Annotated in this window: 59 protein-coding genes (1 of these 59 only partly in view); 34 read left to right on the forward strand and 25 right to left on the reverse strand. The window is 64.2% G+C overall.

What is annotated here, in order from left to right; all coding sequences use genetic code 11:
• Positions 1–129: 129 nt before the first annotated feature.
• On the forward strand, positions 130–414 hold the full coding sequence (locus tag AB0J29_RS17060; protein WP_364786285.1) for a hypothetical protein: 285 nt from the start codon (positions 130–132) through the stop codon (positions 412–414).
• A gap of 66 nt (positions 415–480) precedes the next feature.
• Here the strand turns inward: AB0J29_RS17060 and AB0J29_RS17065 are convergent, their stop codons facing one another.
• Positions 481–1,554: a M48 family metallopeptidase gene (locus AB0J29_RS17065; RefSeq protein WP_364786288.1), complete on the reverse strand. Its 1,074-nt coding sequence runs from the start codon at positions 1,552–1,554 to the stop codon at positions 481–483.
• 106 nt (positions 1,555–1,660) lie between these two features.
• Here AB0J29_RS17065 and AB0J29_RS17070 point away from each other — a divergent pair, with 106 nt between their 5' ends.
• The 8 genes from AB0J29_RS17070 to AB0J29_RS17105 all read left to right on the forward strand — a co-directional run bounded on the left by AB0J29_RS17070 (position 1,661) and on the right by AB0J29_RS17105 (position 10,615).
• Positions 1,661–1,750 carry an Ms4533A family Cys-rich leader peptide gene (locus tag AB0J29_RS17070; RefSeq protein WP_324188356.1) on the forward strand — a complete coding sequence of 30 codons (90 nt, stop codon included), beginning with the start codon at positions 1,661–1,663 and terminating at the stop codon, positions 1,748–1,750.
• Between the two features lie 177 nt (positions 1,751–1,927).
• On the forward strand, positions 1,928–2,986 hold the full coding sequence (locus tag AB0J29_RS17075) for a sulfate ABC transporter substrate-binding protein (RefSeq protein ID WP_364786291.1): 1,059 nt from the start codon (positions 1,928–1,930) through the stop codon (positions 2,984–2,986).
• A 207-nt stretch (positions 2,987–3,193) separates the two neighbouring features.
• Positions 3,194–3,994: a sulfate ABC transporter permease subunit CysT gene (gene cysT / locus AB0J29_RS17080; RefSeq protein WP_364786593.1), complete on the forward strand. Its 801-nt coding sequence runs from the start codon at positions 3,194–3,196 to the stop codon at positions 3,992–3,994.
• The gene (gene cysW / locus AB0J29_RS17085) at positions 3,991–4,797 is read left to right on the forward strand and encodes a sulfate ABC transporter permease subunit CysW (protein WP_364786294.1); all 807 of its coding nucleotides are present in this window, start codon (positions 3,991–3,993) and stop codon (positions 4,795–4,797) included. Before cysT ends, cysW begins: the two co-directional genes overlap by 4 nt.
• Positions 4,794–5,789, forward strand: coding sequence for a sulfate ABC transporter ATP-binding protein (locus AB0J29_RS17090; protein WP_364501530.1), 996 nt, complete (start codon positions 4,794–4,796; stop codon positions 5,787–5,789). Before cysW ends, AB0J29_RS17090 begins: the two co-directional genes overlap by 4 nt.
• Before the next feature lie 934 nt (positions 5,790–6,723).
• Positions 6,724–7,860, forward strand: coding sequence for an Hsp70 family protein (locus tag AB0J29_RS17095; protein WP_364786297.1), 1,137 nt, complete (start codon positions 6,724–6,726; stop codon positions 7,858–7,860).
• 129 nt (positions 7,861–7,989) lie between these two features.
• On the forward strand, positions 7,990–8,994 hold the full coding sequence (locus AB0J29_RS17100) for a diiron oxygenase (protein WP_364786596.1): 1,005 nt from the start codon (positions 7,990–7,992) through the stop codon (positions 8,992–8,994).
• 1 nt (position 8,995) lies between these two features.
• Entirely contained in the window at positions 8,996–10,615 is a 1,620-nt protein-coding gene (locus tag AB0J29_RS17105; RefSeq protein ID WP_364786300.1) for an FAD-dependent oxidoreductase, read from the forward strand.
• A gap of 151 nt (positions 10,616–10,766) precedes the next feature.
• Here AB0J29_RS17105 and AB0J29_RS17110 read toward each other — a convergent pair whose 3' ends face one another.
• Positions 10,767–11,528 (reverse strand): glucose 1-dehydrogenase, encoded by a 762-nt coding sequence (locus AB0J29_RS17110; protein ID WP_364786303.1) that lies wholly within the window; start codon positions 11,526–11,528, stop codon positions 10,767–10,769.
• A 600-nt stretch (positions 11,529–12,128) separates the two neighbouring features.
• Between AB0J29_RS17110 and AB0J29_RS17115 the strand changes: the two genes are divergently transcribed.
• Both AB0J29_RS17115 and AB0J29_RS17120 read left to right on the forward strand, forming a co-directional pair.
• Entirely contained in the window at positions 12,129–14,675 is a 2,547-nt protein-coding gene (locus AB0J29_RS17115) for an Hsp70 family protein (protein WP_364786306.1), read from the forward strand.
• Between the two features lie 168 nt (positions 14,676–14,843).
• Positions 14,844–15,638 carry an HAD family hydrolase gene (locus AB0J29_RS17120; RefSeq protein ID WP_364786309.1) on the forward strand — a complete coding sequence of 265 codons (795 nt, stop codon included), beginning with the start codon at positions 14,844–14,846 and terminating at the stop codon, positions 15,636–15,638.
• A 112-nt stretch (positions 15,639–15,750) separates the two neighbouring features.
• On the opposite strand, the gene AB0J29_RS17125 is transcribed toward AB0J29_RS17120, so the two are convergent.
• Positions 15,751–16,149 carry a VOC family protein gene (locus AB0J29_RS17125; protein ID WP_364786312.1) on the reverse strand — a complete coding sequence of 133 codons (399 nt, stop codon included), beginning with the start codon at positions 16,147–16,149 and terminating at the stop codon, positions 15,751–15,753.
• 98 nt (positions 16,150–16,247) lie between these two features.
• On the opposite strand from AB0J29_RS17125, the gene AB0J29_RS17130 reads away from it, so the two are divergent.
• Positions 16,248–17,189 (forward strand): YafY family protein, encoded by a 942-nt coding sequence (locus AB0J29_RS17130; RefSeq protein ID WP_364786315.1) that lies wholly within the window; start codon positions 16,248–16,250, stop codon positions 17,187–17,189.
• Positions 17,190–17,437: 248 nt separating this feature from the next.
• Here AB0J29_RS17130 and AB0J29_RS17135 read toward each other — a convergent pair whose 3' ends face one another.
• Positions 17,438–18,130 carry an SGNH/GDSL hydrolase family protein gene (locus AB0J29_RS17135; protein WP_364786318.1) on the reverse strand — a complete coding sequence of 231 codons (693 nt, stop codon included), beginning with the start codon at positions 18,128–18,130 and terminating at the stop codon, positions 17,438–17,440.
• An 8-nt stretch (positions 18,131–18,138) separates the two neighbouring features.
• Positions 18,139–19,560 (reverse strand): MFS transporter, encoded by a 1,422-nt coding sequence (locus AB0J29_RS17140; protein ID WP_364786321.1) that lies wholly within the window; start codon positions 19,558–19,560, stop codon positions 18,139–18,141.
• Positions 19,561–19,666: 106 nt separating this feature from the next.
• Between AB0J29_RS17140 and AB0J29_RS17145 the strand changes: the two genes are divergently transcribed.
• Positions 19,667–20,290, forward strand: coding sequence for a TetR/AcrR family transcriptional regulator (locus AB0J29_RS17145; protein WP_364786324.1), 624 nt, complete (start codon positions 19,667–19,669; stop codon positions 20,288–20,290).
• 495 nt (positions 20,291–20,785) lie between these two features.
• Positions 20,786–21,196, forward strand: coding sequence for a hypothetical protein (locus AB0J29_RS17150; RefSeq protein ID WP_364786327.1), 411 nt, complete (start codon positions 20,786–20,788; stop codon positions 21,194–21,196).
• A gap of 359 nt (positions 21,197–21,555) precedes the next feature.
• Here the strand turns inward: AB0J29_RS17150 and AB0J29_RS17155 are convergent, their stop codons facing one another.
• Both AB0J29_RS17155 and AB0J29_RS17160 read right to left on the reverse strand, forming a co-directional pair.
• Complete coding sequence (locus tag AB0J29_RS17155) at positions 21,556–22,026, reverse strand: DIP1984 family protein (RefSeq protein ID WP_364786330.1); 471 nt, start codon at positions 22,024–22,026, stop codon at positions 21,556–21,558.
• Between the two features lie 402 nt (positions 22,027–22,428).
• Complete coding sequence (locus AB0J29_RS17160) at positions 22,429–23,415, reverse strand: YafY family protein (RefSeq protein WP_364786333.1); 987 nt, start codon at positions 23,413–23,415, stop codon at positions 22,429–22,431.
• A gap of 64 nt (positions 23,416–23,479) precedes the next feature.
• On the opposite strand from AB0J29_RS17160, the gene AB0J29_RS17165 reads away from it, so the two are divergent.
• Both AB0J29_RS17165 and AB0J29_RS17170 read left to right on the forward strand, forming a co-directional pair.
• Positions 23,480–24,622 (forward strand): epoxide hydrolase family protein, encoded by a 1,143-nt coding sequence (locus tag AB0J29_RS17165; RefSeq protein WP_364786336.1) that lies wholly within the window; start codon positions 23,480–23,482, stop codon positions 24,620–24,622.
• A 94-nt stretch (positions 24,623–24,716) separates the two neighbouring features.
• Positions 24,717–24,875, forward strand: coding sequence for a hypothetical protein (locus AB0J29_RS17170; RefSeq protein ID WP_364786339.1), 159 nt, complete (start codon positions 24,717–24,719; stop codon positions 24,873–24,875).
• 56 nt (positions 24,876–24,931) lie between these two features.
• Here AB0J29_RS17170 and AB0J29_RS17175 read toward each other — a convergent pair whose 3' ends face one another.
• Together AB0J29_RS17175 and AB0J29_RS17180 are read right to left on the reverse strand one after the other, a co-directional pair.
• Entirely contained in the window at positions 24,932–25,147 is a 216-nt protein-coding gene (locus tag AB0J29_RS17175) for an NAD(P)-binding protein (RefSeq protein ID WP_364786342.1), read from the reverse strand.
• Positions 25,128–25,544, reverse strand: a complete 417-nt coding sequence (locus AB0J29_RS17180; RefSeq protein ID WP_364786345.1) for a nuclear transport factor 2 family protein — start codon at positions 25,542–25,544, stop codon at positions 25,128–25,130. The genes AB0J29_RS17175 and AB0J29_RS17180 overlap by 20 nt, the downstream gene beginning before the upstream one ends.
• Positions 25,545–25,667: 123 nt before the next feature.
• On the opposite strand from AB0J29_RS17180, the gene AB0J29_RS17185 reads away from it, so the two are divergent.
• Positions 25,668–26,267 (forward strand): PadR family transcriptional regulator, encoded by a 600-nt coding sequence (locus AB0J29_RS17185; protein WP_364786348.1) that lies wholly within the window; start codon positions 25,668–25,670, stop codon positions 26,265–26,267.
• Positions 26,268–26,304: 37 nt separating this feature from the next.
• Positions 26,305–27,021 (forward strand): protein phosphatase 2C domain-containing protein, encoded by a 717-nt coding sequence (locus AB0J29_RS17190; protein WP_364786351.1) that lies wholly within the window; start codon positions 26,305–26,307, stop codon positions 27,019–27,021.
• Between the two features lie 95 nt (positions 27,022–27,116).
• Here the strand turns inward: AB0J29_RS17190 and AB0J29_RS17195 are convergent, their stop codons facing one another.
• The 5 genes from AB0J29_RS17195 to AB0J29_RS17215 all read right to left on the reverse strand — a co-directional run bounded on the left by AB0J29_RS17195 (position 27,117) and on the right by AB0J29_RS17215 (position 32,905).
• Complete coding sequence (locus tag AB0J29_RS17195; RefSeq protein WP_364786599.1) at positions 27,117–27,911, reverse strand: sirohydrochlorin chelatase; 795 nt, start codon at positions 27,909–27,911, stop codon at positions 27,117–27,119.
• Between the two features lie 106 nt (positions 27,912–28,017).
• Entirely contained in the window at positions 28,018–29,307 is a 1,290-nt protein-coding gene (locus tag AB0J29_RS17200) for a GTP-binding protein (RefSeq protein ID WP_364786354.1), read from the reverse strand.
• 1 nt (position 29,308) lies between these two features.
• Positions 29,309–30,238, reverse strand: coding sequence for a sulfate adenylyltransferase subunit CysD (gene cysD / locus AB0J29_RS17205; protein ID WP_364786357.1), 930 nt, complete (start codon positions 30,236–30,238; stop codon positions 29,309–29,311).
• A gap of 106 nt (positions 30,239–30,344) precedes the next feature.
• Complete coding sequence (locus tag AB0J29_RS17210) at positions 30,345–31,079, reverse strand: phosphoadenylyl-sulfate reductase (RefSeq protein WP_364786361.1); 735 nt, start codon at positions 31,077–31,079, stop codon at positions 30,345–30,347.
• Between the two features lie 14 nt (positions 31,080–31,093).
• Positions 31,094–32,905, reverse strand: coding sequence for a nitrite/sulfite reductase (locus AB0J29_RS17215; RefSeq protein ID WP_364786364.1), 1,812 nt, complete (start codon positions 32,903–32,905; stop codon positions 31,094–31,096).
• Positions 32,906–33,341: 436 nt separating this feature from the next.
• On the opposite strand from AB0J29_RS17215, the gene AB0J29_RS17220 reads away from it, so the two are divergent.
• Positions 33,342–33,731, forward strand: a complete 390-nt coding sequence (locus tag AB0J29_RS17220; protein ID WP_364786367.1) for an SgcJ/EcaC family oxidoreductase — start codon at positions 33,342–33,344, stop codon at positions 33,729–33,731.
• 65 nt (positions 33,732–33,796) lie between these two features.
• Positions 33,797–34,981 carry a radical SAM family heme chaperone HemW gene (gene hemW, locus AB0J29_RS17225; protein WP_364786602.1) on the forward strand — a complete coding sequence of 395 codons (1,185 nt, stop codon included), beginning with the start codon at positions 33,797–33,799 and terminating at the stop codon, positions 34,979–34,981.
• A gap of 122 nt (positions 34,982–35,103) precedes the next feature.
• On the opposite strand, the gene AB0J29_RS17230 is transcribed toward hemW, so the two are convergent.
• On the reverse strand, positions 35,104–35,718 hold the full coding sequence (locus AB0J29_RS17230) for a DUF3558 domain-containing protein (protein WP_364786370.1): 615 nt from the start codon (positions 35,716–35,718) through the stop codon (positions 35,104–35,106).
• Positions 35,719–35,923: 205 nt separating this feature from the next.
• On the opposite strand from AB0J29_RS17230, the gene AB0J29_RS17235 reads away from it, so the two are divergent.
• From AB0J29_RS17235 to AB0J29_RS17255, 5 genes are all read left to right on the forward strand, one after another.
• Positions 35,924–36,679, forward strand: a complete 756-nt coding sequence (locus tag AB0J29_RS17235) for a hypothetical protein (RefSeq protein ID WP_364786372.1) — start codon at positions 35,924–35,926, stop codon at positions 36,677–36,679.
• A gap of 20 nt (positions 36,680–36,699) precedes the next feature.
• Positions 36,700–37,950: a hypothetical protein gene (locus AB0J29_RS17240; protein WP_364786374.1), complete on the forward strand. Its 1,251-nt coding sequence runs from the start codon at positions 36,700–36,702 to the stop codon at positions 37,948–37,950.
• Positions 37,947–38,408 carry a hypothetical protein gene (locus tag AB0J29_RS17245; RefSeq protein WP_364786377.1) on the forward strand — a complete coding sequence of 154 codons (462 nt, stop codon included), beginning with the start codon at positions 37,947–37,949 and terminating at the stop codon, positions 38,406–38,408. The genes AB0J29_RS17240 and AB0J29_RS17245 overlap by 4 nt, the downstream gene beginning before the upstream one ends.
• 161 nt (positions 38,409–38,569) lie before the next feature.
• Positions 38,570–38,785, forward strand: a complete 216-nt coding sequence (locus tag AB0J29_RS17250) for a hypothetical protein (RefSeq protein WP_364786380.1) — start codon at positions 38,570–38,572, stop codon at positions 38,783–38,785.
• Between the two features lie 242 nt (positions 38,786–39,027).
• Positions 39,028–39,831 (forward strand): alpha/beta hydrolase, encoded by an 804-nt coding sequence (locus AB0J29_RS17255; RefSeq protein WP_364786383.1) that lies wholly within the window; start codon positions 39,028–39,030, stop codon positions 39,829–39,831.
• A 411-nt stretch (positions 39,832–40,242) separates the two neighbouring features.
• On the opposite strand, the gene AB0J29_RS17260 is transcribed toward AB0J29_RS17255, so the two are convergent.
• The 9 genes from AB0J29_RS17260 to AB0J29_RS17300 form a co-directional block, all read right to left on the reverse strand.
• Positions 40,243–40,632, reverse strand: a complete 390-nt coding sequence (locus AB0J29_RS17260) for a hypothetical protein (protein ID WP_364786605.1) — start codon at positions 40,630–40,632, stop codon at positions 40,243–40,245.
• 178 nt (positions 40,633–40,810) lie between these two features.
• On the reverse strand, positions 40,811–41,947 hold the full coding sequence (locus tag AB0J29_RS17265) for a hypothetical protein (protein WP_364786386.1): 1,137 nt from the start codon (positions 41,945–41,947) through the stop codon (positions 40,811–40,813).
• A complete protein-coding gene (locus AB0J29_RS17270; protein WP_364786389.1) occupies positions 41,944–42,414 on the reverse strand; it encodes a hypothetical protein in 471 nt (156 codons plus the stop codon). Before AB0J29_RS17270 ends, AB0J29_RS17265 begins: the two co-directional genes overlap by 4 nt.
• Before the next feature lie 40 nt (positions 42,415–42,454).
• A complete protein-coding gene (locus AB0J29_RS17275; RefSeq protein WP_364786392.1) occupies positions 42,455–43,036 on the reverse strand; it encodes a DUF3558 domain-containing protein in 582 nt (193 codons plus the stop codon).
• 517 nt (positions 43,037–43,553) lie between these two features.
• Positions 43,554–43,967, reverse strand: a complete 414-nt coding sequence (locus AB0J29_RS17280; protein WP_364786395.1) for a hypothetical protein — start codon at positions 43,965–43,967, stop codon at positions 43,554–43,556.
• A 131-nt stretch (positions 43,968–44,098) separates the two neighbouring features.
• On the reverse strand, positions 44,099–44,992 hold the full coding sequence (locus tag AB0J29_RS17285) for a hypothetical protein (RefSeq protein ID WP_364786398.1): 894 nt from the start codon (positions 44,990–44,992) through the stop codon (positions 44,099–44,101).
• A 13-nt stretch (positions 44,993–45,005) separates the two neighbouring features.
• Positions 45,006–45,308 carry a hypothetical protein gene (locus AB0J29_RS17290; RefSeq protein ID WP_364786401.1) on the reverse strand — a complete coding sequence of 101 codons (303 nt, stop codon included), beginning with the start codon at positions 45,306–45,308 and terminating at the stop codon, positions 45,006–45,008.
• Positions 45,309–46,603: 1,295 nt separating this feature from the next.
• Positions 46,604–46,816, reverse strand: a complete 213-nt coding sequence (locus AB0J29_RS17295) for a DUF397 domain-containing protein (RefSeq protein WP_364786404.1) — start codon at positions 46,814–46,816, stop codon at positions 46,604–46,606.
• Positions 46,813–47,697, reverse strand: coding sequence for a helix-turn-helix transcriptional regulator (locus AB0J29_RS17300; protein ID WP_364786407.1), 885 nt, complete (start codon positions 47,695–47,697; stop codon positions 46,813–46,815). The genes AB0J29_RS17295 and AB0J29_RS17300 overlap by 4 nt, the downstream gene beginning before the upstream one ends.
• Positions 47,698–47,934: 237 nt before the next feature.
• On the opposite strand from AB0J29_RS17300, the gene AB0J29_RS17305 reads away from it, so the two are divergent.
• The 5 genes from AB0J29_RS17305 to AB0J29_RS17325 all read left to right on the forward strand — a co-directional run bounded on the left by AB0J29_RS17305 (position 47,935) and on the right by AB0J29_RS17325 (position 52,015).
• Positions 47,935–48,393 carry a DNA-directed RNA polymerase subunit beta gene (locus AB0J29_RS17305; protein WP_364786410.1) on the forward strand — a complete coding sequence of 153 codons (459 nt, stop codon included), beginning with the start codon at positions 47,935–47,937 and terminating at the stop codon, positions 48,391–48,393.
• Positions 48,390–48,812 carry a hypothetical protein gene (locus AB0J29_RS17310; RefSeq protein WP_364786413.1) on the forward strand — a complete coding sequence of 141 codons (423 nt, stop codon included), beginning with the start codon at positions 48,390–48,392 and terminating at the stop codon, positions 48,810–48,812. Before AB0J29_RS17305 ends, AB0J29_RS17310 begins: the two co-directional genes overlap by 4 nt.
• A 180-nt stretch (positions 48,813–48,992) precedes the next feature.
• Entirely contained in the window at positions 48,993–50,024 is a 1,032-nt protein-coding gene (gene hrcA, locus AB0J29_RS17315; RefSeq protein ID WP_364786416.1) for a heat-inducible transcriptional repressor HrcA, read from the forward strand.
• Positions 50,025–50,116: 92 nt separating this feature from the next.
• A complete protein-coding gene (dnaJ, locus tag AB0J29_RS17320) occupies positions 50,117–51,271 on the forward strand; it encodes a molecular chaperone DnaJ (RefSeq protein ID WP_364786419.1) in 1,155 nt (384 codons plus the stop codon).
• Positions 51,272–51,274: 3 nt separating this feature from the next.
• Positions 51,275–52,015: a 16S rRNA (uracil(1498)-N(3))-methyltransferase gene (locus AB0J29_RS17325; RefSeq protein WP_364786422.1), complete on the forward strand. Its 741-nt coding sequence runs from the start codon at positions 51,275–51,277 to the stop codon at positions 52,013–52,015.
• A gap of 115 nt (positions 52,016–52,130) precedes the next feature.
• Here the strand turns inward: AB0J29_RS17325 and AB0J29_RS17330 are convergent, their stop codons facing one another.
• A complete protein-coding gene (locus AB0J29_RS17330) occupies positions 52,131–53,372 on the reverse strand; it encodes an MFS transporter (RefSeq protein ID WP_364786425.1) in 1,242 nt (413 codons plus the stop codon).
• Between the two features lie 88 nt (positions 53,373–53,460).
• Here AB0J29_RS17330 and AB0J29_RS17335 point away from each other — a divergent pair, with 88 nt between their 5' ends.
• From AB0J29_RS17335 to AB0J29_RS17350, 4 genes are all read left to right on the forward strand, one after another.
• Positions 53,461–54,375 carry a LysR family transcriptional regulator gene (locus tag AB0J29_RS17335; RefSeq protein WP_364786428.1) on the forward strand — a complete coding sequence of 305 codons (915 nt, stop codon included), beginning with the start codon at positions 53,461–53,463 and terminating at the stop codon, positions 54,373–54,375.
• A gap of 214 nt (positions 54,376–54,589) precedes the next feature.
• Positions 54,590–55,690: a PhoH family protein gene (locus AB0J29_RS17340; RefSeq protein ID WP_364786431.1), complete on the forward strand. Its 1,101-nt coding sequence runs from the start codon at positions 54,590–54,592 to the stop codon at positions 55,688–55,690.
• A gap of 76 nt (positions 55,691–55,766) precedes the next feature.
• Complete coding sequence (gene ybeY, locus AB0J29_RS17345; protein ID WP_364501613.1) at positions 55,767–56,321, forward strand: rRNA maturation RNase YbeY; 555 nt, start codon at positions 55,767–55,769, stop codon at positions 56,319–56,321.
• A gap of 11 nt (positions 56,322–56,332) precedes the next feature.
• A protein-coding gene (locus AB0J29_RS17350) for a hemolysin family protein (protein WP_364786608.1) crosses the window boundary here: on the forward strand, positions 56,333–56,916 show its 5' end (the start). It continues 751 nt past the right edge of the window; the window shows 584 of its 1,335 coding nt (coding positions 1–584); its start codon is at positions 56,333–56,335; its stop codon lies off the right edge, out of view.

Genomic DNA, 56,916 nt, shown 5'->3' on the forward strand with positions numbered 1-56,916 from the left:
CTCGCGTCCGAGTCGTCGAAGCGCATGCGACGTAGTCGCGAGTCTCGACGACTCGGACGCGAGACTGAAGGGGGCCGCGAACACGCAGCGCCGAAGGCGCTGCAAATTAGACACAGCTAGGCTGGTGCCGTGCAGCAGATTGCAGGGTGGTGGGACGGCTTCGAGCTGTGGGTCGCGGGATTGCCGTTTATCCCGCAGTTCATCGTGGTGTTGGTCGGCATGGTTCCGGTCAGCTTCGCCATCGCCTACCTGCTGGACCGGCTGCTGCGGATCTCGCTGCAACTGCTCGGCCGTAATCGCATGTCCGCGACGACACTCACCGTCGAAGATGTCGTGGCCGCCGAGCCGACTCTGCCCGAGCCGATCGCGCCGCCGGTCGCGGTGCGCGAGACCGCGCAGAGCGGGGCGCGTTGATGCCGCGCTCCCGCGTTCAGCTCGCCTTGATCGCTCTGCTCGTGCTCGTGGTCATCGCCTGGCTCATTACTCGTTAGCGTCGCCGCGGTCCGCGCCGGTGCGCCAGTCGTTGAGCCGCTTGCCGATTTTGGAGACGGTTTCGCCGACCTCATGGCCGACCGTGCTCACCGCGGATCCGACATCGTGCCCAAGGTTGCGTACGGTGCGGATCAGCGGATCGTCCGACTGGTCGAAGTTCTGCCGATAGGTGCGCGCGGCCTCCTTGATCTCATCGCTGATCTTGGCGTTCTTATCGTGTGCGCGGCGCGGATAGTCCCCGCCGAGGATGCGGTTGTATTCGCCGGACTGGATCCAGCGGCGCAGCTCCGCGGCCCGCAGCACCGAGAACGGATGGCTCTGCAGTTCCAGATTGAGCAGCTTCAGCACACCGTCGCGCAGATCGCCGGAGCGCTCGTAGTCATCGGCCTGCTGCAGGAACGCGCCGTGGTTCATCTCCTTGATCCAGGTGCCGCCCGCGGTCTTCATATGCACCCGCACCGACGCCTCGACATCCTGACCGCACAGCAGTCCGGCCCGATCGCCGGACAACTCGGATTTGCGACTCCACTCCATCAGCGCGGCAACGATCGCGCGCAATGCCCAGCCACCCACCGGCACCCAGCCCAGATTGGCCGAAATGCGCAGCAGATGCATGAGCATGGTGCGGTACACCGCATGCCCGGACAGCGCGTGCCCGAGTTCGTGACCGACGATGAAGCGCAGCTCCTCGGTGTCCATCAAATCGATCAGCCCGGTCGTGAGCACGATGAACGGCTGGTCCATACCGATGGTGAAGGCGTTCACATGTGGGCTCTGCAGCACGAACATCTCCGGCGTAGTGCGTGCGTCCAGGATCTCCACGCAGTCCTGACGCAACTGGTGTAGTGACCGGAACTGACGCTCGTCCACGCGAACCGCGGTCGCGAGATAGAGAAGCCGGTGCTGGCGTTCCTGCAGTAGTCCCGACAGGGTGCGCAAAACGGTGTCGAAACCGGCGAGCGAGCGCAATGTCACCAGCGCGGTGCGATCGGCAGGATGCTCCCACGCGCGGGTGCTGATTTCGGGAAACCGGGTACGAACGCGATCCGGGCTGGTAGTCATGGGATGAAACCCCCCTCTTCCTGGAATTTTGTCGGTTTTTGCGGCTTGTAATCGGATAGCTGACGTTGATTCGAGCTGATGTCATTTCCTCTGCTACAGTCTGCCCGTGTCCTCGAATGCCGTCCCGCAGGTCCGCCATGAATTGGCGTTGATCGCTGTCGGCAATCTCGCGGTCGCGGACATCCTCTGTCGCTGATCGGCGCCGGGCGCTGCTGCGCACCCATCTTTCTCTAGTTCTCTAGACTGGCGCGCAAACTTTTTCGCAGCAGTGTCCGTATCCCCGACCTTCGGTCGACTAGTCGCGCCGCATTTCTACCGGCGCGACAACTGGTCCACGTCGTCGCGGCGGAGCACATAGGGAAAGGTTCCACCCATGTCACCCAGGTCCTTGCTCCTCGGATCGTCCCGATCGCACCGTCGCCCGGTGGTCGCCGCCCTGACGGCCGTCGCCGCCGTCATGCTCACCGCGTGCGGTGGTGGCGCGAGCGACACCGTGGGTGGAGGTGGGGCCGACGGCAGCGGCGGCACCCTCAACCTGTACGCCTACGCCGTCCCGAAGCCCGGCTTCGACAAGGTCGTGCCCGAGTTCAACAAGACCGATAAGGGCAAGGGCGTCACGATCAACGGCTCCTACGGTGCGTCGGGCGATCAGTCCCGCAAGGTCAAGGACGGTGCCGAGGCCGATATCGTCAACTTCTCGGTCGAGCCCGATATCACCCGCCTGGTCGACGCCGGTCTGGTCGACCTGAGCTGGAATGCCGACGCCACCAAGGGAATTCCGTTCGGCTCGGTCGTCACGATCGTGGTGCGCAAGGGCAATCCGAAGGGCATCAAGGACTGGGACGATCTGCTCGCGCCGGGCGTCCAGGTTGTCACCCCGAACCCGTTCAGCTCGGGCTCGGCCAAGTGGAATCTGCTCGCGCCGTACGCGGCCAAGAGCGACGGCGGCAAGAACCCGCAGGCGGGTCTGGACTATCTGAGCCAGCTCATCTCTTCCGAGCATGTGCAGGTGCAGCCGAAGTCGGGCCGCGAAGCCACCGAGACCTTCCTACAGGGCACCGGCGACGTGCTGCTGAGCTACGAGAACGAGGCGATCTTCTCCGAGCGCAACGGTGACCCGATCGAGCACATTGTGCCGCCGACCACCTTCAAGATCGAGAACCCGGTCGCGGTGCTGAAGAACAGCAAGCATCTCGACACAGCGATCGCCTTCCGCGACTTCCTGTTCACCACCGATGGCCAAAGGGCATGGGCCTCGGCAGGATTCCGCCCGGTGGATCCGAAGGTGGCCGCCGACTACGCCAAGGACTTCCCGACTCCGCAGAAGCTGTGGACCATCGCCGATCTCGGTGGCTGGAAGACCGTCGACAAGGATCTGTTCACCCCGAACACCGGCTCCGTCGCGGTCATCTACGACAAGGCCACCAGGTGATTCGGTGACCGACACACCCCGCGGTGTGTGCGTTGGGCTCGGCGGAGGCAGCTTGCGTAACCACGGAGAGCACCGCGCACGCCGCAAATCGAAACAGGAAACTCGACGATTGTGACTGACAGCAGTAGCGCCGGGATCGGGCATGCGCCCGCTCCCGGCGGCTCCGAAGACACCACCCCCAAGGCTGCCGGACGGAACTGGTCGTGGCTGCGGGTAACCGGTTCGGTTGGTCCGCTCGGCATTGCCACCACGGTGCTCTGGCTCAGCATTATCGTGCTGCTACCACTGGCCGCGCTCACCGTCACCTCATTCGATGACGGCTGGTCCGGATTCTGGGATGCCGTCACCGCACCCGCGGCCATCGACTCGCTGCGCATCACGGTGTTCGTCTCCGTGGTGGTGGCGATCATCAATGTGGTGATGGGCACGCTGATCGCCTGGGTGCTGGTCCGCGACGAGTTCCCGGGCAAGAGCATCGTCAATGCGCTGATCGATCTGCCGTTCGCGCTGCCGACCATCGTCGCGAGCATTGTGCTGCTGTCGCTCTACGGTCCGCAGAGTCCGATCGATATCCACCTCAATGCCACCCGGCCCGGCCTCGTGGTGGCGCTGGCATTCGTCACGCTGCCGTTCGTGGTCCGCTCCGTGCAGCCGGTGCTCATCGAGGCCGATCGTGAGGTCGAGCAGGCCGCGATGTCGCTCGGCGCGGATAACTGGACCACCTTCCGCCGCATCGTTTTGCCGACCCTGGCGCCCGCCATCATCAGCGGTGGCGGCCTCGCCTTCGCCCGCGCCATCGGCGAATACGGTTCGGTGGTGCTGATCGGTGGCGCCATTCCGCGCAAGACCGAAATGGCTTCGCAGTACATCCAGAAGCAGATCGAGATCGACCGGCCGGTAAACGCGGCGGCGGTTTCGGTTGCACTGTTGGTCATCTCGTTCGCGACCCTGCTGGTGCTGCGGCTGTGGGCGGAGCGCACGGCGCGCAAAGAGCAGGAGGCGCGATGAATCTGTCCTGGCCGACCCGTATTTCGTTGCGCGTTGTCGCGCTCGGCTACCTGTTCGTCCTGCTGGTGCTGCCGCTGATCATCATCCTGTGGCGCACCTTCGAGAAGGGGATCGGCGCGTTCATCGACTCGATCTCCACGCCCGCGGCGATCTCGGCGTTCCAACTGTCGATCCTCATCGTGGCGATCGTGGTCCCGGTGAATGTCATCTTCGGTATCGTCACCGCGATCGCCCTGGTACGCGGCAAGTTCCCGGGCCGAACGCTGGTGCAGGGCATCGTGGATCTGCCCTTCGCCGTCTCGCCGGTCGTCGTCGGTGTCGCGCTGATCCTGCTGTGGGGTGCCGACGGTTGGTTCGGCGGGCTCGAAGACATCGGTTTCAAGGTGATCTTCAATCTGCCGGGCATGGTGATCGCGACGATCTTCGTGACGCTGCCCTTCGTGGTGCGCGAGGTCGAGCCGGTGCTGCACGAGATCGGCGACGATCAGGAGCAGGCCGCGGCCACCCTGGGCGCATCTCGTTGGCAGACGTTCTGGCGGATCACCCTGCCGGCGATTCGTTGGGGTCTGACCTACGGTGTCGTGCTGACCGTCGCGCGTGCGCTCGGCGAATTCGGCGCGGTGATCATGGTGTCCTCGGCGCTGCCGGGTAAATCGCTGACGCTGACTCTGCTCGTACACGGTCGATACATCAACGACCACAACACCTTCGGCGCATACTCCGCCGCGACCCTGCTGATGGGCCTGGCCCTCGTAGTCCTTCTGTTGATGACCCTCCTCGAACGTAAGCGGGGCACCAAGTGATCACCGTGACCAATGCGAAGAAGAACTATGGTTCCTTCGCCGCCCTGGACGATGTCAGCATCGAGATCCCGTCGGGGGAGCTGACCGCCCTGCTCGGCCCGTCGGGTTCGGGCAAATCGACGCTGCTGCGCTCGATCGCCGGCCTGGAGTCACTGGATTCCGGCGTCGTCACCATCGTGGGCAACGATGTCACCCACATACCGCCGCAGAAACGCGATATCGGCTTCGTATTCCAGCATTACGCCGCGTTCAAACATATGACCGTGCGCGATAACGTGGCCTTCGGACTCAAGATCCGCAAGCGCCCCAAGGGCGAAATCGCCAAGCGCGTCGATGAATTGCTCGGCATCGTCGGCCTCGACGGCTTCCAGCACCGCTACCCGGCCCAGCTCTCCGGTGGTCAACGTCAGCGTATGGCACTGGCTCGCGCGCTGGCGGTCGACCCGCAGGTGCTGCTGCTCGACGAGCCGTTCGGCGCGCTCGACGCCAAGGTGCGCGCCGATCTGCGCACCTGGCTGCGCAGGTTGCACGAGGAGGTTCATGTCACCACCGTGCTGGTCACCCACGACCAGGAAGAGGCACTCGATGTCGCCGACCGAATCGCGGTGATGAACAAGGGCCGTATCGAACAGATCGGCAGCCCGGAGGATGTCTACGACCGGCCCGCCAACGAGTTCGTCATGTCCTTCCTCGGCGCGGTGGCCCGCCTCAACGGACATCTGGTGCGTCCGCATGATATTCGCGTCGGCCGCGATGCCAGCATGGCGCTGGCCAAGAACGAGGGCACCGCGGAATCGGCGGGCGTCACCCGCGCCACCGTGGAACGCGTTGTACACCTCGGCTTCGAGGTACGCGTCGAGTTGCGCAATGCCGCCACCGGTGATTTGTTCGCCGCCCAGGTGACCCGCGGTGATGCCGAGGCACTGCAGCTCAGCGACGGGGAAACCGTCTACGCCCGCGCCACCCGAATTCCGGAACTGCCTGCGGGATAAGGGCTCTGTTCGATTCGCGGCCCGTGGCGCATGTCGCGAATTCGACTCCGCGGTACGGCCGCGGATTGCGTCTGCACGAAATCCGCAGCCATTCATGGTGTGTCGAAACCGAACTCCGGTTTCCATGTCTCCCATTGTGCTGAATGCGAAACACACGCTGGTGGTTCCGATGAGTTATGGGAACGTAATTCGATGTGAGCATTCGCAGTGGTCGTCGAACTCGGCCCGGATGAACCGATCCGGCTGCTCGGAGAGCTGATCGATCATCATGTCAATTCGAAGTCGGACATTTTTCGCGCTGGCCGCTGTCGGCGCCGCGGTGATAATCCGGTCCGGTCCGGCAAGCGCCGCACCACAACACCGGAAGTCCGCGCACCGGATGGTTCGGCTGGCAGCTCACCGATCTGCGCTACACGACCGAGCGATTCCTGGACACGCTGCTGGTCCACGCGCCGGGCGACGCCACTGTGGCCGGCCGCGCAGCGCTCGGTTTTCCGATGGCGTACGCGCGATGGCAGGAGCAGGCTGCGCAGATGGTGGTGCGGGTGCTCGGGCCATGGCAGGGGCCGGTGCGGCGCGCGGCGAGTGCTCAATCGGTGCTGGGGAGTGCTAGTCAGTTGCCAAAGGCCGCAATGGTTTTGATTTCCCGCACCGGAATCGCTCGCGAATGCCCGTGCGAGAAATCGGAAGCTCGGGTAGCAGCCAGCTGGCAAACGGCAACAGGTCATTGGTGAATTCCGGCGCGCCGTAAGAAGATAGGGCCGCGACGTCGGCGCGTCAGGTCCCGTGCCAGGTGAGCGGGGATCCGGTGCGGCCAGTGTCGGTGGCGGCGGCATGCGGACAACCGTATGTCCGGTGGTTGGCAGGAAGGTCGCGGAGTGGTTGCCTGAATAAGGTTCGAAGCAAATCGGCTCGGCGATCAGAGGATTGTGCGATGGCGGTTGGTCTCGGTTTGAGCATCGGCACGGTGAACACGGTTTCGGCTCTGGCGGAGGAGCATTCGGCCAAGGCTCCATCCGGTCGCCGCTCCGCCGCCCAACGTTCGCCCGCCATCACCCGCCGCACCACCCTCAGCTTCGACAGCACCGGAATGGCCAGGGTCGGCATGATTCCGCGGCACGGGCGCGCCGTCACCGAATTCGCGGACCTGAGTCAACGCAAGACCGAGCAGGCCAGGATCGGGCACCGCCCGCTGACTGCGGCCGATCTCGTCGCGGTCGTCGCGGAATGTCTGATCACCGAGGCGCGTCGTGAGCGTGGAGACGTCGGTGCGCGAGTCATACTGACGCATCCGGCGGGCTATACCGAGGGCCAGGTGGGGGAAATGCGTGCGGCGCTGGACGCGATCGGCCTGAGTCATGTCGCGCTGGTCGCCGAACCTGTCGCGGCGGCCACCTGGCTCGAGGCCGAACGCGGGCCGCTGATGCCCGGCCTGGCCCTGGTCTATGACCTAGGTGGGGCAAACCTCGATATCACCCTGGTGCGAGTCGGCGCGGGCTGTCCGCGCAATCCGATTGTCGGTATACCGGTTCGTTCGACGGAATTCGGCGGGCGTGCCTTCGGCGCGCTGGTCGCCGCACAGGCCGGAAACGGGACCAGCGCCGGTGCGGTCGCCGGTAGCGTCGCCGACGAATTGCGCACCAGCCATATCCGATCCTCGCTGAAGGTGGTCTATCGCTGTCTGCGGATGGCGGATCTGACGATGGCCGATGTGGACTGCGTACTGGTGGTCGGTGGTGCGGCCCGGCCGGTCGAGGTGGCCCAGGTGCTGGCCGCCGAACTGGCGCGTCCGGTGATCACGGCCCCGGATCCGGAGCGCACGATCGCCGACGGCGCCGCCATCATGGCGTGTCGCGCCGCCGCCGCGGACGAGGATGCGGCCGGACAGGATCATCGGCGCAGCGCGCACCGCAGAGCGACGACGCGCGCCCTCTTACTTTCCAGGCGTACCAGGCGCCGCTTGGCCCGGGTGGCGATCGCGACGGGGATGTCGGCCGCTGGAGTGGCGCTCATGCTGGCGCTGCCCGCCGACACGGTGGTCGCGGGTTTGTCGCAACTCGGGCTGCGGTAGAAGGGCAGACCCGGCGGTGTTCCGCAGCGCCGCCGGGGCTGCCGATCCCGATCGAGGTTGACGTAACTCCTCGTAGGTGTAACTATGAGATACATTAAATGTGTCCCACGAGGAGAGGCAGTGACGACGATGTCTACCGCCGTGCCGCCCGCAGTCGATCCAGAGCTGGCAAAGGCGCAGGAGTATGCCGCCAAGCTGCTGCTGCTCTCCGAAGGTTCGGTGCACAAGCACTTCGACCCGTTCGAGGACATCGACTGGGACAATCCGGATTTCGCCGCCGATGCCGGTGCAGAGCGTTGGGTGCTTCCGGTATCCGGCGATGCGCTCGGTCGCCACCCCTGGTACCAGGCGCTGCCGCTGGACCGGAAGATCGCGATCGGCAAGTACCGCCAAGCCAATGTCGCCAAGGTCGGTCTGCAGTTCGAATCCATTCTGATCAGCGGCATGGTGACGCACACCTTCGGCCTGCGCAACGGTTCGCCCGAATTTCGCTACTGCTCCCACGAAATGATCGAGGAGCACAACCACACCCTGATGTTCCAGGAGATGGTCAACCGGATCGGTCTGGACGTTCCCGGTATGGGCCCGCTGGTGCGCAAGTTCAAGTACATCGGTGCGCCGGTGGCCGCGCTGTTCCCGAACCTGTTCTTCATGGCCGTACTCGCGGGTGAGGAGCCGATCGACCATATTCAGAAGGCAATTCTGCGCTCGGGTGAGCAGGTGCATCCGATAATGCGCGGCGTGATGGCGATTCACGTCGCCGAGGAGGCGCGCCACATCTCGTTCGCGCATGAATTCCTCAAACAGCATGTGCCCGAAAAGAATGCGGCCGATAAGTTGGTGCTCTCGATCGTGATGCCGATCGTCATGTTCATCCTCGGCCGCTCCATCTACACCCCGCCCCGGTCGTTCTTCAAGGAATTCGATATTCCGGACGAGGTGCGCCGGGAGCTGTTCTATGGCTCCAAGCAGGCCAAGCAGGAGTTCAGCGACTTCTTCGGCGATGTGCGCACACTGGCCAAGGACATCGGCCTGATGAACCCCATCGGCAAGGCGGTCTGGAAGCTGCTGAAAATCGACGGCCACACCACCCGCTACCGCTCGGAGCCGCTGCGCACGGTCAGGGCCGCCTGACGTGCCGTACGTCGTCACGCAGTCCTGTTGTAGCGATGCGTCCTGCGTCTACGCCTGCCCGGTCAACTGCATCCATCCCACGCCCGATGAACCGGATTTTCTGACGGCGGAGATGCTGTATGTAGACCCGCAGGCGTGCGTGGACTGCGGCGCGTGTGCGAGCGCGTGCCCGGTCGATGCCATCACATCGTCGAAGCAGCTGACTGCCGGGCAGCAGCCGTTCATCGAGATCAATGCCGACTTCTACCGGCAGGCGCGGCCGCGGCCGCTGCTGGCGAAGCCGGTGCCCGCGGCCGAGATCCATACCGAGCGTCAGCCGCTGCGGGTGGCGATCGTCGGATCCGGCCCCTCGGCCATGTATGCGGCCGATGAACTGCTGAGCCAGCCCGATGTCACTGTGACGGTCCTCGATCGACTTCCGGTACCCCACGGACTTGCCAGATACGGCGTCGCGCCGGACCATGCCAAGACCCGGCAGGTCAATAAGCTCTTCGATATCATCTCGGCGCAGCCGGGTTTCGAGTCGTACCTGAATATCGAAGTGGGCAAACATATTTCGCATGCGGAGCTGCTCGCGCACTTCCATGCGGTGATCTACGCGGTCGGTGCGTCCTCGGATCGTAAGCTCGGCATTCCAGGAGAAGGGTTGGCGGGCAATGTATCCGCCACCGACTTCGTCGCCTGGTACAACGGGCATCCGGATCATGCCGGGCGCACATTCGATCTGTCGCAGCGTCGGGCCGTCATCGTCGGCAATGGCAATGTGGCCCTCGACGTGGCGCGCATTCTGGCCACCGATCCAGAAGCGCTGGCGGGCACCGATATCGCACCCCATGCGCTGCAGGCGCTGCAGGAGAGCAAGATCGAGGAAGTGGTCGTCCTCGGTCGGCGCGGTCCGGCCGAATCCGCTTTCACGGTGCCGGAATTCGTCGGGCTGCTCGGCGCGGATATCGATATCGCGATCGAGGGCGAACTGCCGGCGGTGACCGATGACCTGCCGTATCAGGTCGAGCAGAAGCTGCGGCTGTTGCGCTCCGTAGCGACTGCTCGCGGGTCGCTCGAAAGGGGCAGCGTGGCCGAGCGGCCGTTCGGTGCGCGCAGGCGGATCGTCTTCCGATATCTGGCCGCGCCGACCGCGATTCTGGGTACCGATGAGGTGACCGGTATCGAGGTGAGCCGCAATGAACTCGTCACCGATCCGGATGGTCGCGTTCGAGCGGTGGCGACGGGGGAGACCGAGCGGTTGGATGCCGGACTGGTGCTCACGTCGGTGGGTTATCGCGGTGTCGCCCTACCCGGCCTGCCATTCGACGAGCAGTCCGCCGTGATGCCGAACCGGCACGGCCGCGTACTGGAACAGTCCGGCGGTGCGGTGCTGCCCGGAACGTATGTCACCGGTTGGATCAAGCGTGGTCCCACCGGATTCATCGGCACCAACAAATCCTGTGCGCAGGAGACGGTGCGCCAGTTGGCCGATGATTTCAATGCGGGTCGGTTACGTTACCCAGTCGGTGGCGCCATGGATTTCGATCATTTGGTGCACCGTCGACGGCCCTCGGTCGTGGCCCGCCGAACCGCGGCGCGAACCGGTATCGTGCGCCGTCTGCTCGCCCGCGCCTGAGTGGTGCGGCGCATGCGCGCCAGTGTCGTATTCGCGCTGTGCAAAGGATGCCGACATGGTGGATGCGCGGTAGGGTCCGTGACGGCGGTCGGCACCTCGGCGCACGGCGACGCGATGAGGGCGAGTGCCGGGCCGAGGTGCCGGTTGACGATTACTTGGCGGTGAAACCACCATCGATCGCGAGCGCAGCGCCGGTAATGAAGCTGGCCTCATCGCTCAGCAGGTACGCACAGAACGAGGCGATCTCCGCCGGCTTGCTGATCCGGCCGAGCGGATGCAGGGCGGCGATGGCCGCTTCACCCTCGGGCGTCGCACCCATCGAGTTGCGGAAAGCCGGCGTGTCGACCGCGCCGGAGACCAGCGCATTGACGCGAACGCCCTGTTCGGCGGCCTCCAGCGCCACCGCGCGGGTCAGCCCGACAACACCGTGCTTTGCCGCTACATACGGGGCCACCGAACCCATGCCGACCACTCCGAGGTTCGAGGCGTTGTTGAGGATCGCGCCGCCGCCCGAGGCGACAATCGCTGGAACCTGGTGGCGCAGACCATAGAACACGCTGGTCAGGTTGAGTTCGAGATCGGCGCGCCACCCCGCCTCGTCGATCTGCTCGACCGGGCCGAAGGCGTTGACGGCGCCCGCATTGTTGAATGCCGCGTCCAGGCGACCGTATTCGGTGAGTGCCGCCTGGGTCAGTCGAGCGAGGTCGTCCTCGACGGTGACATCGGTCGGCACGAAGATCGCCCGGCCGCCCGCCGCGCGGATATCGGCCGCGACCCGCTCGCCCGCGTCCTTACCACGAGCGCCGAGCACCACCGCCGCGCCCTCGGTCGCCGTTCGGAGGGCCACTGCCTTGCCGACACCCGAGCTCGCCCCGGTGATGAGCACGACCTTGTCCGCGAAACGTGTAGACATTGTCTTCGAGTTCCCTTCTCGTCCTTGCGATTTCATGGTCGATGAGGTGACGCGGAATCTCAGTTCGTCCGAGCGCTCGCTCATCGCTGAATCCAGTCAAGCGATCGGAAACCGCTAAAGCTGGCGGAAATCAGCCGTCACGTTTGACGTGTCATTGTTCTGCTGTCGGGACGCACGTGCCATGAAATCTATGGCGATGGCAACGATTTGGCTACCGACCAGTCGGTGTGCGTTGTCGGTTCTGGGTGGTTCTGGGTGATCCTGGTGGATGCGGCGGATTCAGGGCTCGATTCAGATTACTGTGCGGTAGCGGAATCTGGCTTACCGCACTGGAATCGGGCCATGGGTTTGCGAAACGCCGAAGGTCTAGGGGGTTGGATGAATCTTTTTCCGGCGATCTAGCTGGGAATTTGACGTAGTGTCAACGGAAGCCAAACGTTTCATATCAATTCGACATCCGAATCGATCCGGTAGCAGCTAACCTGTGGGGGCTGTTTGGGAAGCGACCGCGGCCACCTGGATCTCCTGTGTGATGGACGTGGTCTCGGTGCGTTGACGGGATAGCGAATGACTACAGGTCTGGGTTTCAGCATCGGTTCAGTGAACTCCGTATCCGCCATGGTGACCGGCGAGCGACCGTTGTCGTCGGTGCGGACGCGCCGCACGGTGCTGACCTTCGACGGTGCGGGTGGCATCCGAATCGGCGGGATCCTCCAATCCGATATGGCGGTAACGAATTTCGCCGATCTGGCGCGGGATCCGGAGTCGGTGGTCGTAGGCGGACGGCTCTGGTCACCCGCGAATCTGATCGCCGAGGTGGTGAACAACCTGCTCGAATCCTTCCCATCGACCGCAGGAGCCGTGGCCACCTATCCCGCATGCTATTCCGATAAGCAGCTGTCGCTGCTGCGGCAGGCTCTGAATCTGGCGGGGGCCACGCAGGTGCTGCTCGTCCCCGAGCCCGTCGCGGCCGCGGAGTGGCTCGAACACGAGCGTGGACCCCTGGAGTCCGGATTCGTGCTGGTGTACGACCTCGGCGCGGCCAGTCTCGATGTGTCGATGGTTCGGGTCGGACCCGATTGGGACGATCATCCGGTCGTCGGAAAGTCCGTGCGCTCCTACGATTTCGGCGGTCGCCCGCTCGGATCGATGATCGCTCGCTACGCCAGGGTTGCCGAACCCGGCGACAACGGGTCGATGCTGCAGATGACCTCGATCGTCGATATCACGAGTATGCGCGCCCAGCACATCCGGGATTCGCTCGATGTGGTCCACGAATGTTTGGCATCGACGGGACGCAGCGTGTCCGATATCGCCTACATCCTGCTGGTCGGTGGCGCCAGCCGCCCCGTCGAGGTCGCGCGCATCCTCGCCGAACTCGGCCGACCTGTGGTGATGTCGACCGATCCCGGGCAGACCATCGCCATCGGTGCCGCCGGCTACGCCGCCCGCCGCTTCGCGCCGCCGTCGACCGGGCGACATCGAGCGCCGAGGGTGGCCGTATTCTCCAGTGCCGCAGTAGCTTCCGCGGTGGCGGTATCGGCCGTCACGGTATTCGGCGGTCCGAGCGTTCCGCAGGGGCCGTCCCAGGTGGGTGCTTTGCCGGAGGGGTTCCCGATGGACAACCTGTTGTTCGAGCCCCATGCCGAGGCGCTGGACGTCGGTTCCGCAGCCATCGGTTGGGCGAGGCCTGCGGCGGGCTTCGGCTATTCCGGTCGAGCGGCCTACGGGATCGCCCCTGCTGCCTATACGGCGCCGACCGCACCATCGATCGGCCCGTCGGTAGCCGAGGCGCACCATGGCAAGCGCAGTGAACAACGCAGTGGAACAGCACATTTCGGTGGTGGTACCTATGCCGATCCCGCGCAGTTCCTGAACCCGCTGCCGTTCATCCGAATTCCACAGCCGATTCCCGCCGCGCCCAATCAGCCCGTCGTCGTCAAACCCATCCCGAACGTCAGCCTTCCGGGTTCGGTTCCCGCCCCGGCTAATCCGGCTCCCGCCGCCCCGGGCGGCACCGCGACGAACCCGGGCACCGCAACCCCGGTGACCGGGGGTACGTCGGGTGTCGACGGAGTACCGGGCACCACCGCGGGCGGAACATCCACCGGGGCTGGGACATCGGGCGGAACCGCCTCGGGCGGCAGCCACTCAGGCGGTAGTACACGTGGTGCGTCCGGCGGTGCGAGTTCGGGCACCAGCAGTTCGACGTCAGGGGGTTCCGGGGGCGGTACCTCCGATGGTTCGACAAGTACTGGCACTGGGGCTGGTTCGACCGGAGGTAGCACCGCTGGCGGTTCGACGAACGGTGGTGCGTCGGGCTCGACTGGTGGTGCTTCAGGGCATTCGGCGGGTGGTCGTGCTTCGGGAGATTTGACGAGTGGCGGTGTTTCGGGGCCTTCGTCGAATGGTGGTGCTTCAGGGCATTCGTCTGATGGTCGTGCTTCGGGAGATTCGACGAGTGGCGGTGTTTCGGGGCCTTCGTCGAATGGTGGTGCTTCAGGGCATTCGTCTGATGGTCGTGCTTCGGGAGATTTGACGAGTGGCGGTGCCTCTGGGCATTCGTCGAATGGCGGAAATTCGGGGCATTCGGCGGGTGGTGGTGCGTCGGGGCATTCGTCGAATGGTGGTGCGTCGGGCTCGACTGGTGGTGGTGCTTCGGGACATTCGATGAGTGGTGGTGCTTCGGAAGGCTCCACGAGCGGCGGTATCTCGGGCGGTTCGGCGAGCGGTGGTAGGTCGGACGGTTCGTCGAGTGCCGGTTCGACGGGTGGCGGCACCTCAGGCGGTTCGACCAGTGCCGGTTCGACCGGCGGCACTTCCGCTGGCGGTAAGTCTGCCGGCGGAACGGCTTCCGGCGGCAGCACCAGTTCCGGCGGCGCCTCGTCCGGTGGTGGCGTCGTGCCCGGTTTGGGTGGTGGTGGTGGGGCTGTGCCGGGTTTGGGTGGCTTCGGTGGTGGTGGGGCCGTACCTGGTTTGGGTGGTGGCGGTGGTGGGGTCGTGCCGGGTTTGGGTGGTGGCGGTGGTGGGGTCGTGCCGGGTTTGGGTGGCCTCGGTGGTGGGGTCGTGCCGGGTTTGGGTGGCCTCGGTGGTGGGGTCGTGCCCGGTTTGGGTGGCCTCGGTGGTGGCGGCGGTGCCCGCCGATAATCGTCCGTAAGCGCGACCTGGCTCGCGGCTGTAGTGGTGCCGGTGGCACCTCGTGCCGAGATCCTCTGGTGGATCAGTGTCTGGTGGCCGCGGTGGGTTGGGCTATGGCCGATTCGGACCGGTCGAATTTCGGTGACGCCGAGTGCCATAGCGATGCACAATGAGTTGATGATAGATGGGGGCCCTCAGCTTATTGCGCTGGATGTCGATGGAACGTTGCTGCAGACGGGCTCGCCGATCAGTGAACGGGTGATCAATGCTGTGCGAGCGGCGGTGGGGGCGGGGGCGCATGTGGTTGTGACGACCGGGCGGACATCGATGACTACGCGGCCCGTACTGCGGGAGCTCGGGCTGGTCGATGGACATGCGTTGTGCTCCAACGGCGCGGTGCACATCGATGTGGCGAAGGGGGAGCCGGTTGCGGTGCAAACCTTCGATCCCGGTCCCGCGGTCGCGGCCTTGCGCGCACTGTTTCCCGAGATGATTTTCGCTGTGGAGAAGGTCGGCATCGGCACCTGGGCCACGGGGGTCAGCCCGGGTGAATTCTCCATCGGCGAATACGTTCTCGTTGATGACGGCGCGCTGAGCAGCGAGCCTACCCCGCGACTCAACGGCTGGTGGCCCGACGGTTCCCTGGAAGAGATGCTGCGCTTGCTCGCCCAACTGCACGTACCGGGTGCGAGCTGGGTGCACGGCGAATTCGGTCCGTGGCTTAGTGTTTCGCGCCGCGGCGTCTCCAAGGGGTGGGCATTGGAGCGGCTGCGCACGGCACTGTGCATCCCCCGCACCGCGACCCTCGCCATCGGCGACGGCTACAACGACCGCGAAATGCTGCAGTGGGCAGGACATTCCGTGGCAATGGCGAATGCACCGAACCAGGTCCGCAACTGGGCGGACGAAGTCGCCGACGATGTCGCCGACGACGGCGTCGCCAAAATTCTGGAGCGCTGGTTCGGCCACTGAAGCTGGACCGATGATCACCATGCGTTGGTGGCGGTAGAGTCAAGCGCCACCAACGAGGCAAAGCGAGCCCTGGGACGCATTGCGAAGAGCAGGGCAATCCTGGGCGAGCGCTTCAGACGCGGCCGAGGATCTCCAGGTAGTGCGGGTTCTGCATGATACCGAGCACATTTCCGAACGGGTCCACCACCGCGGCGGTGATGAAATCTCCGTCACCACGCGGTGTGATGGGTTCGTACTCCTTGGCTCCGAGGGCGATCAGCCGGTCGAAACTTGCGTGTACATCGTCGACATGCCAGTTCAGGATGGCTCCGCCGGGCGCGTTCTGTGCACCCGCGGGCGCGAATTTGCGATTGATGATCCCCAGTTCGTGCTGGTAGTCGCCGATGCGGAATTCGTAGTACCCGCCGGGCACCGCGTAGTACGGCGCGATGCCGAGCACCTCGGTGTACCAGTCCTTCGCGGCCTCGAGGTCGTCGGCATAGAACGAAACGGTGGCCATTCCTCGCAACATCTTGGTCTCCTCTGATCTGGGTCTTTCCTGCTTGTGCAATCCATCATTCCGGCTAAAGTGCGCACCGAATGAGCACTTTTTTCGGCAGAATTGTGCTCATGCGAGCCGACCGATTGGTGGCAACCCTGTTGCTGATGCAGATCCGCGGGCGGGTGACGGCCGCCGAGATCGCCGCCGAACTCGAGGTATCGGTCGCCACCGTGCGCCGCGATCTGGAGGCGCTTTCGACCGCGGGAGTCCCGGTCTATCCGCAGCCGGGGCGCGGTGGCGGCTGGTCGCTGGTCGGCGGTGCGCGTACGGATCTCAGCGGCCTGACCGAACCGGAGGCCCGCGCGCTGTTCCTGCTGGCCGGACCATCCGCGAGCGCGGTACCCGAGGTGAAGTCGGCATTGCGCAAGCTGGTTCGCGCCCTACCGCAGACCTTCCGCACCGATGCGGAGGCAGCGGCCGGTGCCGTGGTGATCGATTCCGCGCGCTGGGGTGAGCACGATCGGGCCCGGCCGCAGCTCGTCGAATCGCTGCAGCGCGCGGTGGTCGACCGCCGCAAGGTGCAGCTGACGTATGAGCGGTCGGGGGAGCGCACCCGGCGCGTCGTCGACCCGTGGGGTCTGGTCGACAAGGACGCCATCTGGTACCTCATCGCAGGCACCGACCGTGGCCGGCGCACCTTCCGCGTCGATCGCATCGTCGATGTCGCGGTCACCGACGAAATCGCCCGCCGCCCCGTGGATTTCGATCTGTCCACGGCCTGGTCGGAGGTTGTCGGCGAGGTCGAACAGCATCGCGCCGCCACATCGGCCACCGCACTCATCGCGCCGCAGCTACTGCCGATTCTGCGCAAGCAGCAGGGGCGACACTGCGAAGTGGACGGTCCGGTCGCCGACGGTCGCGTCCAGGTCCGTATCACCGCACCGACACCGCGCATGATCGCCCAACAGTTGGCGGGCTGGGGTGCCGAGATCGAGGTGCTGGCACCGCAATCGGTGCAGGCGGAATTAGCCGTGCTCGGTGCCGAACTCGTCGATCGATACGGGGAGTGACCGCACGGCAGACCGAATCTCGCAGATCGATCCATGCCGGTCCTTCGGACCCTCGAGAACGCAGGCCGCACGATGATCCCCCAGGCGCAGCAGTGGCAGCGCCGGGTGGCCTCGGCTGATCCGGGAACCGCCCTTGCACAGCAGGCGCCTGCCGGGTCGTGCAGTTGGTTTCCGAGTCGGCGCCGGTGCTGGAGCTGGGCCGCGTCCGAGCAGATCAGCTCGAACGCGGCCCGGTGTCTGTTATCCGATCAGTACGCGGGTTTCTTCGCCGGCAGCAGCTCGTACAGTGCGCGCACGATCTCCGTGGCCAGCACCGCATGCCCGCTCATCGTGAAGTGGATGAGATCGGTGCTCATCAGATCCGGTCGCAGCCGCAGCGGATGGTCCCAGAGCTCCACCAGCACGGCGTCGTACCGTGCGGCCAGCTCGCGGATTATGTCGTTGAGCGCCGACATCCGCTCCCGCATCGGGCGCATCGGCGCCATTCGTTCCGCCTCCCATACGTCGGCGAGGGTGAAGGTGCTCACCTGCGCCCCGCTGCGGGCCAGCGCACCGAAGAGCGCGTCGAGATTCGCGCGGAGTTCGTCGATATTGCCGCCGGAAGTGAACAGATCGTTCCCGCCGCAGCTGAGATGCACCAGATCCGGCGCGAATTCGAGCACCCGCGGCAGCTGGTCGGCGCGCACCTGGGCGGACGTCGCGCCGATCCGGCCGGTATTCAGATATGACAGAGCGGGATTCGCCGCCGTCAATACCGCGGCGACACGATCCGCCCAACCGGCGGTGTCGTACCCGGGACTCGGATCGCCGACGCCCTGGGCGATCGAATCCCCGAGTACCGCATAGCGCTGCCAAGGCGCGTCGGCGAGCAGTTCGAGCGCGGCGGTATTCGACAGCAGCATCGGATCGTTGGCTTCGGTGCGAATATCGTTGGGTATCAAGGTGACTCCTAGCTCTGAGCGGGGACGACGGTCGGAACGGGAATACGCGCCGGAATCGCGATGACCACTGCGGATGCGACACCGATGCCCGCGCAAACGGCGAACAGCGTGTGGAAGGCGGCCAGCGCATCCTCGGCATTGGCGGCGAATACCGCCGCCAGCACCGCGACACCGAGCGCGCCGCCCACCTGCCTTGCGGTCAGATTCATGCCGATTCCGGCCGCGAAGCGTTGCGGCGGAAGCGAACTCGCCGCCGCGGTGCCGAGCACCGTCACGACGATTCCGACGCCACCGCCGCCGAACACCCCGGCCGGTACCCAGGCGGACCACAGAGCCGGTGTCGGCCCGAAGGCGTCGGTACTCATCCACACAGTGGTGCCGGTGTACATCAGCGCCCCGAGGACACCGAGCCAACGCCGCGCGCTCGGCGTCGTCACACGACCGGCGATGGTCGCGGTCACCATCGAGGACACCGCGCCCACCGTCAAGGCGGCCGCCGAACCGAGCGCCGAATACTGCCAGATCGCATCGAGGAACAGCGGTCCGGCGAGCAGCCAGGCGAACATGGTCGCACCGAAGACGAACGAGGCGGCGTTGGCCAGCGCGTACGGCCTGCAGTGCCACAACTCGACCGCGATGGCCGGATTGTGGTGGCGTGCGGAGCGGATCAGCGCGGCCAGGATCAGCAGCGCGCCGACGCCGAGCGCGGCGAGTGTGCCGGGTGCTGTCCAACCCCACCGCTGCCCCTCGGTGACACCGGCGACCACACCGCCGAGTCCCAGGGCGATGGCGACGGTACCGACCGGGTCGGGCAGCGCACCGCCCGGCTGGCGGATATCGGGCACCGGAATGCGCAGCCCGGGTGCGATCAGCACGATCGCCACCGGGATATTGATGACGAATACCGCCCGCCAGCCGAACGTCTCGACCAGCGCACCGCCGATCGCCGGACCCACGACGGCGGCGAAACCGCCTGCGGCGGACCAGGCTCCGATGGCCGCGCCGATCTTCTCGCGCGGTGTCACGGTGAGGACGAGGCCGAGTGCAGACGGCACCATCAGGGCCGCCGTCGCACCTTGCAGCAGGCGTCCGGCAATGAGCCAACCGGCGGTGGGTGCGAGTCCGCACAGCAGGGATGTCACGGCGAAACCGAGCAGTGCGATCAGGAACAGCCTGCGCCGTCCGAGGGTGTCGGCGAAGCGGCCCGCCGGGGTGAGCAGTGCCGCGAAGGCGATGGCGTATCCGCTCACCACCCAGGTCAGCGTGGTCGTCGCGGTGCCGGGAAAGTCGCGGGCGATCGACGGGAACGCGATATTGACGACGGAAAGATCCAGGAAGGCGACGAACGCCGCGCCACAGGCGATGACGAGCGTGCGCACGGCGGCCTTCGAGGTCGGCGGACTGTCGGTCCGCGCGGACACTTCGGTCATGAGGGAGATCCCTTCGGTGAGGCAAAATCTAAACGTACGACCGTTCGTGCAATAAAAGTACGACCGTGCGTTCGTATTTGCAACCCGGAGGTGGAAGAATGGCGACATGGCAGAGTCGACAACCGCCGAGCAGCCCACCTCGGGCACTGATCAGCGCCTTGCGAAGGGCGCCCGCTCCCGGGCCTCGATTGCCAGACATGCCGCCGACGTGGCCTCCATCGAGGGACTGACCGGCCTGAGCATCGGTCGTCTCGCGACCGATCTCGGCATCAGCAAGAGCGGCATAGCCACCCTGTTCGGCACCAAGGAAGCACTGCAGGTCGCCGCGGTGAAGGTGGCCCGCGAGGCTTTCGTCGAACGGGTGATCGCGCCCAGCCTGACCGAACCGCGCGGCCTACCCCGCCTGCGCGCCCTCATGGATCGCTGGTTCGACCACATCACCGACCCGACCTTTCCGGGCGGCTGTTTCCGGGTGGCCACCATCGCCGAATTCGACAGCAAACCCGGCCCCGTCCGCGATGCCATCGCCGAGGATCACAGCGAATGGCTCGACTTCTTGGCCAAGCAAATTCGGCACGCTCAGGAAGCGGGCGATCTCACCGGCCGTGACGCCGATGCCATGGCTTTCGAGCTCGACGCGGTGATCAGCGCGGCCAATACCGCCCAGCAGATGGGCGATGATCGCGGTGTCGCCACTGCGCACACCATCGTGAACCGGCTTCTGGGCTGAGCGCAGACTCAAAGTGTGATCTCCGATGATGCACCGCCACACGCTGACCAGCTGGTCTGTGACTCACGGCGGTATGTGCCGGTGTTTTCGCGGTCTCAGATGGCGCCATTGATGAGGGTGCCATCAACGTGATCGATGCGGTGAGCACGGCGGAGCTGGTCGCCGAATCGATGACGTCTATCGGGGGTTTATTGCCGTCGTCCGGCGCGACTGAGTCGCCGACGACCAGTTATCGATCATTGATAGCCAATAACTACTGACTGACTCGGATTTACTTGTCCGGGCTCGATGAAGGTGGCGAGGGGATCATGGAATCTGGCGGACTTGGATCATCATCTGGCGATCGGCTCAATGAAACTGGCGAATCGCTGGAGCTGGGGTCGGCTGTACCCCGGTCAGCATGGGTCGATTGCCCAGTGGAGCGATTTGGAGTGTGCGGTGCATGTCAGACCCGGTCCCTCTGCCAACTGAAATGCCACCGATAGGCTCATCGGCATGCTCGAACAGGACAACGAGGATCAACCGCACCCTCCCTACAACTGGGATCACCTCAGCGACGACCCGGACGTCTGGGATCGAGTGCGCGCCAACCTCGTTCTCGGGCAGCGATTGACCGGAACCGTCGGTCTGATTCCACGGCTGGGCACGATCGGCATTTTCATCGACCTCGGTCTTCCCATCGGCGGGTTCGTCGATGTTCTGCTGCTTCCCGACGACACGAGCAAATGGCCCGCCGAGGGGACTGTCGCAGATTTCCTCGTCTGGTGGATGGACCCGAAGAGGGCCCAGATACGCCTCGTCCCCGCCGAATCCGGCTTCCGCCGTGAGGACTTCGACACGTGGTCACTCACCAACGCACCAACCGGCGATCCTGGCGTTCTCAAACTCTTCCGGTTCGACTCCTGAGTCGCTCGAGGTCAAGCGTCTGCTCCATGCTCGCCAGATTTACTGGGCCACAACAGACCAGTCCGACTCAGTGATTCTGGCGAACCCGTGCTCACGAGAGCCTTCTTCGCCAGATGCATTGAATCCGGACATTACTCGTTGGGTGGAGATCCCCTAGCCCGCCCTCGTCGTTACGGATCTGCACATGGTTGTGTGTCGTGTGCTGTGCACTGTCACCTGTGCGCGGTGCTGGGCTGCGTTGTGAAGCAGGGAGTCGAACCCCCGCACTGCCCATCGTGCGCCAGGAGAGTGGCCGATTACCCGTCGGCTCAGCGGGTCGTGCACGCCTCCGTAACGACTACCTGCTCCACCGTTCGTTGTCAGTCCAGGAGGTTTACCTCCCAGTTCGCACGCTGGATTCGCACGTCGAGTTCGCGGAGTTGCAGGGCGAGTGAATCGGCTTGGGCGCGTAATTCGGCGACAGACAAAGCGGAGAGCATCTTGAGTTCGGAACGCAGCTGACGCGCGTACCCGCCGTGATTCCTGCCTGTTGCCGCATCTGCGGCGTCCGTAATGATGGAGTGTTGTAGGCGCAACGCATCGCGGCGAGCAAGTGCGTCGGTGAGCGTGCTTTCTGCATCGATGCGGGCAGCGGCGTTTGTGCGGTTGATCCGCCGGATGAGCGTTTCGAACTCGCGGATCACCTCTTCGGCCTCGGCGAGCAGGGCCGAGGCGTCCTCGGCGGGTTCCTCGCCCTCCTGGTAACGGGCGCTGCTCGCGATGCGAGCGCGTAGCTGCTCGATCCGCCGCGCGGAGTCCGCGCGCAACGACAACGCCTCTGCCAGCTTCAAATCTCTGACCTCCATTTGACCGTGGGCTGTCCATTATGGGTGGTGTCGAGCCCGTGGCTACAGGCGGGCTTCAAAGGCACCGTCGGCCGGAACCCTGGTATGGCAATCCTTCTCAGCATTGGCGACACCGCGTCGCCAATGCTGAGGGAGAAAAGACGAGGGGGAAAATAAGCGGGCGAGTCTCATGAACGAATGTTCGCGAGACACCCTCTCGGGCAATGCGTTTCCACAGGTTGAACCTGTAACGCATGCGGTGTACACGGCAACGTGGGGGTTGGTGATACACCTTGTCGCACCGTGCGGAATGGGCGTGCGGGCCGGGTGATCACCAGTTCGTCGCCGCAGCCGTTCTCGGGACTCGAGCGAACGTTATCGGCCCAGGTGTCGTCTGGGTGCAGATCATCATGTGTGGTGAGCCGAATCGGGCATGCCGTCCCGAGGCGAGATGGCCGCGGTGACGCGATGTGCCAGCGCGCGCAGGTGCTCGATGAGTTCGGGTGGTTCGTGGACTCGGAATTCGAAGCCGAACAGCCCGGTATAGACGGCCAATTCGTCCAGTGAGTTCGAGCCGGTGTGTAGCAGGCAGTGTCCTTCGTCGATCGCCTCGATGACGCCGATGGTCGGTGGGATGCGATTGGCCGCCACCGCCGCCGGTACTTCGAGGGTGATGCGTGCTCGATAGCGGTAGGGCGCAGTGCTGATCCCGTGTGCGACGAAATTGGCCAAGTCCACCTCCGGCGCTTCGCGCGGGGTGAACCGCGGACCGTTGGGGATGCGCGGACGCAGGCGGTCGATTCGGTAAGTGCGCCAATCCTTGCGATCGACGTCCCAGCCGACCAGATACCAGTGTCGCCCGGTGTGCACGAGCCGATGTGGTTCGGCCGCCCGTCGGATCTCGGTGCCATCGTGCGTGCGGTAGTCGAAGCGGAGTTGTTCGTGGTCGCGGATCGCGGAGGCGATCGCGGTCAACACATCGGGATCCACGAGCGGGGTGCCGGCCGACATGCTGACGGTGGCGGCCTGCAGCGCCGAGACCCGGTGGCGCAATCGAGCCGGGAGGATCTGTTCCAATTTCGCCAGGGCGCGTAGGGAACTCTCCTCGATTCCGGCGATGGTGCCGCCCGCCGCGGTGCGCAGCCCGAGGACGACGGCGACCGCCTCGTCGTCGTTCAGCAGCAGCGGTGGCAGTTTGGCTCCAGCGCCCAGTCGATATCCAGCGGCTCCCGCCACGGCGTGCACGGGATAGCCGAGGTTGCGCAGTTTGTCGATGTCGCGGCGGATGGTCCGTATATCGACCTCGAGGCGTTCGGCCAGTTCGGTGCCGGTCCAATCGCGGGGTGTCTGCAGCAGCGACAAGAGTTCGAGCAGTCGGGCTGAGGTCTCCAACACGCTGCGTATTCTCCACCAGAACCTAGGACTGTAATTGCCCTAGGTGGCTCTTAGTGTGGTTCTCATGAACACCGAGATCACCTCGTTCCGGATCGATGTCCCCCAAGAACAGCTCGACGACCTGAATCGGCGACTGGACGCCACCCGCTGGCCAGACGCGGATCCCGGTGCGGGGTGGCGACAGGGTATCCCGCTCGACTACACCAGGGAACTGGCCGACTACTGGCGCAACACCTACGATTGGCGCGCCCAGGAGGCCCGACTCAACTCCTTCCCGCAGTTCCGCACCGAGATCGACGGCCATGACGTGCATTTCATCCACGTCCGCTCGGCAGAACCCGGCGCGTTGCCGCTGGTGCTCACGCACGGATGGCCCGGATCGATCGTGGAATTTCTCGATACGATCGGGCCGCTGACCGACCCGGTGGCGTATGGCGGCAACGCGGAGGATGCCTTCCATGTCGTCGTGCCGACCATCCCCGGCTACGGGTTTTCCGGACCCGCGGTAGGCTGGTCGACCGCGCGCGCCGCGAAGGCGTGGGCGGAACTCATGCGCCGCCTCGGCTACCACCGCTACGCCGCGCACGGCGAAGACACCGGGGCCGCGATCTCGCGACAGCTGGCGGTCATCGACCCTGAGCACCTGGTCGCTGTGCATCTGACGATGATCGCCTCCGCCACCGTCACCCCGGAGACCGCCGACCTCGACAATCCGGCCGAACGGCGTGCCCTCGAACTGGCTCGCCGCGCCCAGTACGAACTCGGCGCGTACGCGATGCTGCAGGCAAGCCGCCCCCAGACACTGTCCTACGCGCTCACCGATTCACCGGTGGGGCAACTGGCCTGGATCGTCGAACGATTCAAGGACTGGACCGACTCCACCGACGCGCCCGAGGACGCCGTCGACCGTGACGCGATGCTGACCAACGTCATGATCTACTGGCTCAACGCCACCGCGGGCTCCTCGGCGCGCTACTACTACGAAGGCGCCGCCACCTGGGGAGCGCCCGAGCCCGAGACCGACGTGCCGGTCGCCGTGGCGGTGATGCCCCACGACCTCGGCATCCCGGTCCGCCGCGTCGCCGAACGAAACCACAACATCGTGCGCTGGACCGAATTCGACCGTGGCGGCCACTTCGCCGCCATGGAAGAACCCGACCTCATCGTGGACGACCTGCGTGCCACGTTCCGCGAATACCGCAAATAGACACCGAATCTCGGCGATCCACGGCGGACGACTGTCTGTGGTCATCTGCCATGAGCAGCACGGTCCCGGGTGTGGCCGCTACACATCTGGGACCGTGCGGGCGCCCTTCGCCGCGGGCAACCGGCAACGGCGCGGCTCATTCGTCGGCGCGGGCGTCGGGATCGCGCAGCGAGCGGTGGGTTCCGCCGATGTCGGGCAGATGGAACGCGTAGTGCCCGTCCAGGCCGATGTGGCCATGGACGAACGCCGATAAATTCGCCGAATCGGATCGTTGGCGCCGAATCTCGCGAAACTGTTCCTCGACCCCGGCTACGCCTCGACACCGGCACCCCAAAGTTGGTGCGGCGCAACCTCGAATTCGAAACAGCCACGGCGAAAGGAGGTTCCGCAGCCGCCCGCGACATTGTGCCGTTCCAGCAACAGCGTTCGCGCGCCCGCGCGTTGCGCCGTGGCCGCGGTCCTCAGCCGGCGTTGCCCGCGCCGATGACGATGGCGTCGTAATCGTTCACGCTTCGGCGGTCTCACGCTGGAGCTGCGCGGTGGCCTCGGCCTTGATCCGCTCGAACTGTTCGCCCATCCGCGCGGCCAATGCCTGTGCGGCCGACATCGGACGCACCATCACCATGAAGTCGTCGATCTTGCCGTCCGCATCGAAATGCAGGAAATCGCAGCCGGTGAGCTGCTTGCCGTCGACGGTGGCCTCGAAGACGAAGGCGTGGTCGCGGCCGTTGGCGTCGGCGATCTCGCGCACGTAGCGGAAGTCCTCGAATACCCGGATCACCGCGCGCAGGATGGCCGCGGTGATCGCCTTGCCCGGATAGGGCTTGAACGCGACGGGGCTGGTGAATACCACATCGTCGGCCAGCAGTGCCTCGATAGCGATCTCGTCGCGGGCCTCCACAGCTGCACGGAAGGGATGCATCACGCCACCTTTCATAGTCAATTAGTTGTCTATCTATTTTGAACACTATCGGGGACCTGTATGTGCGTCCACAGTTGATTAGACAATAATTTGAATATTCATCGAAGGTGTTAGCCTGAGCGGATGGCGCTACGTGACGCGGTGCTGGCCGCTCTGCTGGAAGGGGAGGCGTCCGGCTATGACCTGGCCAAGGGCTTCAACGCCTCGGTGGCCAACTTCTGGATGGCCACACCCCAGCAGCTGTACAAGGAACTCGAGCGGATGGCCGCCGACGGCCTGATCGAAACCCGGGTCGTGCAGCAGGAGCGTCGCCCGAATAAGCGACTGCACGCCATCACCGCGGCCGGCCGGGCCGCGCTGCGTGCGTTCATCGCCGAGCCCGCCAAACCGACCGCGGTCCGTGACGAATTGATGGTCAAAGTGCAGGGCATGGACACCGAAGATGCGCCGACCGTGCGCGCCGCGGTGGCCGAGAAGCTGGACTGGTCCAGGGCGAAACTGGCCCGCTACGAACGCCTGCGCGCCCGCCTGCTCGACGGGCGCAGCGAGCAGGCGTACCTGGCCGAGGCCGAGCGCATCGGTCCCTACCTGACCTTGGTGCGGGGAATCTCCTTCGAGCAGGAGAACCTTCGCTGGGGCGAGTTCGCTCTTGCCGTCATCGACCGGCGGACCGCCGCTGGCTCCGCGACCCCGGCCGATCTGGACTCGATCACCCCACGCTGAGGTGCCGTGTGGTGCCGCCGTGTGCCAGAATCCGCGAGTGCGCAATCCCGTGATCGATGTTGCGGTGGGCAGCGATGTCGGCAGCCGCTACTCGGCGAATTTCGATGTCACCTATCTGCGCGCGCGGCCGTTGCTCGCCGTGCTGGCCGACGGCATGGGAGATGGACCGGGTAGCGCGGCGGCGGGGCGGACCACGGTCGATATCTTCGTCGACCACATCGTGAATGCGGTGGAAGTCGGGCCTGATGCGCTGCGTGCCGCGGTGGCGGCCGCGGATGCTCGGGTGAGCCGGATCGGTCGGGAATTGCGGACCTTGGCTGGATGCACACTGACCGCCATGGTCGTCGCTCCGGATGGCTGCTGGCTCGTGCAGGTCGGTGACTCCAGGGTGTACCGACTGCGTGCCGGGCTACTGGAGCTGCTGACAACCGACCATACGATGGCGTGGCTCGGCGCTGTGCACGGTTGGTATCCATTCGACTCGCCGCAGGCCGCGGCGGCGCGGTATCAGCTCACCCGCTACATCGGGCACGGGACCGCGGCGGAACCGGACGTGCTGAGCGTGACTACGCGCCCAGGCGACCGATACCTGCTGTGCACCGACGGCATATCCGATCAGGTCGGCTACGACGATCTGCAAATTCTGCTGAGCCGTGAGGCCGATCCGCGCTCCGTTGTCGCTGGGCTGCTGTCTGCCGCCGATCTGGCGGGTGGCAACGACAACGCCACGGCTATCGTCGTCTATGTCGACTGAATTGCTTTGCGGTACACCAGATTTAGTGGCCGGTCGACCTGAGGCGCTGGGTCATTCGACAGGCCATCGCCGCAGAAGGACGATTCGGCCGATGATCAGGCAGACAGGCTCAAAGCAGCGCTGAGCGCGGCGTCATAACGGTCCCAAACGATTTCGGTCAACGCCGGATCCGGCCCGAGCACGGGCGCGTGCACCACATCGGGCACGGCGGCTGCCAGGCGATCGGTGAGCAGCCCCGGCGCGAGGAACCACGGTGCGACGAGCACGCGCTCGGCACCACTGACGCGCAGACGCGAAATTGCTTGGGTGACAGAAGGTTCGGTGGTCGCGAAGCAGATTTCGGTATGCCAGCCGGTCAGCGCCGCGAGCTGTTCGGCAACCTCGCCGGTTCGCGCGTTCGCTGCCGCCGATGCCGTCCCAACGGCCGCCACGGCGACCCCCACGTTCGTGAGTGATGCAGACGGTGCACCCCCCGCCGGTCCCAGCGCCGCCAGGGTGCGGTCGCGGAGAGTAGCGATGAGTCGTTGGTCCGGCCCGAGAACGTCGGCTTGGGTCAGCGGGAGCTGCGGGCGTGCGGTGGCGAGCAGTCCGGGTAGATCGACTCGTGCGTGATAAGCGCTGCCCAGCAGCAGCGGTACCACGACGGCCTGCGTGTGTCCCTGTGCGGCAACGGCATGGACGACCTGCTCGACCGATGGCGCATTCAGATCGAGAAATGCGAGTCGCACATCGATATCCGGCCGGGCGGCGGCGATATCGGCGACGACCGCCGACATCGTCGCAGCCGAGCGCGGATCTCGACTGCCATGTGCCACCGCGATGAGTGCCGGTCTCGGGTCCGCATATCCGCCGATCGGTGTGGCCGCCGTGACCCGGATCGGCCCGAACATCGGTCTATTCGGTCCGCGTCCGTGTTCGGATATGCGCTCTAGTTCGGCCCACATGGATCCGCCCGGCAGCCGCGCCACCGAGCCGATACCACCGCGCGAATTCACCTCAGACTCCGACCTCGACCGCGGTCAGCACGTCACCGACCAGGCCGGCGGCGAGGGTATTGCCGCCCGCCGGATCGATGAGCAGGAAGCTGCCGGTGTGCCGGTTGACGCGGTAGTCGTCGGCCGCGATCGGCTCGGCGACACGCACCGAGATGCGGCCGATATCGTTGAGCGTCAACGACTCCGGGCTCGCCTGCGTGGTCAGGTTCTGCTCGTCGAACCGCTCGACGAGCGCGCCGACGATCGCCTGCGTGGTGCGGGTGCCGTGTTTGAGCAGCAGTCGCGCGCCGGGACGCAGCGGCTTATCGCCGAGCCAGCAGACGGTCGCGTCGAACGAGTCGATCGGTTCCGGCGCATCGGCCGGGGAGGCGATCATGTCACCGCGCGAAATGTCCACATCGTCGGCCAGGATCAGCGTGACACTGCGGCCGGCCTGTGCGACGGCGAGCTCACCATCGGGCGTATCGACCCGCTCGACGGTGGAGCGAATTCCGCAGGGCAGCACCACGATTTCGTCGCCGGGTGAAACCGAGCCCGCCGCGATCTGGCCCGCGTACCCGCGGTAGTCCGGGTATTCGGCGGTGCGCGGTCGGATCACGTACTGCACTGGGAAGCGCAGTCCGAGCGCGTGCGCGCCCGAGCTGTCGGCGTCCACCGGTACCGACTCGAGGTGCTCGATCAGCGAGGGTCCGTCGTAGTACGGGGTGTTCACCGAGCGCGAGGCGATATTGTCGCCGTGCAGTGCCGAGACCGGAATCTCCAGCACATCCTCGGCGGCCCAGCCGAGGGTGCTGGTGAGGGTGTTGAATTCGGCGGAGATCGCGGCGAATACGGTCGCCGGGTCATCGACCAGGTCGATCTTGTTCACCGCGAGCACCAGCTTCGGCACGCCGAGCAGCGCGAGTACCGCGGCATGCCGACGGGTCTGCTCGATGACACCCTTGCGCGCGTCGACGAGCAGGATCACCAGCTGCGCGGTGGACGCGCCGGAGGCCGTATTGCGGGTGTACTGCACATGCCCGGGCGTATCCGCGAGCACGAAAGACCGCTTGGGTGTTGCGAAGTAGCGGTAGGCGACATCGATGGTGATGCCCTGCTCGCGTTCCGCGCGCAGCCCGTCCACGAGCAGCGAAAGATCCGGCGTGGCAAGACCCTTATCCACCGACGCGCGGGTGACGGCGTCGATCTGGTCGGCCAGCACGGATTTCGTATCGTAGAGCAGCCGTCCGACCAGGGTGGACTTACCGTCGTCGACAGAACCGGCGGTGGCCAGCCTCAATAGGTCGGACATATCAGAAATATCCTTCTCGTTTACGGTCTTCCATCGCGGCCTCCGACACTCGGTCGTCACCGCGGGTAGCGCCGCGCTCGGTCAAACGGGACGCGGCCACTTCGGCGAGAATCGCCTCGTTATCGCCCGCGTCGGAAAGAATTGCGCCGGTGGAGGATCCGTCGCCGACGGTGCGGTAGCGCACTGAACGGGTCTCCAGCACCTCGCCCTCGCGCGGGCCGCCCCAGACGCCCGGCGTCATCCACATGCCGTCGCGCTGGTAGACTGGACGTTCGTGCGAGTAGTAGATGCTCGCCAGGTCGATATCCTTGCGGGCGATGTAGCGCCAGATATCGAGTTCGGTCCAGTTGCTCAAGGGGAAGACCCGGACGTGCTCGCCGGGAGCATGCTTGCCGTTGTACAGATTCCACAGCTCGGGCCGCTGCCGCTTCGGATCCCATTGCCCGAAGGCATTGCGCAGCGAGAAGATTCGCTCCTTCGCGCGCGAGCGCTCTTCATCGCGACGGCCGCCGCCGAAGACCGCGTCGAAGCGGTGCTCGACGATGGCGTCCAGCAGCGGAACGGTCTGCAGCGGATTGCGGATACCGTCCGGGCGCTCGGTGAGCCGGCCGTCGGCCAGGTAGTCCTCGACCTTCGCGACATACAGCCGCAGGCCGTACTTGTCGACCACCTTGTCGCGGAACTCGAGCACCTCGGGCAGGTTGTGTCCGGTGTCGACGTGCAGCAGTGCGAAGGGCAGCGGCGCGGGCCAGAACGCCTCGAGAGCCAGGTGCAGCAGCACCGTGGAATCCTTACCGCCGGAGAACAGGATCACCGGCCGCTCGAATTCGCCTGCTACCTCACGGAAAATGTGGATCGACTCCGACTCCAACGCCGCGAGGGTGTCGAAATCGGTGATGCCGAGCAAACGTGCGCTGCTGGTTTCAGTCATGCTGTGTCCTCCTCCGGGCCCTGACTCGGTCATGCTGTGTCCTTCTTTGCATGCCCGAGGGGCCCTCCGTGGTTACGCGGGCTGCCTCCTCCGGGCCTTGACTCGGTCATGCTGTGTGCAACCCGCATTCGGTCTTGGCAATGCCGGCCCAACGGCCGCTTCGCGGATCGGAACCCGGCTCCGGCTTCTGTGTGCACGGAGCGCAGCCGATCGACGGATATCCCTCTTCGACAAGGGGATTGACGAGGATGCCGTGTTGTTCGATATAGGTCTGCATCGCGTCGTCGGACCAGGCGGCGATCGGGTTGATCTTCACCAGTCCGAATGCCTCGTCGAACGAGATGAGCGGTGCGTTGGCCCGGGTCGGGGCCTCCACGCGGCGGATGCCGGTGACCCAGGCGTTGTAACCGACGAGCGAGCGCTTCAGCGGCACAACCTTGCGCAACCGGCAGCATGCACCGGCATCATGGGCGAACAAATCCTTGCCGAGCAGCTGATCCTGTTCGGCCACAGTATTTTCCGGCCGCACATTGATCACATTCACGCCGTAGACGGCCGCCACCGCATCGCGGGTGCCGATGGTCTCGGCGAAGTGGTAGCCGGTATCCAGGAACAGCACATCCACACCCGAATGCACTTGGGCGGCAAGGTGAACCAGCACGCCGTCCTGCATATTCGAGGCGACGATGTATCCGGTGCCGAAGATGTCCTCGGTCCACTGGAGCAAGTCCAGCGCCGTGGCATTCGGTCCGAGTGCGGCCGCGCCTTTTTCGGCGAGCGCGCGCAATTCGTCTTCCGGCAGCTTCGCGGGCAGGTCCGTCGTTACTTGATCCGTTGTCACGCTAGTTCTCCCATTCACCGAAGGTCGGCCTCGTCGGCACGAACCGCCCACTGAGCGAACCGTTCGCCGTCTTCGCGGTGCTTGATGAAGTTGCGCACCACGCGTTCGATGTAGTCACCGAGCTCATCGGTGGTCACCTTGTGCTGACGTAATTTCCGACCGAAGGCGCTGTCGAAGCCGAGGCTGCCACCGAGATGAACCTGGAAACCCTCGACGTGATTGCCGGAGCCGTCATCGATCAGCTGCCCCTTGAAGCCGATATCGGCGATCTGCGCCCGCGCGCAGGAGTTCGGGCAGCCGTTGATATTGATGGTCACCGGAACATCCAGCTGCGCATTGAGATCCGCGAGCCGCTCCTCCAACTCCGGCACCAGCGCCTGGGACCGCTTGCGGGTCTCGGCGAAGGAGAGCTTGCAGAATTCGATTCCGGAGCAGGCCATCAGGTTCCGGCGCCACAGCGACGGACGTGCCTGCAGGCCAAGGGGTTCCAGCTCGTCGATCAGCGCGTCGACCTTATCGTCGGCGATATCGAGCACGATCAGCTTCTGGTACGGGGTGAACCGGATCCGGTCCGAGCCGTATTTCTCCGCCGCCTCGGCGACCTTGGTCAGCACGGTGCCCGAAACCCGGCCCGCGATGGGGGAGAAGCCGACCGCGTTGAGCCCGTTGCGCAGCCGCTGCACGCCGACGTGATCGATCGGCTTCTTCGGCTGCTCCGGCGCGGGACCGTCGATCAGCTTGCGCTTCAGGTACTCGTCCTCTAGCACCTGACGGAACTTCTCGATGCCCCAGTCCTTGATCAGGAACTTCAGCCGGGCCTTGGTGCGCAGGCGGCGGTAGCCGTAATCGCGGAACAGCGAGACGACGGCCTCCCACACATCGGGCACCTCGTCCAGCGGCACCCACGCGCCGACCCGCTGGGCCAGCATCGGATTCGTCGACAGACCGCCGCCGACCCACAGGTCCAGACCAGGGCCGTGTTCCGGGTGATTCACCCCGACAAACGCGACGTCGTTGATCTCGTGCACCACATCCTGCTGGCCCGAGATCGCGGTCTTGAACTTGCGTGGCAGGTTGGAGTACTCCTTCTTGCCGATGTAGCGGCGCACGATCTCCTCGATCGCGGGCGTCGGGTCGATGATCTCGTTCAGCGATTCACCGGCCAGCGGCGAGCCGAGCACCACACGCGGGCAGTCGCCGCACGCCTCGGTGGTCTGGAGGCCGACGCCTTCGATCCGCTTCCAGATCTCGGGGACGTTCTCCACCTCGATCCAGTGGTACTGGACGTTCTCGCGGTCGGACAGGTCGGCGGTGTCGCGGGCGAACTCGGTGGAGATCTGGCCGAGGGTCTTCAACTGTGCGACATTCAATGCGCCCGCATCACAGCGGATGCGCATCATGAAGTACTTGGCCTCGAGAATGTCGATGTTCTCGTCACCGGTCCAGGTGCCGTCGTAGCCCTGTTCGCGCTGGGTGTAGAGGCCCCACCAGCGGAACCGGCCGCGCAGATCGCCCTTGTCGATGCTGTCGAAGCCGTGTTTGGAATAGATGTTCTCGATCCGGGCCCGCACATTGAGCGGGTTGTCGTCCTTCTTGGACTGCTCATTCGGGTTCAGCGGCTCGCGGTAGCCGAGCGCCCACTGGCCCTCGGCCTTGCGGCGCACCGGCTTACCGGTGCGGACCCGGGTGCCCGTCGGTGCCTCGGTCCGCGGACGGTCCGGACGGACGCGTCGTTCGGAGACCGGGCGGACCGGGCGTGCGTGCTGCCCGGGTCCGGATTCCGGCTGGGGCTGATTCGTGGGACCGGAGTCGGTGCTCGACGTCATAGGGTCGCTCCTGCTGAGTGGTTACATCCGTGTTGCAGACGCGAGGGCTGACTCACGCCTGTGGTGTCAGCGGGCTGGTGTCCGTCGAAACGAGGGATCACCGGGCGAACCTGGGAATGCGCGCCGCTGAGCTACCGAGGGGAACCGGGCCGACAGCGGGCACTGCAGACGCGCTTGTAGTCGACGTGGCGGCGTGCCACAAGTCGTACTCCAGATCCGCGCATGTGGCCCATTGTGCCACGTCAGAGTGGCCCTTCCGGCCGCGCGGCAGTATTTCCCGCGAAATCGAGGGAAATCCCCAGGACTATGCGCGCCGATTGTGATGGCTGTCATAGTTGGCGAGCTGAATGCATCACATGATTCGTCAAGATCGTCGTCGGTGGACCGGATCACTCGGTTTGACCTCGAGCTAGGTTGAGGTAGCAAGCTCGGTGGCATGAGTACCGATACCGATCTCGACGCCATCCGTGCGGTCGTCGCCACCGTCCAACACTCCCAGCAGCACGAGCTTGTCGACGAATTCGTCGGTCTGTTCCGTGAGGACGCCATCTGGACGAGTGCGGGCGGGAAGCGACTGTTCGGCCGCGCGGCCATCGCCGAGTTCACCGCCCAGGTGCTGCCGGGCGCGATGGGGGACGGCACCGTGACCTACGAGGTCGAGCACGTGCTGATCATCCGGCCGGATGTGGCCGCGGTCAAGGTGGTCCAGCGCTACTTCGACGGCGACGGTCAGCTGTCCGGTCAGGGCTCGCCGATGTACGTCATGTCCAAGGAGGACGGCCGCTGGCTGCTCACCGCGAATCAGAACACCGGCGTCGCCGACTGAACCCGCCCGCAACAGCCCAGGGGGGCGGCGGTCACAATGGTGGGGTGAGTTCCGCCGCCGTCCCGATCGCAGCCGAGACGCCTGCCCTGGTGCTGCGCGACTTCGGCGGCGGGCCGTTCGGGATCTACATCCACGTGCCGTTCTGTGCGACACGCTGCGGATACTGCGATTTCAACACCTATACCGCGGGCGAACTGGGCACCTCGGCATCGCCGCAGTCCTGGCTGGATGCGCTGCGCGGTGAACTGGCGACGGCGGCCGACGAGTTCGCCAAGCTGCCGACGGCGACGCCCGAGGTGACGACGATATTCGTCGGCGGTGGCACGCCGTCCCTGCTCGGTGGCGACGGCCTGTCGAACGTCCTGGACGCGGTGCGCGCGAACTTCACCCTCGCTGCCAACGCCGAGGTGACCACCGAATCCAATCCCGAGTCGACCGGACCGCAGTTCTTCGAACGCATCCGCACGGCTGGATACACCCGGGTTTCGCTCGGCATGCAATCCGCGGCCCAGCATGTGCTGAAGGTGCTCGACCGCACCCACACGCCCGGCCGGGCCGTTGCCGCCGCGAAAGAGGCACGTGCCGCCGGATTCGACCATGTGAATCTCGACCTGATCTACGGCACGCCGGGGGAGCGCGACAGCGATCTGGACGCGAGCCTGGACGCGGTGCTGAGCGCGGGCGTCGACCACGTCTCGGCCTATTCGCTCATCGTCGAGGACGGCACCGCGCTGGCCCGTCGGGTCCGCCGCGGCGAACTCCCCGCCCCTGACGACGATGTGCTCGCCGCCCGCTACGAACGCATCGACTCCCGCCTGAATGCGGCCGGGCTCACCTGGTACGAGGTATCCAATTGGGCCGCAGGCGATTCCGCCCGTTGCCGACACAACCTCGGCTACTGGGACGGCGGCGACTGGCTCGGTGCGGGACCCGGCGCGCACAGCCATGTCGGCGGCGTGCGCTGGTGGAACGTCAAACACCCTGCGCGCTATGCCGATACCGTCGCACGCGGCGGCTTTCCCGCGGCGGGCTGGGAAGTACTCACCGCCGACGAGCAGCACACCGAACGCGTCATGCTGACCATCCGCCTGCGCACCGGTCTGCCGCTGAACGAGTTGGCCCCAACCGAATCCGCCGCCGCGACCCGAATCATCGCCGACGGTCTGGCAATTCGCTCGAACGACCGCCTGATCCTCACCGACCGTGGCCGCCTACTCGCCGATGGCGTGGTTCGCGACCTCCTGACCTGAGCCGTATTCGCTACTGCCGGTGCCTTCGCGGTATCTTGCGCCGTGGTTCTCACTTGGCTTGTAGGTCTGGCTCGCGCGGTCCGAATCGCCCGCGGCGGCCTCAGGGGTCGAGGCGTTGCAGCCTATTTGTCGCCGAGAGCGCTGGCGAAATTTTCGGCTACCCCGCGAACTTGATCGCATGACGAGGAGGCCGGAGTCGATCCGGGGATGGCGCTGAGAACAATCTCCAAGACTCCATCGGTCGAGGATATTGCCGCATTGCAGAAATTGGGGAATGCATCATCGGTAAAGACCACAGCTGGACGGCCGTCGATGGGATCTCTGCTTATCACCGTGTTGTGGCTGGAAGTGGCGGCCCCTGCGATGGGAGTGTTCTTCGACCGCACTATGACATCGCCGGTAACTTCCCCGTCAGCGTTCTTTGGCCGTTCGAAAGAGCAACCGATAACAACCGTATCTCCGGCTACGAGATCGCTTCGCGTGCGGGTTTTCGGATCGAATCCGGCGCTTGTCGCCATGGCATCGTCAATCGTGAAGCACGGATCGAATCGGACCGGATTGATGCCGTCGGGCTGCTTCGGTGCGGGAGGAATCTCCCCTGACTTCGATGTTGTCCGCGAGGCCGGCGAAGTGGAGGATTGATTCGAGCCGTGATCATTCGCATTGTCATTCGCGCACGCGGTCAACAGTCCGAGTGTAACCAGCACGCATCCGGCGGTGAGGGATCTGTTAATCACTGAGAAACTCCTGCTGCTTGCGATTCCGTATGCCGAAAAGAACTCGGGCAGCGAGGAGTATGCCACTTGAGTGCGCAAGTTTCCTAGAGGTACCTTTTGACACGTCGGGCTGATCATCGTAAGGTTCCCTTGTTCGCGTGAAGGGGGAGGTTGAGCACTGCGAATCGTCAAGCTGCTGCACCGGCGCGGGATACTCATTCAACTGGTGAAGATTGCGCTGCTATTCGGCATAGCCGTTGCGATCCTGCTTGTGATGACGTGGATCGGCAACCCATTTGCGGATGACGTGGAATCACCGGCGAAGGCGGCGTCGTCGTGGGCATCGCCGCCCCCAGCGGGGCGAGTTGATCCGCCGCTGCCATCTGGATTTCCGTCCCAGGAGTTTCCGCCGCCGTTGGTCGAAGTGCCCAAAGGGCAGCCGCAGCCGGTGCCCACGAGATTTGGGCTGACTTATACCGTGCCATCGAGCGATGGGTGGCGGCCCAGTAACGACACTGTAATTGGCTGGTCGGAAAAGGATGGATCCATCATAGCCGGATATGGTGCCGTGAGTGATTATGGCTATCGCTATTGTCCCCAGAACAAGAGTTCAACTCTGGCCGCGGTGGGTGTTGCGGGCCGCAATGGTATTGATATCGATGCAGCCGCTCGCGAGGAGATCGGTAAGGCGGAGCGGATATTCACCCACAACGGCACCGGGCGCCGACCGCAGGTCGACATTCGCGGTCCGTCGCAATTCGAGATATCCGGGCGTCCGGCGGTCCGATATACAGCAGTAGTAACTGGACTGTACCAAGAACATTCCTGTGACCCCACTGAACTGGAATTTGACATAGTCGCCACTCCGGCGTATTTCACCTCGGAGGTCGCGGTCTTCATGTTCAAACATGTCATCGGGTCTGCGAAGGCTCTGACCAGTAGCGACGTCGACAAGATCGTCAAATCTTTGCAGAGAACGTAACGAGTAGATGTAGGTATTTGATGGGTGAAGAGTTCCTCGCGAAGCCGTCTGAAATAGGGGGCTTGGCCAAAATTGTCTCTGAAATCGGCAATAATGCTACAGAAGCTGGAAAATTTACCGGCCAGCATGGGCCGCCGGCGGATTGGCTCAGTGGTCCGATCATCGACCAATTATTGGCACCGGTCCGCATCGCCGCCGAATCGACTCAACGGCGAATGGGAGATATCGGCATCAAGACGATAGAAACCGGTTACGAACTCAACAAAGCAGCCTGGCTGTATCACAACCAGGATCAACACACCTATGCCGCACTCAACCAGCACAAGGTCAACCTCGGCCACCGAGATGTGCCGGTGCCCGTGTACACGGATAGGGAAGCTGACGGCCACGCGGTCGACTACGAGTCGTCGGCCATCTATTCGAAGCCGGAAGAATTCAAACTCGATGTGCCGCAAGCGAACAAGGAGGACACCGCCGCACTTGTCACCGAGGTTGCGCCTGTGCTCGGGAACGTCAACGAGGCCATCAAGAGCATCACCCGTATGGCAGGTCATGAGGTTGATCCACTCGGCGAGGCGCTGAAGCCGATTCCGGGTAACTGGAACGAGGTGAGGCGTATCGGCGAGGCTTATAAAGCGGCCGGCAACGGCATGGAGGCATGCGGGAAGAACCTCGAAGCCGGCGTCAGTCGGGTCGACCAGCATTGGAACGGCAAGGCCGCCATATCCTTCAGCGAGTGGGCGCAACTGCAGATCGCGGCAATGAAGTGGGAGGGACCCGTCGGTCGGGTCATCAGTGACGCCCTCGGCGTGGTCGCAGACAAGATCAGGGAGGCCGTCAAGACCATCCTCACAAAGGTGTGGGAGATGCTGGAGGAGCGCGTCGATTTCCGGAGCGTCAAGGGCGCGATCAAGACGATCGCCCACAAGATCCCTGGCGCCGGCACTGCCGCGGAGATCGCCGATATCGGTCGCAAGTTGATCGAGATCATCACCACCGCAATAGATCTCGTCAAGAAGATCGAGGCATTGAGAGACCGGGTCAAGTCGCTTCTCGAGATCGTGTCCGATCCGCTCGGGACCGCCCGCGACAAGGCCAAACAGACGCTCGACCAGACCCTCGAGCCGATCACGTCGGCGATCGATGATGCGACCAAGAAGGCGGCGATAGCCAAGGATGTGTCGGAGATAGCTCAGCTCAATCACACCCTGGACCGGCCACAGCAAGACTACGAAATCGGCTCGGGTAACCAGCCTTGGGAGAACGCATGAATCCGGTATGGGGATCCAACCGCGAGCCGAATCTGGATCCCGAGGTGGACGCCGCTGTGCGCAGCCTCATGGACGCCGTCGCCGACCTGGACACCGCGCGCATCCGATTCGAGAACCTGGACATTTCGGCACTATTCAACGAACCCACCACGGTTGACGAGGAATTCATGTCGGACCTCGCAGCCGTACCCACCGCCTCGCCCGAACTCCAGGCCTATGCGGCCCGCGTCCACCACGGCGAGTGCCAGTGGCGTGAGATCGAGCAGCTTGCCCGCCCCGTGCCCCCTGAGGTCGCCGAGTTGAAGACTTCGCCGCGGTTCACTTGGCAGTGGGATCCGCAGCCGCCGCCACCGGCAGTCGAGACCCGTTCGCGTCGTTACGACAACAACACCGTCGGGCCTTCGGACTGGCCTGACGATTTCGACGAATACCCGACGAACAGGTCCTGGTTGGTCTGATGGGGCGTGCGACGTCGTCCTCTCTGGTGGGTGGAACCGAGTGTGTGGTACGTGGGCTTGTGAGTTCTCCAGATGTCTGCGGGCCGGGCTAGCGGAATACTGTCGTTGCACTATCACGGATCGGTAAACGCGCGTAGGCTGCGGACAAACCAAGGAGTCCTATGCCACCGGCACGACACATCACTGTTATCTCTGAGCAGAGCGAGTTCGCCGAGGCGCGGGCCGCGGAGAAGGCCGAAAACGCGCGACAGTGCGCCATAGCCGCCCGCACGGTCGCCAGCCACGCTGAGAACGCGGCGGATTGCGAATCCTTACTCGCCATGCTCGGCCTGGACGCCAAGGCGGGCAAGATGGCGAGAACCAGGTTCGAGCTGTAGCTGCGGGTGTTGCATGCCGTTGCTCGTCGGGTGAGCGTCGGCAGAGGCGAGAGCCGATCGCTGGCTGCTTCTCCGGGCCTCGGCGCGCGCCTGATGTCGGCGTGCTGAGGTCTGTCGCGAATGGTCGTCGTCGGCATTCCCGCGGTGCGGTGCACCGACCGAGCGGTCTGTTCAGCTGTGGTGCTCGGCGAAAGGTGACAACATCAGGGCCGACAGCATCAACGACGACAGGCAGGACTCTGATGAATATCACCCGTAGTCTCCGCGCCTGCATCGCGGCGCTCACCCTGGCTTCCACACCCGTCCTCGCGGCCGTGCCCGCGGCCGCCGAACCCCTGCCGACGATCGTGCTCGTGCACGGCGCCTTCGCCGACATCACGAGTTGGAACGGCGTCGCCGCGACGCTGCGCGACCACGGTTATCGAGTCGTTGTTCCCGACAACCCGCTGCGCGGCCCCGCCAACGATGCCGCGGCCATACAGCGAACCCTGGACACCATCTCCGGACCCGTTGTCCTGGTGGGCCATTCGTATGGCGGCTTCGTCATCACCAACGTCCACGACCCGAAAGTCCGAGCGCTGGTCTACATTGCCGCCTTCGCCCCCGTACAAGGCGAAGTCGCACTCCTCGAACTCGACCCGATCCGCTTCCCCGGCAGTCAGTTACTGCCCCCGGCACTACAGGTGTGCGCCGTCGACGACCCACATGGCTTAGCGGGCAAGAATATCGACAGCTACATAGCCCGCGAATACTTCAACCCGGTCTTCGCCCAAGATGTCTCCCCCGAAGTAGCCGCCGCCATGTTCGCCCACCAACGCTCCCTGGCCGTAGCCGCCAACCTCGAACCCTCCGGCACCCCCGCCTGGTCCTCGGCCCCGAGCTGGTACCTCGTCTCGGCCAACGACCATGTAATCCCCCCAGCCTCCCAACGCTTCATGGCAACCCGAATGGGCGCCCACACCACCGAAATCGACGCCTCGCACGCCTCCCTCGTCTCCCGCCCCACCGAAGTCGCCTCTGTAGTAGAAGCCGCAGCTGGTCAGTGACCAGCTGACTGTCGGCGGGAAAGTGACTTCGCCGGCTACTGGTTTCGATGTCCGCGACTCCCGGAGGGAGGCGTCGCGGCGGGGCATCGGCCGATCTGAGCACTACCAAGTGTTACTGCGCTGTTCCTGGAGGCGTTGAACGGCGCGGTCGATCCACGTCGTGAACTGAGTGGTGAGGTCGGCCGGAGTGGTAGGGCGAACAGTGATGTGTGCACCACGGGTTTCGGTATAGCGGCCGTCGTCGGTGATGTCATACCACTGTAGGACCTGCCGGGGCTTGGACCGGGTGTGGATGGGACCGGTGAGCAGGACGGCGGTGCCACCGCCGTCGGCTTGGCGGCCGAGTAGGCGTTGGTGTTGCTCGTGGGGTGAGTTGCGCGCGACATCCTCGAAGTAGCTGCGCTGCTGCGGTCACAGTTCATCGGGATGGAAGGTGGTGGGCTTCGCGGTGCCCGGCCGACATCCGGGCATCGCGGCGACAATCCGAGCGGGCAGATTCTTGGGGGTGAACAGGTGCACACGGATCCGTCCGTGCTCGGTCGCGTTGCCGAATTGAGTCAGCGTTATCGCGTGGTGCGGCGTTCGGGCACCCACGATTCGGTACTCGCGAAGGTCATCACGACCGGTGGTGTTCTTGTGTTGGCAAGTGCCGCCGAGGATTTCGATCCTGATGTCAGAATCGCCGAGGGTGTACAAGGCCAGGTGGATCTGCTCCAGCTCATCGGCGGAGTAGCGCTCGCGCACCGTGGTTCGGTGCGCGGAGAACTCGTTGCGATAGGCGAACCGGCTGGTGTATCGCAGCGGGCTGGGGAACCGGTCGTGTGCTTCGCTGTATCAGAGCGCGGCGAAATCATCGGGTTCCCAAGTCCATTCGGCCATTCAAGTCCAATCATGTTGCGCTGCATTTCGACGGCTGATTTCAGTATGCGAAATGCGGCGCACGGCAATTCGTCTGCGGTCGGACGGGAAGCCATGTGACTCAGTCGGTTTCGGCGTCACCACCGATGACTCCGCCGGCCACGGTCTGCGGTATCTCGCCGAGGAGTTCATCGGTGTTGTTCTGGTTGGTCAGATATTCGGGGATTTTGTGGCCGGACTCGTCGTCCTTGCCGCCGGAGCGTCCGCCACCCATACCGCCCATGCCCGCCATACTGCTGGTGCCACGCCCGGCTGCCGAGGTCGATGTAGTCGTCGCACCTGTGGTGCCGGCCGTGCCAGGTACGCCCTGCACGGTGCGGCCAGGACTTTGCTGGTTCGGTGAACCGGTACTTCCGGGAGAACTCGGGCTGGTCGTGGTGCCGAGTCCAGTCGGGGTCGTTTTGCCCAGGTCGGTCGAGGTGAGCGTGGACGGAGTCGCTTGCGTCGGATCGGTTCCTGTGGGCGTGCTCGATGAGGTGGGGTTCGTTGAGCTGGATTGCGCCTGCTCCGGCGTGGTCTGTTCGCCCTGTTCCTCGGTGGTTCCGGTCTTGCCATCACCTTCGGCGTCGCCTGGGTTGCCAGAATCCGTTGTGCCCGGGGAGTTTCCGGGACTTCCCGTGTTCGAACCGCCGTTGTCCCCGCCGGGCCGTGGCGCTGCGATGTCGACCGACTTGGTTGGGCTCATCGGTGCCGACAGCACCGGAATTTTTCCATCTAGGGAACTGAACGGCCGAACATAGTGTTCGTCCATCGCTTTACGAGCCTTCTCGGATTCCTCGCTCTGTTCGCGCTGCAGGTCCCAGCGGTGTGGGGGCCAGGCCCAAGAGGTCCAGGTGACGACGACCGGATCGGGGAGAGCCTTCTTGGTTTCGGAGATGGCGACAGCGGCGTCGCTGACCCGTGAGTACAGTTCGGCGAGAGCAGGAGTCAGATTGCGGGCGTCATTGGTGTAGTTCTGGATCGATTCCTTCGATTTCTCGGCGGCCGGGCCGGACCACGCCTGCGCGATGGAGTTCTGGATCGAGCGGGCAAAGGTTTCGACGCCCTGCTCCCAGTCCTGATGTATCTTCCAGTACTTCTCGGCCTGATTGATCGCGTCGGTGGGATCGAGCGGGTTGAAGGCGTCCTTGATGTCCGGATGCTCCCAGCTGTCGGAGTGTTCGCCGTTGTTGATCCGGGTCGGTTCGTAGCCGCTCATTTGGTCCGGCCGCCGGGGAGGACGTAGGGGCCGGTCGGCAGCGATACCGGCGGACGTTCCGGCAAAGTGGTTTCGAGACTGGTGAACTCGGCGGCGAAGTCGCTGTCGGCCTGCATCATTCGGTCGCGGATGATGCGATGGACTTCTTGGATGTCCTCGACGATCTTGTAGTGCTGCTCCATGATCGCGAACACGGAGTTGCCGTCGTCAGCGCCATTCGCCTTCTTCTTGAAGCGGTCGACCAGGGTGCGTGCGGAGACCAGGCGATCGTTGTCTTCGCCGAGGCCCCAGTGCTTTTGCCCTGCTACCCCGTCCATGACAGTCTGGATGTTCTGGATTACTTCCTTGAAGTACTCGCAGTCGCGATCGATATAGATGAAGTCTTCCGGCCTCAACTCAATCGCGAGCTGTCCCTCCCTGGCGGCGGTGAGTATGTTCGCCATCGGCCGCGGCGTGTCGTCACCCATATGTTAATTCCTCCCGGTGAGTCCGATCGCTGTCAGCATGTCATGCATTGCCGGGCATCGTCGGTACGACCTTCTCGGCCAATGCTCGGGTAAGTTCGCAACTGTCGAGCTGCCCAGTGTTCTTCCGTGATGGCGGATTGCTGAGGTTGAATTCGAGGCTGCCGCCTTTCATTTCGACGTCCAGTGTGCAAGCCCATTGCGGGTGCTCATCGACTTGACGCGTCGAGATCGCGCGACGGCTGTTGATGGTGAACTCATGTGCATCGGGCAGATTCTTCTCCCGGACCGCGTCGACTGTGATGTTTGTCGTTTGGATCCTCGCCCCGTATCCGTCGGTCTGTGCCCAGATGCAGCCTCGCCACTTGATTCCGCCCGATGCGTTCGAATCTTCTTTTTCTTTGTGGCGTAGCTTCTCTGAGTCCAACACGGCCTGTGGTACGTCGTTGCACGGGTCATAACCGGCGGGCACGTCCGCAGCGAGACCCACCGTCGAACCCGACGATCCGCTTGCACCACCGCTCGGCTGGGCGTTCCCCTTATCGGAGGACCCACACCCCGCCAGCACAACAGCGGCACCGACCCCAATCGCCGCCAGCCGCAACGACTTTGACCTGCTCGTCATTCGGGTCCCTCCCAGCCGGTGTCCGCACTTGACCCGCTGAGGCCGGGACCGGCTCCTCCGCCCCCTAACGGCATGCCTGCTTGACGCTACTGGCGTCGCATTGGCCGTGCAAGCGCACTACCCCCTGCACTGCGTAGCTATCACACTGCCCGGCCATCGCCGAAAAGAGCTGAACCCCTGGCCCATCTGGTGTCGGCTCAGCAGATACTTTCGTATAGTAATTAATTGGGCCCAGGTCGATCGGCTATTTCATGCGGCATAACCGAATGCTTAGCTCCGCGGCCTGTCTCAGCTGTTCGTCGGTCACTCTCAAGGGGATGCTCGGTGTCGTTGTCGATTCTTGGTTTGATTTGGAGGGTCACGTTACAACCGTCCGACTGGTTGATGAGTCCGACTAGACCGTCCGTGCGGGAGTTGTCGCTTTTAAAGTCGAGTGCCAATCAACGCGAGGTACTCCAACGCCAACGGTGACGACAGTCTTGAGTTAGTTCAGTCTGGCCGTTCCAAGTACTCGACTCTATTGCCTGAGATAGCGGGTCAACCCGATGCAGAATTCAGCAACGCGGCGCAACTGCTCATCGGTGAGACTCAGTCGGCCGCTGGGAGTCCGTGCGTGCTCTTCATTTATTTGGATCCTCCCTTCCCGTTCGTTGCTGCGGGTATCAATTTGGACAAGACCCCATGGGCGAGTATCGAAGATCCAGGTCGGTTCCGACGTTCCGCTGATCGGATTCATCATCGGGGCGGGGGTCCAGGTTGTGCTCGGATTTTTATTAAGCGAGATCGAAGCGCGTGCGACCATTTCGGAATTCGCTTCGACAGAACAGGCTCCAAACCCATATATCGTCTTTCCGAGATCATCGTCTGCCTTGATTTCGAGATCTTGCACCATCAGATCGTTAGCGAAGTATCTCGACAATGCATTGCACATATCTTGCACTGTGAAAGTTGCTCGAGTGATTGAAACAGACGGGGCGTTAGTAGGTGCTGGTGCAGATTCTGTGCACGCCGCTGAGAGCGCTAATACTACAGCGCCAACAGCAGCGAGCATCGGTTTCTTCATCACTTGGTTCTAGCTTTCCAGTCTGAACCGTCGCCATCGAGCACGCTAGCGTCGGCGTAATCAAGATTGTATTTGTAGGGCTTGCCCTCGCCGTCAGTCCCCATCGCCTCAATATGGATCGTTGGCCATTTGTTAAATGGCAGACCTGACTGTGTTGCTACTTCGGCCGCAATATTGTTACCGGCAATCATGTTGTTCTGCGCCATGGTCGCGCATTCGCCAAACGTATTGAATATTTTCGTCTGCATCGTTCCCGCCGACTTTACCAGATTATCGAGAGTGAGAACCGCAGCTGGCCCCTTCATCCAGATACCTGACATCGTGTTGGCGATTTCATTCTTGAATTCCAACAGTGCGGTCACCAGCTTCTTGTAAAGATCGAGGACGGCCTTGGCTAGCGTTTCCAGCTGGATCGCGATTTTCTCGCATAGAGCGGCCATGGACGTGAACGCCTCATTTTGCAAACCATATACGATGAAATACCGCTCCGAGGCCACGCCCTCCCATTCACTGCGAAGATTCGTGGTCTTTGCTTGGTTCCCCGCGTCTTTGATCTTTCCTTGGATATCACGCCAATTATTCGCTGTGTCGATAAAGGTAATAGGGGTCTTTACGCCATTTTGGAACTCGGTCAGCTTGTTGAGAACCGAGGTGATGGTCTGTTCAATAGAATCTCTGTGATCTTCGATCTTGTCGATGACATACTCGCTCGCGAGCATGCCAAGACCCAGTGAGGTGACTGTCAGGCCGATTTCGCCGGTCCGTAACAGGTTAATCAGCTTGTCGACGTCATTTTTATATCCTGATGGTAGTAATTCGAGGTCTTTAGCGACAATGCGCATCGCATCGATCTGGTTGTTCAGATCTGTGCGCGAGTCGAGTTCAGGTGCCATCGGGTGCGAGCCCCTAACCGAGAGCGTTGAATTGCTGTGCGCGGGCGGCTTCTTCGTCTTCGTAAGTTTTTGCGGCATGCCGTAGAATATTGGCAATGTCCTGGCACGCCCTGACGCCCTCCGCCAGTCGATCGTTGACGTACCCCGGCGCTGGCTCATACTTCGATACGGATGGAGCGAACACTCCGGCTTCGGCGGCTGTCATCTTGACACGGTTGGTCATGCCCTGTGCGTCTCCGAGCAGTACGGCTGCCGAGTCCCAAACCGCTGCGACCAACTTCATCCGATCTGTCGCTGCTTTGAAGTTTTCTGTCATTGTTGATAATTCACCTGCTCGAGTAGTGAACGAACGTGTTGGTCATGCTGAAACTCGAGATCCGGTATCGAATATTGTGAATAGTCTCCCCATACCCTGAACTGTGGCCGCTGATCGCGGACTTGATCAGCGCACCACAATATCTCATCGACAATGGTTGCAGGGTCAACGGCTTCTGTCCAGCCCGGCGAAATTGTTATTGAATTAATTCTCGTTCGGTCTGCGGTCATGAGCACTGCCGGGTCGTCTTGATGGCACCTTCGACCATTTACTCGATACCCGTTCTTCGCAATCATGGCGTCGAGCTTGTCCTGGTATTCGGACCACCGAGGCGTCTCGAGTAATAACATCAGCTGTGTTCGTCGGTCGGGGACCCCGCAATCAAGATCAATATTACCATCGGGAAGGAATCTTTGGCTCGATATAATCCGCGCAAGTTCCTGCGCGATAGCAAAGTCATAGGCCTCGAGTAACTCGGCCCCATATTCATGGGGCTGAACATGCCGACTCCATCTACTATCCAAGTCGATTCTAACTGGGAGTAGTCCGCGGTCGAGCTGCATGGAGGCGAACGATGAGCCTGCAAGTTTCCAGGTTTTTACCAAGTCTTGGAGTTTGTTCGCTGATTCGGCATAGCCGTGGTGGGATGCCTGGTAGAACTGAGACGCTTCAGGGCCTGGCCGCTGCTTCGATTGTCCGCCATACGTGGGAGACGATGATTGAGATCGCCCCGAGGGAGCAGCTTGGCGGTCCGCAGAGGCAGGAGATGTTGCGACGTCAGGGCCGGTTCGGCTAGTCGGCACCACTGTAGGCGGGACGACCCCGGGAACAGTTTTGGACGGTTTGGTAAGAGGCTCATCGTCCCAGAACTCATCCGGATCGTCGTAGTGGTTGTAAAATCCACCTGCCATCACTGCCCTACCTTCCGGCGATGTCCGGTGTCCCGTGCGGGGAGCGTTTTCCTTCGGTGAAATGGCATTTGAGACCCCCATCCCCACCAAACCCGCCACTGCGGTCGCCCCAACTCTCGCTTTCCATGCCAATCTTGTCAACTCGGTGACCGGCGTCGGCGTGCGAAAGCTGCTGCTGCAGAACCCGTTTGCGTCTAGCGGCGGCCCTGATCACCCTGTCAGCCGGCAATCGACAACAGCCCCACAGCGTTGTCGGCTGCGGGGCTGCGAGCTGCGGTAATGGGTTGGGCGACAGGGTGGTTGGGTACGGCTCCGTTGAACTGGGCTGTCATCCGACCAGCGCCCGCGACGACCCGACCAGGTGCCACTGGTCGGGCCTGTTGCTCAGGCGGATGGCCTGCTGAACTTGCCGCTCGCGACATCGGTTGTGAAGGAGTCCCATTCGCGTGGCGCGAAGACGAGTGCCGGGCCGCTCAGGTTCTTCGAGTCGCGGATGCCGACCATGCCTTCGGTAAGGAACGCGACCTCCACGCACTCCCCATTGGCGGTGCTGTGGCTGCTCTTGAACCAGTCGCCTTCGTCCAGGTTCACTGTCACTGAGCTAGCTCCTTCGCAATCCTCGAGATGAGCGCGCGGCTCTCGGCTTCATCCAACGCTGAACGTTTGATTTCTCGAAGTGCACCGCGATACTTCTCGATCTCTTCCGGTTTCTCCAGATAGAGACTACCCGTGTATCCGTCACAGTGAATTATTGGTGGTTCGGTTAGGTGTGCTGTCGGGTGTGCTGGAAACTCCAGTAGGACAAAGGGGCCAATGTTGAGCCCGCGGTGCGCCCCGACCGCCGTGGGTACGACGCGCACTGTTACGTTGGGGAGCTCGGTCATCTCGGCCAAGTGCCGCAACTGGTCTGCCATGACGGCCGGGCCACCGATCGGCAGCCGCAGCGCCGTTTCGCCCAATGTCACGTCGATAATGAGCGGATCATGAGAGTACGTCAGCCGAGCTTGACGCTTGATCCGTAATTCGATGCGTGCCTCTACTTCGGCGGTGTCGAGATTCGGATACCAAGCCCAGATGAGCGCGCGAAGATACTCCGGTGTCTGGAGCAGACCGGGGATGAGCTCGGCTTGATAGGTGGTCAGTCGGACAGCCGAGGTCTCCAGGCCGAGGTACAGCTCCAGAAACTTCGGAAAGGTGTTGTCGTAGGCGTGCCACCAACCTTTTTGCTGTGCTTCCTCGGTCAGGTTCAGCAGGACCTTCACCTCGTCCGGTGTCGCCCGGTAGACCTGCCCCAACTTCTCGATGTCATGCGGGCGCAGGCGAACTGATTGCCCGGTCTCCATCCGCCATAGGGTCTGAGCGGAGCAGGTGATCGCCCGGCGCGCAACTTCCACCCCGAGCCCGGCGGATTCGCGAAGTCGGCGCAGCTCGCGAGCCAGGAGTCGGCGGGGGAGCGTCGAACCGACTGCACTGTCCATGTGACCACTTCCTTACTGATTCGAACGATCAAGTTCCGTACTGGAATGACTTGCTGCCAAGTCTTGGAAGATGCGTGTTTTCAAGCGAATAGCGAGTTCTGGAACATTGAAACATGCTGGTGAGGGTGCTGTGCTGGTTTCGCGCCAGACACCCGAATAGTTCGAAACCTGCTCGGCGACAACGAGTCTTGGCCGACCGGCGCACCCACCTACCACCGATGCGAGTCGAGGCTCCTGATGGACCAGCATGCGTTCGCCGACACACCTGCTTCGCGTTGTGCCTTCTACCGGCGCACCTGTGGCCTGCCCGCCGGGATTCACCCGGAGGTCGGCCGGATCGTCGTGAAGGTCGGTATCGTCGCGGCGATCACCATGCCCGCGAGGTTGGGGCGAATCATTCACGACGACATGCTGTTTCGGGGACTCGCCCTCGGGCCGATCATCGCCCATACCCGTTCGGGCAGATGGACTTTTCTGTGTCGGCCCGATCTTCCCGACGACATGGCGCTGTTCGCCGAACTATTTCGAATGGACGTGTCGATCGTGCCGTTCGGCGGTGCGGTCGCGCTGCCGTCGCCGATCGATGCCGATGCCTATCGGAGTTGGGTTGTACCGCCGCGTGGCACATTTCGTCCGTCGGGCGCGGTGATTGCGGCGGCGGTGCGTGCTTGTTCTGCTCGTGGGGTGGCGTGGTGAGCGATTCACTGCCAACGAGACGGCAACTGCTGCAAGCCTGTCGGGGTTGCCGCACCGACCATCCGCTGTTGCGCGCGGCCCGCGAATTGACCGTGCTGCATGAGCGCCGACTGGGCGCGGCACCTGGCTCCACAACGGATATCGACGACAATCGCGCCCGTCTGGTTCGGGAGATCGGCCGTTGGGCCGAAATTCATTTACCCCCTGCGCGTGGCACGGTCTACCTCCACACCGAGTCCCTGGGTGCTGTGCTGGATCGCCTGGCGCAGTTCACCGCCTGCGCCTATGCCGCGCTTGCCGCTGATGATCAGTGGGATTTATGGCAGGCATGGGATCGCCTGGCGGAATTGGCCGTTGCGTACGAGGATTTGGCCACCGAACTCACCACTGGACGTCGCCGCCTCCCGGGCACTTCCTGACGGGATCGCACATCGAGCAGTCGTCCAGGGTTGCCAGGGCAGGCGAACGGGCAATTGTCGAGTGGGCAATTAGACTGGATAAACAGACGTACCAAGTAACCTGCATCGAAATCGGACGATGTGGACGGTGCGCACGTGACCGTTACGACGTACCCGAGGACGAGCAAGGAGGTAGGGCCCATGTCGAGCACCGAGGATCGGCGCTTCGAGGTCCTGCGTGCGATCGTCGCGGACTATGTCGCGACGAAGGAGCCGATCGGGTCGAAGACCCTGGTGGAGCGGCACAACCTCGGGGTATCCAGCGCGACGGTTCGCAACGATATGGCGGTGCTGGAGGCCGAGGGCTACATCGCCCAGCCGCACACCAGTTCGGGTCGCATTCCGACCGATAAGGGCTACCGGCAGTTCGTCGACCGCATCTCCGACGTGAAGCCGCTCTCGCCGGCCGAGCGCCGGGCGATCCTGGAATTCCTGGAATCCGGTGTCGATCTCGACGATGTGCTGCGTCGCGGTGTCCGGCTGCTGGCTCAGCTGACCCGCCAAGTTGCGGTCGTCCAGTATCCGACGGTGTCGGCTTCCACGGTCCGCCACATCGAGGTGGTCGCGCTGAATCCGGCTCGGTTGCTGTTGGTCGTGATCACCGATACCGGCCGCGTCGACCAGCGTCTGGTGGAACTCGGCGCGCTCATCGATGACCAGGATCTGGCCGCACTACGCGGCATGCTCGGTGGCGCCATGGACGGCAAGCGTCTGTCCGACGCATCCGCGGCCGTCGCCGAACTGCCCGAGCGGGCGCCGGTGCGGCTGAAGGATGTGCTGGTGCGGGTTTCGACCGTGCTCGTCGAGACCCTGGTCGAGCATCCGGAGGAGCGGTTGGTCCTCGGCGGCACCGCCAACCTGACTCGCAATGCCGCCGACTTCGTTTTCCCTGGTTCGCTGCGCGATGTACTCGAGGCATTGGAGGAGCAGGTGATCGTGCTCAAGCTGCTCGCCGCCGCCCAGCATCCGGGTACCATCACGGTGCGCATCGGTGAGGAGACCCAGGTCGAGCAGATGCGCGGAACCTCGGTGGTGTCGACCGGCTATGGTGCGGCGGGTGCGGTGCTCGGCGGTATGGGCGTGCTCGGTCCGACCCGGATGGACTATCCGGGGACTATTGCATCGGTCGCGGCCGTTGCCCGTTATATCGGTGAGGTGCTGGCGGAGCGCTGAGGGGTGACGTCGCTGAGACGCTCGATCCTTCGGCGGATAAAGTTGAGTGCATCCGACTAATGCTGTTGCAAACCAAGGACTAGAGAACTCAAGTGGCACGGGACTACTACGGACTGCTCGGCGTCGCGAAGAACGCGACCGACCAGGAGATCAAGCGCGCCTACCGCAAGCTGGCGCGGGAGCTCCACCCCGACGTCAACCCCGACGAGGCGGCGCAGGCCAAGTTCAAGGAAGTGTCGACCGCCTACGAGGTGTTGTCGGACCCGGAGAAGCGGCGCGTCGTCGATATGGGTGGCGACCCGCTGGAGGCCGGTGGCGGCGGCGCGGGCTTCTCCGGCGCCGGCTTCGGTGGCCTCGGCGATGTCTTCGAGGCCTTCTTCGGCGGTATGAGCGGTAGCCCCGGTGGGACGCGCAAGCCGCGCGGCCGGGTGCAGCCCGGTGCGGATTCGCTGCTGCGGACCCGGCTCAGCCTGGCCGAATGTGCGGTCGGTGTCACCAAGCACCTGACCGTCGATACCGCCATCCTCTGCGATATCTGCCACGGCTCCGGCACCAACGGCAAGTCCAAGGCGGTGCGTTGTGAAACCTGTGGTGGTGCGGGTGAGGTGCAGTCCGTGCAGCGGTCGTTCCTCGGTCAGGTGCTGACCTCGCGTCCGTGTCCGACCTGTCGCGGCGCGGGTGAGACCATTCCCGATCCGTGCCACAAGTGCGGCGGCGACGGACGAGTGCGGGCACGTCGTGAGATCGCCGCGCCGATTCCGGCCGGTGTCGCCAATGGCATGCGGGTGCGGCTGGCGGCGCAGGGCGAGGTCGGTCCCGGTGGTGGCCATGCGGGCGATCTGTACGTGGAGATCGTCGAGCAGCCGCACGATGTCTTCGTTCGCGACAGCGACGATCTGCACTGCACCATCCGGGTGCCGATGGTCGATGCCGCACTCGGCACCACCGTCGTCGTCGACACCATCCTGGACGGTCCGACCGAGCTGACCATTCCGCCGGGCACCCAACCGGGTGAGATCTCGGTGCTGCGCGGCCACGGCATGCCGCGCCTGCGCTCGGGGGCGCGCGGTGATCTGCTGGCGCATCTGGAAATCGTGGTGCCGACCAAACTCGACGCCAAGAGCACCGATCTGCTGCGCAAGTACAAGGGCATGCGCACTGGTGAACGCGCCGAGGTGATGTCGGCGCAGTCCGAACACAACAGCGGCCTGTTCGCTCGGCTGCGAGCGTCGTTCAGCGGGCGATAGTCGTTGGCCGCCACGGTCTTCTATCTCGACGATATCCCGGAGCCCGGTGCCATCGCGATCCTCGATGGCCCGGAGGGGCGGCACGCCGCGACGGTGCGCCGCATCCGGGTCGGCGAGGCGATCACGCTGTCCGACGGGAATGGTTTGCTGGCCGAATCGGAAGTCGTTGCGGCACAGAAGGACCGGCTGGAGTTGACGGTCCGGAACCGGGTGCTGTCCGACCCGCCGCGGCCGCGGGTGACGGTCGTCCAGGCACTGCCCAAGTCCGACCGTTCCGAGCTGGCGGTCGAGCTGATGACCGAGGCGGGTGCCGACGCCATCGTTCCGTGGCAAGCGCACCGCTGCGTCGCGAACTGGGAAGGTAAGGCGCACAAGGCCGTCGAGAAATGGCGGGCCGCTGCCCGATCGGCCGCCCGGCAATCACGGCGCGCCTACATCCCCGAGGTGGCCGACCTCTGCCATACCCGTGATCTGCTCGACACCGTCCGCGACATCGTCGCCGCGGGCGGAGTCGTCGTGGCACTGCACGAATCCGGCGCCGCCCGCTTCGTCGAACTTCCCTTCGACAAGTCCACCGAGATCATGCTCATCGTCGGCCCCGAAGGCGGACTGGACGATTCGGAACTGAGCGCCTTCGCCGACGCGGGTGCGGACGTAACCTTGCTCGGCCCAACGGTTTTGCGCACCTCGACCGCGGCCGCCGTCGCCCTCGGTGCCTTGGGGGCGTTGACCTCCCGTTGGTGACGTCAGGGCTGGACGGCACTGACCACCGGGATGTACCTGCGATGCTTTCCGGTCGGCAGCATTGCTTTCCGATCGCTGGGACCTTCGGATGACTCCACAAGGCCACCGCCCGGCATCACGCCGTCGGCGATGCACATAGCTGGGACGCGACATCGGCATCGCTTCTCCGGCCGGCGTGAATCGTCAAATACCACACCAGACCTGCGGCGACGGCTACCAGCGCCCCGACACAGGCGGCCAGGCCGTCCCATCCGCCCTTCGCATATGCGATGCCCGCCGCACTGCCGATGATGGCGCTGCCGAGGTAGTAGGTGAACAGGTACAGCGATGATGCGGCGCCGCGGTTTCCGGGAGCCAACGCGCCGACCCAGGTGCTCGCCACCGCATGGGCACCGAAAAAGCCTGCGGTGCATAGTGATATCCCCAGGATAATCACGATCAACTGGTCCGGAATGGTGACCAGGACGCCGACGCCCATCAGTGTGACGGATACCGCGAGCACGCGGTGCTTGCCGAAGCGATCGGCCCAGCGCCCGGCGGCGGCCGAGGCGAGCGTGCCCGCCAGATACAGCAGGAATACCGAACCCGCGACGGCCGCGGGCAATTCGAACGGTGCTCGGGTCAGCCGATAGCCGAGGAAGTTGTAGATCGATACGAATCCGCCCATCAGTACGAAGGCCAATCCGAACAGGGCCAGCAGCCCGCCGTGGCGCAGCGGCGTGCCGAGATCGCCGAGCACGGTACGTATTCCGGCGGGTCGAGCGACGAATCCACGCGACGGCGGCAGCCCACGCACGAACCAGACGGTGCAACCGGCCGCCGCGACGGCAATCGCGGCCTCGGCCCAGCGCCACGAGGCCAGATCCAGTGCGAATGCCGGAATCAACCGCCCGGCCAACCCGCCGATCGACGTGCCCGCGACGTAAACACCCATGGCGGCGCCCAAACCATCGGCGCCGATCTCCTCCGCCAGATACGCCATCGCGACCGCGGGCACCCCGGCCAGCGTGATCCCTTGCAGCGCCCGCCCCGTCAGCAGCACCTCGAGCGATGGGCTCAGCGGCAGCAGCAAACCGATGACGGCCGAAACCACCGCCGACCATGTCATCACCCTGGTCCGCCCGATCCGCGAGGACAATGCACTCACCGGCACGATCGCCAACGCGAGCAGCCCGGTGGTCAACGACACGGCCAACGCGGCCTGCGCCGGGTCGACGCCGAAGGCCGCAGACAGACTCGGCAGCAACGCCTGCGCGCTGTACATCGAGGCGAAGGTGGTCAATCCGGCGGCGAACAGTGCCGTGGTGATCCGACGTTCGTGTGATGCGCCGGTCGGGCGGGTGTCCGTGCTGGTCATGGCATCAGAATCGGCACTCGTCACTAAGAAGGGAAATGAATAATAATCTATTATGTAATGCGCTGAACGCATAAGGAAAGGTCTGCGCGTGCTGGGTGACGACCTGCTGTGGTTCACGACACTCGCCGAGTTGGAGCGCGTCGGTGCGGCCGCCGAGCGGCTGCACATCGCCCAGCCGACGCTCTCGCGCATGCTGGGCCGCCTCGAGCGCCGCCTGGGTGTCGAACTGTTCGACCGCCACGGAAAACGCATCGTGCTGAACGAGTTCGGCCGGATCTACTACGAGCACGCCCGCCGTGCCCGGTCCGAACTCGATGCCGCCGCCCAGGCCGTCGCCGACCTCGCCGATCCGGCGAAAGGCGTTGTCCGCCTATCATTTCAGCCCTCCTTCGGCAGCTGGCTGATCCCGCAACTGATCGGCGGGTTCCGGCGCGGCTCGCCGCGTATTTCGTTCACGCTCCGGCAGGGCGCGTTCGATGCCGTAGTCGATCAGATCGTCGACGGCACAGCGGATTTGGCGACTGTTTCGCCTCGCCCTTCAGCGAACGTCGGCTGGCGCACATTGCTCGCGCAGCCACTGGCGCTGGCCGTGCCCGCGGAACATCGGCTCGCTTCCCGTCGACAGATCCGTTTCGCCGAACTCGGCGACGCCGAATTCGTCACCATGCATGCGGGTTTCGGTATGCGCCGCATTTTCGACGAACTCTGCGCCGCCGCGCATATCCGCCCCCGCATCGCCTTCGAATCGAGCGATCTGGGCACCGCCGCCGGACTGGTCGCGGCCGGACTCGGTGTAGCGCTGCTGCCGCTGGAAGATCCGACGCCGGCGGCCGGTTCGTTATCGGGCATCGTGACCGTCCCGCTCGCCGACGCTGGAGCCGTCCGCGATGTGGGGCTGATCTGGTCGGCGACCGCTCCGCCATCGGATGCGGTGCGTCGATTTCGTGACTTCACCGAGGATTGGGCACGCCGGCGTGGGGGGATCCAGATGCCACGCCGGTAAGCGGCGATCAGCAGGCAATCGCCAGGCCGGCTGCCGACCATTTCGCGCGACTCGCAAGCGTTCGCTACGGCCGAGGTAGCCGTTTATTCAATGCCTGTTGTCAGTGGGGCGCGTTAAACTCTCATCAACGAGCAAATCGAGACCGGAAGGCAGGCTATAGCCACTTTTGAGAACACAAGGCGAGATCGGCGACCCGACCAGACCCGCGGCAGGCATGGGTTCACCCACCCCGCCGCCATCGTCAGCTTCCATCCACGGTGGTGCGGACAACGGTTCGGGCCCCGCAGCGCGCACCGTGCGTTCCAGCATCGAACTCGCTCCCGAATCCGTGTTCCCGTTCCTCGGTTCAGCCGACCAGAACTTGCGTGAACTCGAGCAGCTGCTGGATGCGGACATCCACGTCCGCGGCAATTCCGTCACCTTGACCGGCAAGGCGGCCGATGTCGCGCTCGCCGAGCGGGTGATCGAGCAACTCGTCGCGCTGACCGGTCGCAATCGAGTGGTGACCCCGGAGGCGGTGCGCCACACCGTATCCATGCTCACCGAGGGTTCGTCGGAATCCCCGGCCGAGGTGCTGAGCCTGGACATTCTGTCCCGGCGCGGTAAAACCATCCGGCCCAAGACGCTCAACCAGAAGCGCTACGTCGACGCCATCGACGCCAACACCATCGTGTTCGGCATCGGGCCCGCGGGCACCGGCAAGACGTACCTGGCAATGGCCAAGGCCGTGCAGGCATTGCAGACCAAGCAGGTCAACCGGATCATCCTCACCCGGCCCGCCGTCGAGGCGGGCGAGCGGCTCGGCTTCCTGCCCGGCACGCTCAACGAGAAGATCGACCCGTATCTGCGCCCGCTCTACGACGCGCTGCACGACATGATGGATCCGGAGGCCATTCCGAAGCTGATGGCGGCCGGTGTCATCGAGGTCGCACCGCTGGCATATATGCGCGGTAGAACCCTGAACGATTCGTTCATCATTCTCGACGAGGCGCAGAACACCACGGCCGAGCAGATGAAGATGTTCCTCACCCGGCTCGGATTCGGTTCGAAGATCGTGGTGACCGGTGACGTCACCCAGGTGGACCTGCCCAATGGCGCGCGCTCCGGGCTGCGTACCGCGAGTGAGATCCTCACCAGTATCGCTGACATCCATTTCGCCACGCTCACCAGCAGCGATGTGGTCCGGCACCGGTTGGTCTCCGATATCGTCGACGCCTACGAGCGGGCCGAGGCCGAGCGGGTCACCCAGGTCGGACCGCACTATCCGGGCAATCGCGCACAGCGCCGCGCCGCGAGCCGGGCAGATCGGCGATAGTGCGACGGGCATCTCCGGCCCCGCCGCGCCGAGAGCCGCGCGGCGCGGGCCCCGGCACACCGAATACCCTGTTCAGGTGAGCATCGAGATCGCCAACGAATCGGGTATCGACATACCCGAAGAAGACCTGGTCAGTGTCGCGCGATTCGTGATCGGCCGGATGGATGTGCATCCGGCGGCCGAGCTGTCGATGGTGCTCGTCGATCTCGACACCATGGCAGATCTGCACATGCGCTGGATGGACCTACCCGGCCCGACCGATGTCATGTCCTTCCCCATGGACGAACTGGAGCCCGGTGGTCGCCCCGACAGCGCCGAACCCGGTCCGTCCATGCTCGGCGACATCGTGCTGTGCCCCGAATTCGCCGCGGGCCAGGCGCGCAAGGCCGGACATTCGCTCGATCACGAACTGGCCCTGCTCACCGTGCACGGCGTGCTCCACCTGCTCGGCTACGACCATGCCGAGCCGGAGGAGGAGAAGGAGATGTTCGCGCTGCAGGCGCGGCTGCTCGAGGAGTGGTACGAGAGTCTGCGCGAGGCACAGCGGCGCGCCGAATTGGCCGAACGCGACGCCCGGCTGCTGGGGAAGGCCGGTTTCACAACCCCCGGTGAGGCGCTAGGCCCCGCGTGAATTCGCTGACCATGATCCTGCTGGCGATTCTGCTCGTCCCGGTCGGCGGGGTGTTCGCCGGCGTCGATGCGGCGCTGAACACCATCTCACCGGCGCGTCTCGACGATATGGTCCGGGCGGAGCGGCCCGGTGCGGCGCGGCTGACCAGGATCGTGGCCGACCGGCCGCGATATGTGAATCTGCTTGTGCTGCTTCGTATTCTGTGCGAGATCTGCGCGACGGTGCTGTTGGCGGCGGCGCTGATCCCGCTGTGGAACGACAAATGGGCGTTGCTGTTCACCGCCGCCGTCATGGTGCTGGTGGACTATGTGGTGATCGGGGTCGGTCCACGCACACTCGGTCGCCAGCACGCTTACTCCATCGCCTTGGCCTCGGCGCTGCCACTGCAGTTCATCGGCACGGTACTCGGTCCGGTCAGCAGACTGCTGATTCTCATCGGTAATGCGATCACCCCCGGTAGGGGATTTCGCAACGGCCCCTTCGCATCCGAGATCGAGCTGCGTGAAGTGGTCGAAATGGCCAGTGAACGCGGCGTGGTGGCCGACGACGAACGCCGGATGATCCAGTCGGTGTTCGAACTCGGCGACACCCCGGC

This window comes from Nocardia sp. NPDC049707 (assembly GCF_040674855.1).
Classification (GTDB): Bacteria; Actinomycetota; Actinomycetes; order Mycobacteriales; family Mycobacteriaceae; genus Nocardia.

Coding starts and splice junctions, on each gene's coding strand:
- AB0J29_RS17065 (WP_364786288.1), bottom strand. CDS start 1,554: ATGACTACCAGCCCGGATCGCGTTCGTACCCGGTTTCCCGAAATCAGC.
- AB0J29_RS17075 (WP_364786291.1), top strand. CDS start 1,928: ATGTCACCCAGGTCCTTGCTCCTCGGATCGTCCCGATCGCACCGTCGC.
- cysW (WP_364786294.1), top strand. CDS start 3,991: ATGAATCTGTCCTGGCCGACCCGTATTTCGTTGCGCGTTGTCGCGCTC.
- AB0J29_RS17095 (WP_364786297.1), top strand. CDS start 6,724: ATGGCGGTTGGTCTCGGTTTGAGCATCGGCACGGTGAACACGGTTTCG.
- AB0J29_RS17100 (WP_364786596.1), top strand. CDS start 7,990: ATGTCTACCGCCGTGCCGCCCGCAGTCGATCCAGAGCTGGCAAAGGCG.
- AB0J29_RS17110 (WP_364786303.1), bottom strand. CDS start 11,528: ATGTCTACACGTTTCGCGGACAAGGTCGTGCTCATCACCGGGGCGAGC.
- AB0J29_RS17120 (WP_364786309.1), top strand. CDS start 14,844: ATGATAGATGGGGGCCCTCAGCTTATTGCGCTGGATGTCGATGGAACG.
- AB0J29_RS17125 (WP_364786312.1), bottom strand. CDS start 16,149: ATGTTGCGAGGAATGGCCACCGTTTCGTTCTATGCCGACGACCTCGAG.
- AB0J29_RS17130 (WP_364786315.1), top strand. CDS start 16,248: ATGCGAGCCGACCGATTGGTGGCAACCCTGTTGCTGATGCAGATCCGC.
- AB0J29_RS17140 (WP_364786321.1), bottom strand. CDS start 19,560: ATGACCGAAGTGTCCGCGCGGACCGACAGTCCGCCGACCTCGAAGGCC.
- AB0J29_RS17145 (WP_364786324.1), top strand. CDS start 19,667: ATGGCAGAGTCGACAACCGCCGAGCAGCCCACCTCGGGCACTGATCAG.
- AB0J29_RS17150 (WP_364786327.1), top strand. CDS start 20,786: ATGCTCGAACAGGACAACGAGGATCAACCGCACCCTCCCTACAACTGG.
- AB0J29_RS17165 (WP_364786336.1), top strand. CDS start 23,480: ATGAACACCGAGATCACCTCGTTCCGGATCGATGTCCCCCAAGAACAG.
- AB0J29_RS17180 (WP_364786345.1), bottom strand. CDS start 25,544: ATGCATCCCTTCCGTGCAGCTGTGGAGGCCCGCGACGAGATCGCTATC.
- AB0J29_RS17185 (WP_364786348.1), top strand. CDS start 25,668: ATGGCGCTACGTGACGCGGTGCTGGCCGCTCTGCTGGAAGGGGAGGCG.
- AB0J29_RS17195 (WP_364786599.1), bottom strand. CDS start 27,911: ATGTTCGGGCCGATCCGGGTCACGGCGGCCACACCGATCGGCGGATAT.
- AB0J29_RS17200 (WP_364786354.1), bottom strand. CDS start 29,307: ATGTCCGACCTATTGAGGCTGGCCACCGCCGGTTCTGTCGACGACGGT.
- cysD (WP_364786357.1), bottom strand. CDS start 30,238: ATGACTGAAACCAGCAGCGCACGTTTGCTCGGCATCACCGATTTCGAC.
- AB0J29_RS17215 (WP_364786364.1), bottom strand. CDS start 32,905: ATGACGTCGAGCACCGACTCCGGTCCCACGAATCAGCCCCAGCCGGAA.
- AB0J29_RS17220 (WP_364786367.1), top strand. CDS start 33,342: ATGAGTACCGATACCGATCTCGACGCCATCCGTGCGGTCGTCGCCACC.
- AB0J29_RS17240 (WP_364786374.1), top strand. CDS start 36,700: ATGGGTGAAGAGTTCCTCGCGAAGCCGTCTGAAATAGGGGGCTTGGCC.
- AB0J29_RS17245 (WP_364786377.1), top strand. CDS start 37,947: ATGAATCCGGTATGGGGATCCAACCGCGAGCCGAATCTGGATCCCGAG.
- AB0J29_RS17250 (WP_364786380.1), top strand. CDS start 38,570: ATGCCACCGGCACGACACATCACTGTTATCTCTGAGCAGAGCGAGTTC.
- AB0J29_RS17255 (WP_364786383.1), top strand. CDS start 39,028: ATGAATATCACCCGTAGTCTCCGCGCCTGCATCGCGGCGCTCACCCTG.
- AB0J29_RS17265 (WP_364786386.1), bottom strand. CDS start 41,947: ATGAGCGGCTACGAACCGACCCGGATCAACAACGGCGAACACTCCGAC.
- AB0J29_RS17270 (WP_364786389.1), bottom strand. CDS start 42,414: ATGGGTGACGACACGCCGCGGCCGATGGCGAACATACTCACCGCCGCC.
- AB0J29_RS17275 (WP_364786392.1), bottom strand. CDS start 43,036: ATGACGAGCAGGTCAAAGTCGTTGCGGCTGGCGGCGATTGGGGTCGGT.
- AB0J29_RS17280 (WP_364786395.1), bottom strand. CDS start 43,967: ATGTGCAATGCATTGTCGAGATACTTCGCTAACGATCTGATGGTGCAA.
- AB0J29_RS17285 (WP_364786398.1), bottom strand. CDS start 44,992: ATGGCACCTGAACTCGACTCGCGCACAGATCTGAACAACCAGATCGAT.
- AB0J29_RS17290 (WP_364786401.1), bottom strand. CDS start 45,308: ATGACAGAAAACTTCAAAGCAGCGACAGATCGGATGAAGTTGGTCGCA.
- AB0J29_RS17300 (WP_364786407.1), bottom strand. CDS start 47,697: ATGGACAGTGCAGTCGGTTCGACGCTCCCCCGCCGACTCCTGGCTCGC.
- AB0J29_RS17305 (WP_364786410.1), top strand. CDS start 47,935: ATGGACCAGCATGCGTTCGCCGACACACCTGCTTCGCGTTGTGCCTTC.
- hrcA (WP_364786416.1), top strand. CDS start 48,993: ATGTCGAGCACCGAGGATCGGCGCTTCGAGGTCCTGCGTGCGATCGTC.
- AB0J29_RS17330 (WP_364786425.1), bottom strand. CDS start 53,372: ATGACCAGCACGGACACCCGCCCGACCGGCGCATCACACGAACGTCGG.
- AB0J29_RS17340 (WP_364786431.1), top strand. CDS start 54,590: ATGGGTTCACCCACCCCGCCGCCATCGTCAGCTTCCATCCACGGTGGT.